Genomic DNA, 57,358 nt, shown 5'->3' with positions numbered 1-57,358 from the left:
GTTTTCTCCATCTACATAGATTTTTGACAACTTTAAGACGTGTTTTAGATTTTTCTTTACTTCCTCAAAACTCAAACTTTCCACACCAGAACGTGCGATCACTACAAAGTCCTCGTGCACCAAATGAGGTTGAAATTCAGCAATTGCGTGACGCAATAAACGTTTAATTCGATTACGCGACACAGCGTGACCTAGCTTTTTACTTACTGAAAGACCCACTCGAAAATGAGGTTGATTCGCATCTAATTTATAAATAACAAATCTTTTATTGGCAAAGCTATGTTTCGCTGAAAAAATTTGGTCGAAATCTTTGGAGCGTTTCACGCGATATGTTTTTTTGATAGCCAAGCCACTCTCTCCCATCTTAGAAATCATCGTTTTAATTTTATCATAAAGTTAGCAAAAAGTCATTTATTCGTATGAAAACGCTCTTTTTTAATTACGAAATTATTATTTACTCTTTTCTTTCAGCTTTAAAGGTATCAACAATTGATCTAACATATACTCAAAAGACTCTTCTCGAGGAGTCGAATCTGAATTTCTGAAATAGCCCAATTGTGTTAAAGTGATAAAGCCATGCAAAGTTGAGCGAAACATCCGACTGATATGAAAATTCTCATCCTCAGATAAATCAAAATTCTCTAAACTCCGTCGCACCAAGCGAATATTTTCTTTCGCCAAGGCCTCAAGTTCTTCGTTATTCGTCTGATGGATGACATTGGCTAACTCATAGACCGCTTCGTATTTCTCAGCAAATTTCTTATAACTTTCAGCATAGGCTCGTAAAGCATCTAGCGGAGTCAAACCAACCATCGCATGAGTTAATTCATAATTCAATTCCTGTTGCAAATATACCGCTGTAGCCACACGTACCTCATCCATATTTTTAAAATGATTGTACAGTGACGGTGCTTTAATTCCAAAATACTCCGCTAAGCGCGGAAAACTCACATTGGCTAAGCCAATTCTTCCTGCGAGTTCAATAGTTGCTTGAACAATTTTTTCACGATTCAGTGCAATTCTTGCCATAATCGTATATCCTTTCGCTCGCTTTTCAAACAATTATTTTGTCTAAAAAGTCCATTTTAAATTTCTTATTATTCAGTATAAAACTATTCCATCTATTTTTCAAGTAATGATTATTCATTGACAAACTACGAATCATAGTTTTATAATAGTAGATATCACTCTTTCAGAAAGGAGTACAATGCTTATGAAAGAAACTTGGCAAAGAAACCTTGTTGTGCTTTGGTTCGGAACCTTTATGGCCGGCGTTGGACTAAGCTTAATTGCCCCTTTTATCTCCCTTTATGTTGGGACTTTGGGACATTATACAAAAACCGAATTAAATATTTGGTCAGGGCTCATTTTTTCTTCAACCTTCGTCGTTTTAGCTATCGTTTCTCCATTATGGGGCAAGCTCGCTGATCAGAAGGGCCGCAAGTTGATGCTCTTGCGCGCTTCTCTAGGAATGGCAATTTCAATTTCTTTAATGGCCTTTGTCACAGCCGCTTGGCAGCTGCTACTTTTAAGAATGTTGTTAGGAGCATTTTCCGGGTTCATTTCAAATTCTATGGCGCTCATGGCCAGCTCAGCTCCCAAGGAAAAATCTGGCTCTGTCCTTTCCTTACTTACCACAGGATCTGTAGCTGGAACTCTGATTGGACCAATTATTGGTGGTATTTTAGTCAACTTTACAGGCTACCGACACGTTTTTAGCGTGACTGGTATCATCATGTTTTTAGTCTTTCTTCTCGCCCTATTTCTAGTCAAAGAAACCTTTAAACCTGTCGAAAAAAAGGATATGCTTTCCTCAAAGGAAGTTTGGAAAGTCATTTCTCACCCTGCTATTATCTGGGGAATGTTTTTCACTACTTTGATTACACAGATGACTAATCAATCCATCAACCCCGTCCTTTCGCTCTATGTCCAAGAACTGATGAACGGAAAAGGAAATATCACCTTTATGGCTGGCCTTGTGGCTGCAGCACCTGGTATCGTCACCTTGTTAATTGCCCCTTTTCTAGGGCGTCTAGGTGACCGAGTAGGCCAACGAAAAATCCTTGGTTTTGGATTATTCTTTTCATTAGTCGTATTTTTGATTACCGCCACAACAACCAATGTCTGGTTTTTGATTGGAATGCGCCTATTAATCGGGGTGTCAGATGCAGCTATCCTGCCTTCTGTCCAAGCTATTTTGGCAAAAGAATCTCCGCAAGCTGTGACTGGACGAATTTTTTCTTACAATCAATCCGCTCAATCCATTGGTGCTTTTTCCGGACCATTGTTAGGCTCTACAATTGCTGGCTTCATTGACTACCGCTATGTCTTTGTAGGCTCCGCCATTCTCGTTGTCTTTAACCTTATCAACTACTTCACACATACAAAAAAACCTTCTCTTACAAGTTAAAAAAGAACTTCAACTTTGAAGTTCTTTTTTTGCTTGTTCAATTTGCTTTCTAACCGAATCAAAGGCAGTCCCACCTAATGAAGTCCGACGAGCAACAGCCGTGCGTGATTTTAAAATTTCATATACATCTTCTTCAATCAAATCAGACAAGGCACGATACTCTTGTAAACTTACATCTTGCAGATAAATCCCTTTCTTAACACAGTCCAAAACCAACTGACCAACAATCGCATGAGCTTGCCTAAAGGGAATCCCTTTGGCTGCAAGATAATCTGCGAGTTCTGTTGCGTTTGAAAAATCTTTAGCAGTTGATTCTTCCATGTTGACATCGTTGACCTTCAAGGTTGACAATACCCCTGCCATTACCGTTAACGAAGTTAGTATCGTATCTGCACTATCAAACATTCCTTCTTTGTCTTCTTGTAAATCTTTGTTGTAAGCTAAGGGTAATCCTTTCATTACCGTAAGTAAGCCCATCAGATTTCCATAAACGCGTCCTGTTTTTCCGCGAATCAGCTCTGCCATATCTGGATTTTTCTTTTGCGGCATTATCGAGGAACCTGTTGAGTAGGCATCTGACAGAGTGATAAATTTAAATTCGTGTGAGCACCACAAAATCAACTCTTCACAAAGTCTCGACAAATGGAGCATCAATAGGCTGGAATTAGATAAAAATTCTATTATAAAATCACGGTCAGACACCGCATCCATTGAATTGGCGTAAGGCCCAGCAAACCCCAAAAGTTCTGTTGTCATTTTCCGGTCAATGGGGAAAGTTGTCCCCGCCAGCGCAGCAGCGCCTAAAGGATTGATATCTGTATGCTTAAAGTTAAACTCAAAACGTTCAAAATCTCGTGTAAACATTTGATAATAAGCCATCAAATGTTGCCCAAAAGAAATTGCCTGAGCGTGTTGCAGATGAGTATAGCCTGGCATGATTGTGTCAACATGGTTTACAGCAAGGTTGACAATCGTTGAACGTAGCGTTGTCAGCACAGACAGAACCTCTGTCAATACCGATTTTAGATAAAGGTGCATATCTGTTGCAACTTGGTCATTTCTTGATCTTGCTGTATGAAGTTTTCCTGCAACTGCTCCAATTTCCTCTAAAAGATAAGTTTCCATGTTCATATGAATATCTTCATTTTCGATTTTAAACTCAATTTCATGATTGTGCAGTTTTTCCTCTAAGGCCTTCAATCCAGCGACAATTTCATCCGCCTCTTTACCAGAAATAATTCCTGTGGCACTCAACATTTTAACATGAGCTAAAGAACCTTGTAAATCAAACGGAGCTAATCTTTGTTCAAATTTAATCGAGGCGCCAAAATTTTCTGTTTTTTCATCCAAGGAAGCTTCAAAACGTCCACCCCAAAGTTTTTTCACCATAACTTCTACTTTCTTAACGATTCTTATTTATTTTTGTTAACTTGCGCATTGACTTGAGTTGGCAAACCCCAAAGTTTGATAAATCCTACGGCTGCAGCTTGGTCAAATTCATCTGCTGCAGTATAAGTTGCTAAATTTTCGTCATATAGCGAGTTGGCTGATTTACGACCAACAGGTGTTGCATTTCCTTTGTAAAGTTTGACTTTAACTGTCCCATTCACTACTTTTTGCGTTTCATCGAGGTAGGCAATCAAAGCTTGGGTCGCTGGATTAAACCAAAGTCCATTATAAATCAAATTTGCTAATTCATTTTCAATAACTGGTTTAAAATGTGACAATTCGCGAACAAAAGTTAAATCTTCGAGGTCTTTATGTGCTTTTAAGAGCGTGAGGGCTCCGGGACATTCATAAAATTCACGTGATTTGATGCCAACAAGTCGATTTTCAACGTGATCAATCCGCCCAATCCCATGTTTTCCTGCAATAATATTCACTTCTTTAATGATTTCATACAGAGGTTTCTTTTCACCATTTAAAGCAACTGGCAAACCTTCTTCAAAATCAACTTCAATAAATTCTGGTGTTTCAGGAGCTTCTTCCACTGATTTTGTCATAAAGAAGGCATCTTCTGGACAAGTATTCCAAGGATTTTCCAAAATGCCTGCTTCGATGGCACGTCCCCACAAATTCATATCAATAGAATAAGGATTGTCTAAATCAGCCGGAATCGGAATATTGTTTTCAACCGCATAGGCAATTTCTTCTTCACGAGGCCAATGCCATTCACGTACAGGAGCGATAACTTCGAGTTCTGGTGCTAGGGCATGAATGGCAACTTCAAAACGTACTTGATCATTTCCTTTACCTGTGCAACCGTGAGCGATTGCAGTTGCTCCAAATTTTTTAGCTACTTCAACCAATTTTTTCGCAATCAAAGGACGACTCAGCGCAGAAACCAAAGGGTATTTATTTTCATACATTAAATTCCCTTTGAGCGCTGCACCAACGAAGATTTCCGAAAATTCAGCTTTGCAATCCAAAATGAGGGATTCAACAGCGCCAACTTGCAAAGCTTTATCATGAATAAAGTTTAAATCCTTTCCCTCACCGACGTCAATACAAGTCGCAATAACATCAAATCCCTTTTCTGCCAGCCATTTTACTGCTACACTCGTATCCAATCCACCAGAATAAGCCAAGACAATTTTTTTATTTCCCATTAGTTACATCTTCTTTCAATTTAATTTAAATACAATTATATGGCATATTTATTCACTTGTCAAGGAAAATGTATAATTATACGTCTTTTATTTTGATATTACTATTCATATTACTTTTAGTCAAACTGTAACTATGCTATAATATAATTAAATAAAGGAGCGGAGCCATGGCAGAGTGGTAATGCAACGGACTCGAAATCCGTCGAACCGTGATAAGCGGCGCAGGGGTTCAAATCCCCTTGACTCCTTTTAAATAGCTTACTCCTTTTCCTCCCCTCGTGCTGCGATGGGAGGTTTTTCGTACCTCTTTAAATTTTTATTTGATGTTTTGAGAAGAAACGTCTCTAAATTTAGACTAATTCATTTACAATCGTTATTCTCTTGGCCATAGTCTCAACTCTCGAAACTAGTGATAGCTCTTAAGCTAAACGCTTTTAACTGTATCTTTTTCGATATTGACTCAAGGTCGTTCCCGTCCATTTTTTAAAGGCCCGTGCGAAAGAACTAACCTCAGAGTATCCCACCATATATGCAATTTCTTCCACACTTAAATTAAAATCATGTGAAAAATGAAGCGCCATTTTTTTCTGAACTACCTGTGTTTCCGCCTTAAATGTCGTTTTTGAATTTCTTAAATTTCTTTGTAGCGTTCGAGTACTTGTCCCTAGCCGCCTAGATATTTTATCTATCGAGTAATCGCCAGAGGGGACAGCCTTTTGAATTTCCTGATGCAGATTATTGATAAACGATGAGGAAGTCTTAAGTTCTTCCAATTGGCGGTTCATTTCTGGTTCTATCAAGGTACGCATACTGTTATTTCGAGTTAAAAATGGTTTTTCCATGTCTTCATAATTAAAAACTAAAATATTACCAGCTTCCACAAACTTCACCGGTGCTCCAAAGACCTCTGAGAGCGATTGACTAGATGGGTAAGGAGCCTCTATTCTTTTAGGAACAATAGTTTGCCCACTACCCGCTCTCAGTATACTTAATATAACGAGCTGCTCATTAAATAGCGAAAAGCGAGAAAGCTGTTTATTAGGAGTGGTGCCACCGATTGAAATGAGTACTTCATCGTCTGAGGTAGTAATTTTTATATTTACTGGAGCAATCAGTTTTTTGTATTTTGCTAAACGCTGGATTGCTTGGAGACCATTGGATGAGGATAAGGCCACAAAAAATACTGGCATAAATAATCCTATTTTCTGAACATCACTCAATAAAATGAGTTGATCATCTGTTAATTCTGATGATAATATTTCCTGAAATCGATGAAACTCATCATCACCTAAAGTTAACTCTTCTTTCCAAAGAAGGTTGGGAATATTGGACTTTTCTAATAGATTTCCTAAGTCTAGCTGGTTATATTCTAAAAAATCTTGAAATTGTTGGTCAATTACTATTTTCATCTTTTTATTTTTCCTTAATTTATCAACTAGAGTGCATCATAATCCAGTCAAATAAGCGTGTAGGTAAAATCGCATGAAGAAAAACAATTGGTTTCGCACCAAAACCTATTAAGTAACGAGCGCGTGGTTTGCGTGAATCTAGCGCTTTTAATATCGTCTTAGAAATAATTTTAGGATCAGACATCATATTTCCAGAGTACTGCCTTCTCATTCCTATAGCCGCCTTTTGCGCAGCTTTTTCATAAGCTCCTCCTTTAGCCGATTCAGCCAAATGGTCGGCAGCAATGAATCCCCATTGTGTCTTAATTCCACCTGGTTCTATTAGCGACACCTCTACGCCGAATGGCTTCGTTTCCATTCTGAGCGCATCACTAAAAGCTTCTAAGGCATATTTTGTAGCATGATACCAAGCCCCGAAGTATGTCGTAACCCTTCCACCCATGGAAGAAATGTTGATAATGCGCCCAAATTTATTTTTTCGCATATGAGGTAAAACTAATTTAGTCAAGCGAGCAACTCCAAATAGGTTCACTTCAAACTGCCGTTGAGCTTCTTCAAGAGAAACATCTTCCACTGCTCCATAGGAGCCATAACCCGCATTGTTGATCAGCGCATCTATCTTCCCTTCTTTTTCTATAATTGCCCTAACGACTTCTTCACAAGAAGCTTGGTTTGTAACATCTAGGTAAATGGGGTTCACTCCAAATTTTTTCAAACTTTCCAACTCATCCATTCGACGCGCGGCTCCATAGACTTGGTGTCCTTTTTGAGCAAGTAATTCTGCTGCTTGATAGCCAATACCACTACTTGCTCCTGTAATTAAAACAATTGCCATATTTTTTCTCCTTAAGCTCATTATAACAGATAAGCCCGACGATAAAATGACTATTCCCGCCTATTTTTTTGCACTTCGCGCCATTCTTTTTCCTTAATCAACCAAAATAACTTATACAAAAAACACCCGCAAAAGCGAGGCGTTTTTTAAATTTTTACAAAGCTTTTTCGATTCATGACGAGCGATAATGCCCCTGTTCCAAATAAAATTAGGGCTGATATATAGTAGGGGAACAGATGATTGAAGTCAAACAAGTAGCCTGCTGCGAGAGGTCCTAAAATATTCCCAAAACTCGTAAAGGCTGAATTTAAGCCATTGACAGCCCCTTGACGATTTCCTGCGTGCTTGGAGAGATAAGTTGTGACTGCAGGTCGAAAAAGGTCGAAGGCAAGAAAGACAACAAAGGTTGAAAGGGCGACAATCAAATTATTTTTTGTCACTGCAATAACTGCGATAAAGAGGGCACTGACAAAAAAGGTAAGTTGAATCAAGCCAAATTCCCCGATTTTTTCAACAATAATATCGAATAGAAAAAGTTGAAAAACAAGTGCAAGGATACCACTCACTGTAATCACTAGGGCAATTTCACTCATTGTAAATCCAAAATTGATGGTTGCCATAATGCTATAAATTGACTCAAAAGCTTGCAAGCCGAAAGAAGAAATCAGAATAATGATAAAAAGGGAACCAAACAAGGGATGTTTTAGTAATTCCATAAAAGAACTTTTGGCTAAAGGCTGACCCAAGTGAATTGTTTTTTCTGGTTCTTTTAAAACAAGCATTGTCAATATAAATCCAATGAGGGACAAAATGGCAGCAGCATAGAAGGGGACGCGCAAACCAAAATTGGCAATAAAACCGCCGACACCTGGTCCGATGATAAAGCCTCCACTAATCGCTGCTGAAACTAAGCCCATGGCTTTCGGACGCTCCGCGATTGTTGTCATATCTGCTACATAGGCTGTTACTGAGGGCATAATCATTGCTGCCGCCGCTCCTCCCAAAGCTCGTGAGATATAAAAGCCACTTTTGGCTTGGGCTAGACCAAATAAAAGTTCAGAAAATGAAAAAACAAGCATCCCAATTGCAATCAGCTTTTTACGACCGATTTTATCGGAGAGAGCTCCTGCCAGTGGAGATGTTACTAATTGGGCAATTGCAAATACAGAAATCATCATTCCCATTGTTGTCCCTGAGAAGTTCATTTGTTCTTTCAGAGTGGGTAAGACTGGAATGACTAAGCCTGCGCCCAAAAAAACTAAAAATAGGTTTGAAATTGCTAGATTCATCATGCTTTTTTTATTTTTCATTTTTCCTCCCGATAAAAATAGCTATAGGGTTGGCTATGGCTATTTTTATCATTTTTCTTATTTAATTTTTGTAAAATTTTTTTCATTGTTTAATGGCCACTTGTTACTTTTATGCCGATGATTCCGATAATTAACAAGGTAATGAACACCCAAGTCAAGGGCGAGACGTTATCTTTAAATAACAAAACACCAATAAAAATGGTGCCGACGGCTCCGATTCCTGTCCAAATAGGATAGGCAATTCCTAAGGGTAATTTTTTTAAGGCCAAGGCGAGAAAGCCAAAGCTTGCAAGCATTCCAACGATGGTCAAAAGAGTGAACTTGAGCTGAGAAAATCCTTGACTCAACTTCATCGTGGTTGCCCACCAAACCTCAAAAACTCCAGCCAATAATAAATAAAACCAAGTCATTTTTTGCTCCTTTTCTCCTACAAAAAAAAACGATTATCTACATTTCTTCAAAGACCTACTGAAATGTACATCATCGCTGACACGATTGGCTCCCGGTGGAGCATTTTTCTATTTTATTTATTTTAACATAATTAGTTGTAAAAATCATCCCCGCTGTTTATGTCTTCTTTTGGGTATTTTCATTATTTTTTGTGTATAATATAGCTCATGAAAAATACAAAGAAAATTTGGGTTTGGCGTTTGATTATTGGAATTTTTGTACTGGCTATCATCGTCAATCTAGGGGCAACTTTATATTTCTACCGCGTGGCTTGTGTGCGTAATGATACTCCAGTCGCTCAGGTTAAAAGTTCTAGCCCCACTTATCATCTTGTGAAGAAATTTGATCAACTGACAAAGTCAACGCAGACCATTACAAATGATGGTTTGAAATTGGATGCCTGGTATGTACCAGCCGCTGTCTCTACTGATAAAACGGTTATTGTCGTGCATGGATTCCGTCAGAATAAATCTGCAATGCGTCAGTATGGTCAACTTTTCCATGAGCTTGGCTACAATGTTTTGATGCCTGACAATCGTGGTGCTGGAGCTTCTGAGGGAGATTTTATTACTTTTGGTTATCATGACAAGTCTGACGTAATTGCTTGGGCAAAATTTTTAACGGCTAAAAATCCGCAAAGTCAAATTACGCTTTATGGTCTGTCCATGGGCGCTGCGACGGTGATGATGGCTTCTGGCGAGTCGGGCTTGCCTTCTTCGGTCAAAAACATTATCGAGGATTGTGGTTATACCAACGCTTGGGATGAGATTGTCTATCAAGCTAAGGCCAGCTACAATATCCCTGCTTTCCCGCTCGTTTACAGTGTGTCTTTAGAGAGCAAACTCCGTCAAGGCTGGTTTTTCCAAGAGGCCAGTTCGACAAAGGCGCTAGCAGTTAATAAATTGCCGATTTTGCTGATTCATGGTAGCAAAGATACTTACGTACCCACATCGATGCTTGAAGAAAATTACAAAGCTGTCAAGTCTGGAACGCCAAAAGAGAAATTACTGATCAAAGGAGCTACTCACGCTCGTTCTTTCCAAACGAATCCTAGCCTCTATCGTGCAACGATTTCACAGTTCATGGATAAGTATAATCCTGTGAAGAATTAAGTTTTTTATCGAATACAAGTTTGTTCTTGACAGAAGTTTTTAAAAATGGTATTATAGTAAAGTACTGTTTTGCGGTGGTGGCGGAATTGGCAGACGCGCAGGATTAAGGATCCTGTCGGGAATTTTCTTGGTGCGGGTTCAAGTCCCGCCCACCGCACTTGATAAACTCAGCTAAGGCTGAGTTTTTTTATTTGCCCAGAGAAAATGCTGACGTAAATTTTCGTCAGTAAATTCTCTGGCCTTTTTGATTAGCGTGAGTTATTCGGTCTTTTATGGTAAAATAGAGAGGTGCTGAAAGCGATAATATTCGCTCAGTAAAATTCTAAACGAGGTAGAACCACTATGATGAATATGCAAAACATGATGAAACAAGCGCAGAAGCTTCAAAAACAAATGCAAGCTTCCCAAGAAGAAATTGCTAACACTGTTTTTGTCGGAAAATCTGCTCAAGAACTTGTCACAGCCGAATTTTCTGGCGACCGTAAGTTGAAATCATTGAATATCAAACCTGACGTTATTGATCCTGAAGATGCAGAAACTTTGCAAGACATGGTCGCTGATGCGGTCAACGATGCCCTCGCACAAATCGAAAAAGTAACAGAGCAAAAGCTCGGAAAATTCACTAAAGGATTGCCCTTCTAAGTAGAGAAAAAGCAAATTTAAGAGCCAAAAACTCGTCAGCAGCAGCAAAATAATATTTGCAAAAAGCGTAAGCCCTCGAAGTTTGGGTGAATAAAGCAAATTATTTTCAAAACTTCTCCGAAGCAAATTGGGCAAACACATCATGAGGGGCAGGCCAAAAATGTTGAAAACTGAGCCATATGTTTCTTTGCTCGTCAAAATTATCCAGAAGTTAATTTTGATTTCTCGTGGCAAAATAAAGAGCAAAGCCAAACAATAAAGGACTTCAGCAAGCGTCCAATAATCAAAAAAATCTAACTTTTTCACACCCAACCTTCTTTCCAGTTTGATTATACAACTTTTTTCAAAACTTATCCACGGGGATAAGTTTTTCTTGAAATCAATTTACGTCAGCAAAAAAGTCCTGTCAGTTACTAACAGGACTTTCTTTCATTTTAATCAAAGAATTATTTAGTATATTCTTCAACGAGAGCGACAACTTCTTCCATTGTTGCACATTCGCTGAGGGCTTTATTAGCCAATTCTTCCATTTTCTTAGAATCCAAACGTTTCATGAGTGAACGTGTTTGGAGTACTGAAGTTGCTGACATTGAGAATTCATCAAGTCCAATACCCATAAGAAGTGGTACAGCAGTTTGGTCGCCGGCCATTTCTCCACACATACCAGCCCATTTGCCTTCAGCGTGCGCTGCTTTAACAACATTGTTAACAAGGCGCAAGATTGAAGGATTGTATGGTTGGTAAAGGTAAGAAACTTGCTCGTTCATACGGTCTGCAGCCATTGTATATTGGATAAGGTCGTTTGTACCGATTGAGAAGAAATCAACTTCCTTCGCAAATTGGTCAGCAAGCATTGCTGCTGCTGGAATTTCAATCATGATACCAACTTCGATACCTTCAGCAACTGGAACACCTTCAGCAATCAATTTAGCTTTTTCTTCATCATAGATCTTCTTAGCTGCACGGAATTCTGTTAAGAGCGCAACCATTGGGAACATGATACGAAGTTTACCGTGGACAGAAGCACGCAAAAGGGCACGCAATTGTGTACGGAACATTCCATCACCAGCGTTTGAAAGGCTGATACGAAGCGCACGCCATCCAAGGAATGGGTTCATTTCTTCTGGAAGATCGAAGTAAGGCAATGTTTTGTCACCACCGATGTCCATTGTACGGACAACGACTGGTTTACCATTCATGCCTTCAAGAACAGCTTTGTAAGCTTCATATTGGTCATCTTCTGTTGGGAAATCTTGTGCATCCATGTACAAGAATTCTGTACGGTAAAGACCAACAGCTTCAGCACCGTTTTCGTTAACGCCTTCAACGTCTTTTGGTGTACCAATATTGGCAGCCAACTCAAAATGACGTCCGTCAGCAGTAACTGTTTCAGCATCTTTAAGGGCAGCCCATTCTGCTTTTTGAGCAGCATAAGCTTCACCAGCTGCATGGAACTCAGCTTGTTGTTCTGATGTTGGATCAAGGACAACTTCACCTGTCAAACCTGAAACAGCCAAGAGTTGACCTTCAGCGACAAGTTCAGTAATATTGTTTGTTCCAAGAACAGCAGGAATTTCCAAAGTACGCGCCATAATTGCAGAGTGAGAAGTACGTCCACCAATGTTTGTCACAAAGGCTTTAACGAATTTCTTATCCAATTGCGCAGTATCAGAAGGTGTCAAGTCTTCAGCGACAATGATAACTTCTTCATTGATCAACGCTGGACTAGGCAATTTAACACCAAGAAGATTAGCCAAGACACGTTTTGTAACGTCTTTGATGTCGGCTGCACGTTCTTGCATATAAGCATTGTCTGTCATTCCTTCAAAGATAGCAATAAACATATCTGTTACTTCTTTGAGGGCAACTTCAGCGTTAACTTTTTTGTCGTTAATTGTAGCTTTGATTTGTGCTGTCATATCTGGGTCAGCAAGAACCATCATATGAGCGTCAAATACAGAAGCTGCTTCTTCTCCAAGGCTTTCTACCGCTTTGTCCTTAATTAACTGAAGCTCGCTTTGCGATGTAGCAAGTGCTGCATCAAGGCGAGCTTCTTCGTTAACTGTATCCGTAATTGTCTTTGTTTCAAAAGACAAGTCTGGTTGGACAAGCAAGTATGCCTTAGCTACTGCTACACCTGATGATGCGGCGATACCTTTAAGCATAGTTGTCATGATTATTCAGCAAGTCCTTCTTTAGTCATTGTTTCAGCGATAGTTGCAATAGCGTCGTCTGCATCAGCACCTTCAGCTGAGATAGTAACGTCTGCACCTTGACCAACACCAAGTGACATAACACCCATGATTGATTTAAGGTTTACTGATTTCCCTTTGTATTCCAAAGTGATTTCTGAAGTGAATTTTGAAGCTGTTTGCACAAGCAATGTAGCTGGACGTGCGTGGATACCAGTTTCTGCAACAATGTGGAATTCTTTAGATGCCATTTTTTATGGTTCTCCTTAGTTATTTTCGTTTTATTGATAATATCCTAGATATTTATCACTCTAAAAATTGTACCACAAAACGAAAGGGTTTGCAATATCTGCCTCACTTTTTTTCACTCTTTTTTTCAGCTCAGTCTTGATAAACATTGTTGTTAAGCGATTCTTATTGCCATATTATTCTGTATTCTTTATTCTTCTTTTCTTCTGAAAATAGTGATTTTTTCATTTTTCCCTTGATTTTTTAAATTTAAATCAAAAAAATCTGCTCCATCAGCAGATTTTAAATTGGTAATTAGTTATTTTTAGATTCAGTTTGGTAAATCTCTTTAACCAACATTTCTGTTTTATCCCAACCCAAACATGGATCGGTAATTGATTTTCCAAAAACTTCTGGTTTATCTTGGCGACCATCTTCGAGGTAAGATTCAATCATGAAGCCACGGACATTTGCACGAATTTTATCATCCCAGTCACGGTTGACCAAGGTTTGACGGACAATACGGATTTGTTCCATAAATTTTTTCCCTGAATTATCGTGATTCGTATCAATAACAATAAAAGGATTTTTCAAGCCCATTTTTTCGTAAATCGCAATCGTTTCCAAAAGATTATCTGTGTAGTAGTTTGGACGGTACTTCCCATTTTCATCTTGTCCTCCACGCAAAATCGCATGAGCCAATGGATTTCCTGAGGTTTGCACCTCTGCGCGTCCAAAAAGAAAATCTTGAGCTTGTTGCGCCGCATAAATTCCGTTGAACATCACGTTAAGATTTCCTGAAGTCGGATTTTTCAAGCCCGTTGGCACGTCAATTCCGCTTGCCACAAAACGGTGTTGTTGATTTTCCACAGAACGCGCGCCAACCGCATGATAACTTACGAGATCATCAACCATCGGCAGATTTTCTGGATAAAGCATTTCATCGGCAGTCGTCAACCCTGTTTCTGTGATCACCTTATAGTGCAAATCACGCACCATTTTAATGCCATTAATCAAATCAGTATGTCCGTCAGCATCTGGCTCATGAATCAAGCCCTTGTAACCATCTCCATTTGTCCGCGGTTTTGCAGTATAAACACGCATCACCATGAAAATCTTATCCTTCACTTCTTCTTGCAATTTTGCCAGACGACGTGCATATTCCAAGACTGCTTCTTCGTTATCTGACGAACAAGGACCAATGATTAAAAGCAAACGCTCATCTTCACCCTTGATAATTGCCTCAAGTTCGCTATCACGTTTTAGCTTTTTTTCTTGTTGCTCATTGTTCAAATGTCCCAACATTTTGATGGCATCAATATTGATTTTGGGACTTATTTCTTTAAAACTCATTTCGGCTCCTCTTTTACGATAGTTTATTTTATCTATTGTATCAAATTCTCAGTCAATTGGCGCTTTTCTAGTATCTTTTATTTAGAGAAAATGCTGACGAAAATTTACGTCAGCATTTTCTCTAATTTTTAAGCAATTTTTTTACGACCGTGACAGTTTTTAAACTTCTTGCCAGAACCACATGGACAAAGTTCATTACGTCCAACATTTTCAAAAACTGTATTTTCACTGACGGAATGGTCAGCTCCAACATTCGTGATGTTTTCTTGTGATGCTGTCGTTGTCACACGCGGGCCTTCTTGACGCAAAGCTGTTTGTGGTTGAATTTGAGCTTTCATCATCAGACGCGTCACTTCAAATTCAATCGCCCCAATCATATTGTTATACATCTTGTAAGATTCTTCTTGATATTCAACAATTGGATTATTTTGTGCATAACCACGAAGGCCGACAGATTGACGCATTTGATCAAGCGCATCAATGTGTTCTGACCAGTTGTTGTCCACCACGCGCAAGATGACCGCACGTTGGAATTCTAATTGACGTTCTGGATCAGACAATTTTTCCATTTGCTCTGCGTAACGATTTTTCACTTTATCAAAAATCAAATCTTTCATCGCTTGAGCAGACAAACCAACAAGCTCAGACAATTCAATAGCTTCTTCAGGCAACATTGTATTTTGTACCGTCACCAAAAGGTTTTTCACATTTTCCTCATCTTTAAAGCCTGCCAATTCATGACCATCAACCTGACGATCAATTGTTCGCTTGAACATCCCCATCAAAACAGGAGTCATGTCTTCTTTCGCCAAGATAACTTCCTGACGTTGCGCATAAATCACTTCACGTTGCTCACGAATCACATCATCATATTGCAAGACTTGCTTACGTGAATCGTAGTTATTTCCTTCGACACGTTTTTGTGAACTTTCAATCTGACGAGTAATCAAGCCAGATTTGATGACCGCATCTTCCCCAGAAATACGCATCCGATCTAGGAAAGCAGAGACCCGTTCTGAACCAAAACGTTTCATCAACTCATCTTCAAGTGAAAGATAAAATTGTGAAACCCCCGGATCCCCTTGACGACCAGAACGACCACGCAACTGGTTGTCAATACGACGAGATTCATGGCGCTCCGTACCGATGACGGCGAGTCCTTGGAACTCCGGATCTTCATGATCAATCACACCAGGCCCAAGCTTGATGTCGGTTCCCCGACCAGCCATATTCGTCGCAATCGTTACCGCTCCTTGTTGACCAGCATTCATGATGATTTGTGCTTCACGGAAGTGGTTTTTTGCGTTCAAAACTTCATGCGGAATTTTTGCTTCAACCAATTTCTTAGAAATCAATTCTGAAGTTTCCACAGCCACAGTACCAATCAAAATCGGTTGCCCTTCAGCATGACGACGTTTGATGTCGTCAATAACTGCTTTAAATTTAGCTTCCAAAGTTGGGTAAAGTAAATCTGGATGGTCTAAACGTTGAACAGGACGATTGGTTGGAATTGGTGTGATTTGAATGTTATAAATCTCACGGAATTCCTCTTCTTCGGTTTTAGCAGTACCCGTCATCCCTGACAATTTTTTATACATCCGGAAGTAGTTTTGAATCGTAATTGAGGCCATTGTTTTTGATTCGTCTTGAATCGGCACAGCTTCTTTCGCTTCAATAGCTTGATGAAGACCATCAGAATAACGACGTCCAGGCATCGTACGTCCAGTAAATTGGTCAATAATCAAAACTTCTTGGTTTTCATCAACCATATAGTCAATGTCATGAAGCATGATGAAGTTAGCACGCAACGCATTGTCCACAAAGTGAGTCAACGCAACATTTTCCATATCATAGAGGTTGTCAATTTGGAAAAACTTCTCAGCTTTATCAATCCCTTCTTCCGTCAAAGAAATTGTTTTTGATTGCAAATCAATCTTGTAATCATCACCCTCTTCATAGTCAGAAGTAGCAATATTTAAGTTTTGCCCCTTCAAAGTCTTGGTAAATTGATCCGCACGATAATAAAGAGCAGAGGAAGCTTCTGCTTGACCTGAAATAATCAAAGGCGTCCGCGCTTCATCGACTAAGATTGAGTCAACTTCATCGACCAAAGCATAGTTCAAAGGCTTTTGCACCATATCTTCAGCACGAGTCACCATATTATCACGCAAATAATCAAACCCAAGCTCAGCTGATGTTGAATAAGTGATGTCACAGTTGTAGGCTTCACGTTTTTCTTCTGGTGATTTTGAATTTAAGTTCAAACCAACCGACAGACCGAGCCAGCTGTAAAGCTCTCCCATCTCAGTCATATCACGCGTTGCCAAGTATTCATTGACCGTAACAACATGGACACCTTTGCCAGACAAAGCATTAAGGTAAACAGGCATCGTCGCTGTCAAAGTTTTCCCTTCACCAGTACGCATTTCGGGAACGTCACCATTGTGGAGGACAATCCCCCCCATGATTTGGACATGAAAAGGATAAAGTCCCAGCACACGGCGCGCTGCTTCACGACAAACAGCAAAAGCTTCGTAAAGCAAGTCATCGAGACTTTCCCCCTTAGCCACACGCTCTTTAAGTTCTGGAGTCTTGGCTTTCAATTGCTCATCAGTTAAATGCTCCATTTCATCAGCAAATGCTTCAACTTTAAGCGCCATTTTATTGAGTTTTTTCAACTCTTTTTTGTCATTTTCAACAAATTTTCTAATAATGTTTGGCATAATTTCTCTTTCAGCTAAAATATGTAGATATTATCTATAATTCTAGCACTTTTACAAGATTTTTACAAATCGTACCGACCATTCAAACGCATTCAGGCTTAAAATTTTTTATTGTCAAACGAACCTCTACCATGCACCCCTGATGACGAAATGTACCGTATTCCGAATCAGAAATGGGAACTTATTTTCGAAATATCAAATGAGAGATAAACAACACATCTTAGATTTTCTGGTAAATTTTAAACTTGTTAAAGCTACCTTTTTAATTCTGAATAAAAAAACCAGCTCATTTGCTGGTCTTTTATTTTATTTGGCTTCATAATGAAAATCAGGATTGATTTCCTTATCGAGCACTGCAAAAGCAGCTTCCATACGGCGATTGACTTCGGCAATTCCTTCTGCATCCATCTTTTTAATATCGGAAATATCAATAGGCTCACCAAAATTAACTGCTACTTTTTGACGTTTGAAAACACCTTTCATCGTCAAAGGACCCTGATAAACAGCCGGTACAATACGCACTTTAGCCATTTTAGCGATGACAGCAACGCCACCTTTCATTTCTGCACTATGACGGCTTCCTGACGGAAACATAATCATTGACTGGTTTGATTCTTTAAGCATTTTCACGGCGTGCTTGAGTGGTTTTGTCCCTGGATTTTCACGGTCTACAGGAAAAGCGCCACACATTTTTATCCACCATCCCCCAAATCCTTTAAACAATTCTTTTTTGGCCATAAAAATAAATTGTTTTGGACGTGTAGCAAAGGCGAACCAGACTGGTTCCCAAGCCATACGGTGAGGTGCAACAAGAATATAGTTTTCATCTTTAGGAATACGCGACACGTTGTAGTATTTGCTTCTTCCGTTCAAGATAAAAAGCAAAAAGGCGACAAGGTTGCATAAAAGCACATAAAATATATGGTGTTGTTTTTCATATTCTTTCATTTTTGTATGATTTACTCCTCATAATTGCTGATAACTTCACCATTTTAACTTATTTTATTCATTTTAGCAATTCTTCTTTGCCAAAAGATAAAAAATAGCTTCAGACACTGCCTGAAACTATTTTTTTCTTTTATTCTACTTCATTATCTTTGGATGAAGCAACTTTTTTCGCTCCAGAACGACGACTACCGTAAGCAAGGTAAATGATAAGCCCGAAAAGGAACCAGATTCCAGAGTAAAGTTTCGCATCAAAGTCCAGACCCCAGAAAACAAAGAGTGAACCAATGAATCCTAGTGCTGGAAGGACTGGATAAAAAGGCATCTTATAGGCAGCTTCCGGCAAATCTTTCCCCTGACGGCGACGCAAAGAGTAAATACCCAGTGACACGAACATGAAAGCAATCAAAGTCCCCGCCGAAATCAATTGAGCAAGGAAAGCAAAGGGGAAGAATGCACCAATAACAATGGCTACAACCGCTAAAGTCCAAACTCCATTGGCTGGTAGTTGTCTGTGGTTCAATTTTCCTAAGCTTGAAGGCAAGAGACCATCACGACCAAAAGCGTAAAGCAGACGTGAACCAGCCAAGACCATTCCTAACAAAGCGATAAACATCCCTGCTAAAGCAATAGCAGTCACAACTTCCGAAAGAGCTGCATAGCCTGATTTTTCAAGCGCCCAACCAACAGGAGCAGCATTTCCAGCATAAGCTGAATACGGGTGCATCCCAACAAGAACAAGAGTTACAGCTGCAAAAAGAGCAACGGCGATAACAAGAGAACCAATAATTCCTCGAGGCATTGTTTTTTGCGGATTTTTTGCTTCAGCAGAGTTCGCGGCAATAGAGTCAAAACCAATGTAGGCTAAGAAAATCATTGACACACCAGACCAAATTCCTGAGAAACCACCAAATCCCGTCTTAGGGTTGTGTGGTGGAATAAAGGGATGGTAGTTTGAAGGGTGAATAACAGTTATACCGACCACGATAAAAGCAATAACGGCAACAACTTTAAGAACGACGAGAATTTGACTAATTCGACCAGCATCTGATGCCCCTCGAAAGACAATAATTGCAGAAGACAGAATCACAAGCAAGGAAATGATATCAACGATACCACCATTTGTACCAAACGGGCTTGCTAATGCAGCTGGCAAATGAAAACCAAGCGGTGCCAACAGCTGTTGAAGATTCGCTGAGAAACCTGCTCCAACGAAAGCGACAGCGATAAAATACTCTGCCAATAAAGCCCAACCAGCAATCCAACCAAACCCTTCGCCAAACAAGACCGAAATCCATGAATAGGCTGAGCCAGCAAGGGGCATCACCGTTGACATTTCAGCATAAGCCAGAGCAACAAACCCCGCAACTAAGGCAGCAATCAAGTATGAAAAGACAACCCCTGGACCAGCAAAATCAGCAGCAACTTGACCTGGTAAGGTGAAAATCGATGTCGAAATAATCGTCCCAACACCGAGTGCTAAAAAGTCACGTGTTGTTAAAACTTGTTTATAATGCTGATCCGCATCCCGATAAAGCTCGAAATCAGCTTTTTTCATAAATCCCATATCAAAACCTCTTTTTTGATTCTTTTCCTAATTAAATAATTTCAATAAATTATATTTTATCGAATTGTCAGACAATTGTCAAGAGTTTAATTATACTTTTGAAGAAAAAAATATTTACTGACGAATCCGTCAGTAAATTCTCCGTTAAAAATCAATTTCCGTCAGCATTTTCGGCGTTTCTAAATGATAAGTTTGTAGTCCTGCTTCTTTTGCGCCAGCAATATTCGCAGCATTATCATCAATAAATAAAGTTTCGCTTGATTTCAGGTTAGATCGGCGTAAGACTTCTTGAAAGCTCTCAACCGTAGGCTTTCTTAAATGTAATTCATGTGAATAATACAACGATTGGAAATAGCTATTCAGTGGCTTACCGGTTTGCTCCAAACAGCGTTTTTCAAAACACTTAGCATGGATGGCGTTTGTATTTGAAAAAAGATAAAGCGAAAATTTCGCTGACAAATCCGTCAGCAAGTCCATTCGATCTTTTTCAAAGTCCTTCAAAATCAAATTCCAAGTTTCCTCAATCACTTCATTGCTTAACTCGCTCTTGGTTTCTCTGCGAAATTGGTCATAAAAAATTTCAGGAGTAATCAATCCTAACTCTAAATCCTCAAAAAAATCAACTTGTTTTTGGGGCGTAAAATATTCCGCAAACTTTTCAATACCAAGCTGCTCAAAACGTTTAACCATCCGTTCAAAGCCCAAGTCCAAAATTACACCACCCAGATCAAAAATAATATTTTTTACTTTCATAAAAATCACTCTTTCAAATAAGGCACGCCCACGGAGCGCGTCGCTGCATAAATCTCTTCTTCTTGATTGCGATCATTAACCATACGAAAAAGAAAATTAAAGACCGGCACAATAACAAATAGCCAATGCCCATAAAATGGGAAAATAATTGCAATGACCATGATAATCACATTCATCAAAATCGTCGCAAATAACCTCAACAGCCACACGCGTCGCCAGAATTTAAAGGATTTTGGCATTTTCAGAAAATGATTTTTTGTAATCGAATAATTCATTGATTCTTGCTGAATTAAAATCACAATCAATACAAGGCCGAAATTGAGTGCGCTAAATGATGTTGGCTCCACCATAATCCACTTGGTCAAAAGCGGGATCAAGGATAACAGACCTATGAAAATAAAATCTTGAACGATAATTTTTTCAGTAATTTCCTCGGTCAAAGCGAAAATTTTATGCCGATTAAACCAAAAGTTAGCCGTAACAATAAAGCTGACCAAAAAAATTCCAACCGAGCTGATAAACTCCCAATATCCATGTTCACTAGAAGGAACAGGAATTTCAAGCAGCATGATTGTGATAATCACCGCAATAATTCCGTCAGAAAAAGCTTCGATATGACTACGGAGTTTTTGCTTACGCCGTTTTTCATCCTCAATAGCGTGCTTGATCATTGAGTCTTGCAACTCTTCAACACTCATATCAGCATATTTGGGATGCGTTGCAAGAAATTCATCTTTGAGTTCCTCACGCGCCTGAAGCATCTCAGGGTTCGTTTGAATTTGCTTAATTTTTCGTTTTTGACGTTCCGTCAATGGACGCGACTGACGATTTGGATTTCCTTTTTGAAAATCCGAATCTAGCGATTGAACAAGCTTATTTTTCCATATTTCGCCAACCGAATCGGCAGTTACCTTTTTCGAGTCTTGCACCGGATGATTCGGACGACAGTATTTTTTCATCGGATGATGACGTTGCTTTCTAGGCATTTTTACGCGCTTCTTTCGTATCTAAGAGGATGGTCACAGGGCCGTCGTTAATCAATGAAACTTGCATATCCGCACCAAAAATTCCCGTTTCCACTGGGGCAAATTGTGCCAGTTTTTCATTGAATTTTTTATACATTTCATGAGCAAAATCAGGTTTTCCCGCCGCTGAGAAACTCGGTCGATTGCCTTTTTTGGTTTCTGCGTATAAAGTAAACTGAGAAATGGACAAAATTTCTCCCTCAATATCTTGCACTGAGAGATTCATTTTATCAGCAGCATCAGAAAAAATTCGCATTTGCACAACCTTGCGCACTGCATAATCCAAATCAAACATGCTGTCCGCATCTTCCACACCAACTAAGAGCAATAATCCCTGCCCAATTTCATTAACTCTTCCATCCATACTGACAGAAGCTGATTTTACACGTTGAATTACTATTTTCATGACTATATTTTATCACAAACAAAGAATTCTTGACATAAAGACCATCTTTCGTTATTATCGTAGTATAAAGAATCCGTAAAAAAAGGAAAGTCAATGGAAAAATTAGCCCTCATCGTCCCTGTCTACAATGAGCAAGAAACAATTGAATATTTCATCGAAGAAGTCAATAAAAAGACTGCCCAACTTAACTTAGAAAAAGTTTTTTATTTTGTCAATGATGGATCACATGATCAAACTTTACCCCTCTTAAAAAAACTCGCCGCTCAAAATGAGCAAATCAACTACATTAGTTTTTCGAGAAATTTCGGTAAAGAAGCTGCTCTTCTCGCTGGTCTTCGAGCCTGTACAGAAAATTATGTTGCTGTTATGGATGTTGATTTACAAGATCCTCCAGAACTTTTGGCGACTATGTATGAAAAAATTGAAGAAGGTTATGATACCGCTGGTACCCGCCGAATTTCTCGTAAAGGCGAGCCACTCATTATCTCATTCTTTTCTCACCTTTTCTACAAAATTATCAATAAAATATCAAGTACACCAATCGTTGAGGGTGCTCGAGACTTCCGACTGATGACACGTCCAGTTGTCAATAGCATTCTAAAACTTGAAGAAAATAATCGTTTCTCCAAAGGTATTTTTACTTGGGTTGGCTATAAAACCACCTATCTCGAATATCCTAATCACGAACGCAGTGCCGGGCAAACGTCGTGGACTTTCAAGCAGCTCGTAAGTTACTCACTGGATGGAATTATCAGTTTTTCTGATGCTCCCCTCAACTTTGCGACACTGATTGGCATTTTGAGCTTTTTTACTTCAATTTTCCTCAGCCTCTTTTATTTCATGAAATCTCTTTTTTTTGGTGACCCAGTCCAAGGATTCCCTACTTTAATCATTCTCATGTTATTATTAGGTGGCTTACAACTTTTATCTCTCGGTATTATCGGAAAATATATTGCGAAAATTTTCCTCGAAACTAAAAAACGCCCCCACTATCTTATCCAAGAAAGTAATTTAAAAGAGCTTGACTAATCGTCAAGCTTTTTTTTAAGCATTTGTTCGTTTAACTGAATAAACATCCGGTGTCATCTTGATTTTATCAACAATCAAGGTCAAATCAGATAAGTTTTTAATCCCTAAAGCAATATGAATATTAGCCATTTTCTTGTCTTTGGTTGGTTGTGCATTAATTGAAATCAAATTCTTTGTTGAATTTGATAAAACTTGCATGACATCATTAAGTAAACCAGGGCGATTAAAGCCATAGACATCAATATTAGCTACGTATTCTTTGGTTAAATTTTCCGAGTTATCCCATTCGACTTCTACTAACCGTTGTTCAAAATCTTCCATACTGCGCACATTTTGACAATCTGCTCGATGAACAGAAACACCGCGCCCCTTAGTAATATAACCTACGATTGAATCACCTGGAACTGGATTACAACATTTTGCAATGCGAACCAACAAGCTATCAATCCCAGAAACGCTCACGCCACCATCATGCCTAATTTTCATGACATTTTTACTTGACTCACGCTTCACTTCACCGTTCATTAGTTCTTCCGCTTCAGCTTTTTGCTTAGCTCGTTCAACTTCCCGGCGTTCAGTTTCTGTCAAGCGGTTCGCTACCGTTGTGGCTGATAATTCACCAAATCCAATTGCTGCATAAAGCGCATCAGCGTTGCGATAACTCATTTTATTAAACAATTCATCAAAATGTTTCTTATCAAGGTATTGATTAGGGACAAATCCCGTTTCAACCAATGCATCTTGCAATAGTTCCCGCCCCTTATTGACGGACATTTCTTTGTCCTGATTTTTAAAAAATTGCTTAATTTTGTTGCGTGCCTTATTCGTCTTAACTAGCTTTATCCAGTCACGACTTGGACCAAAAGAACTTGGACTCGTGATAATTTCCACACGATCTCCCGTTTTCAGTTGCACAGATAAAGGTTTCATTCGTCCGTTCACCTTAGCACCCGTTGCATGATCCCCTACTTTTGTGTGAATAGCGTAAGCAAAATCAATCGGACCTGAACCTTGAGGCAATTCTTGGACTTCTCCACTCGGTGTAAAGACATAAATTTTATCCGATAAAATATCCTCTTGAACGGCTTTGACAAAACCTTCAGCAGAATCTCCAGCCTCCTCACGAAGTTCAACAAGTTCGTGAATCCAATTCAAAGTTTCTGAAATTTCATGAACATCAACTTTCGTCTTACGACCTTGTTTATATGCCCAGTGAGCGGCAACCCCATACTCAGCAATCAAGTGCATCTCACTCGTTCTAATCTGAAATTCCATAGGTCCCTTAGGTCCATAAACTGTGGTATGGACGGACTGATAGCCATTTGCTTTAGGATTAGCAATATAATCTTTAAAACGTCCAGGCATCGGTTTCCAAAGGTCGTGAATATAGCCTAAAGTAGTGTAAACATCATTTGTTGTTTCTGTCACACAGCGAATAGCGATTAAGTCATAAATTTCATCAAATCGCTTTCTCTTATCATGCATTTTCCGATAAATAGAATAAATATGCTTTGGACGACCATATATTTCAGCATTAACACCTGCCTTGGTCACTCGATCTTGCAATTTAGCAATTACCTCTGTCACCAGTTCTTCACGAGCTGCACGCTTTTCATTCATCAATCCACGAATTCGGTAAAATTCAGCTTCTTCCAAGTAGCGAAAAGAAAGATCTTCTAACTCCCATTTAATGTTAGCAATCCCCAAGCGATGCGCTAGTGGAGCATAGATCTCCATCGTTTCTCTAGAAATACGCTTTTGCTTATCAGGGCGTAAATGTTTGAGTGTGCGCATATTGTGTAGACGGTCAGCGAGTTTTACCAAAATAACTCGAATATCTTTAGACATCGCCATTAACAACTTACGATGATTTTCCGCAAGTTGTTCCTCATGCGATTTATACTCGACTTTACCAAGCTTGGTTACACCATCAACAATATCTGAAATTTCTCTACCAAAAAGTTCTTCTAAGTCTTCTTGAGTGAAATTGGTGTCCTCAACAACATCATGCAAAAAACCACAGGATACTGTAACAGCATCTAATTTTAATTTCGCTAAAATCCCTGCAACTTGCGTAGGATGCACAAAATAGGCTTCCCCTGATGCTCGATATTGTTCAGCGTGAGCAAGTGATGCACACTTTAAGGCCTTTTGTACTAGCAAAAGGTCGGTTTCATTCATGTATTCAGCGCAGATATTAACAACTTCTGCTCCGGTCAAAACTGGTTCTGAAGGCATATTTTTTGATGATAGTTCATTTTCCATCAAGAACTACTGAAAAATAACTAGCTTTCCTCCTCATAAGACTTTATTATAAGCTTTTAGCCTTTTCAGGCTCGTTTTATTTTAATTTAATCTATTCTATCACATTTGCCCGTTAAGAAAAAGAATGATTATTAAAATATAAAGATAAAACCCCGATTGTTCGGAGTTTTAGTTATTTTGTTCATTGTAAGTCGCCGCTGGTTGGAGCATTTGCAACATATCCTCAGCACTTGTTGTATCCATCATACGAAAACGAGGTAAGGTGAGTAGTCCATCACTTTCTTTAGCAGCCATAGCGACCGCACCATTGCGACCTGGATCTAGAAAACCATACTGGTAACCTAGCTCTGTTGATAGATCAAGGGTATTTTGATTATAGCCGCCAGCTGGATAGCAAATCATATTCGTCTTTTGAGTCAAATTTTTATCCAAATCAGCTTTAGAATCTGCTAACTCTGAGCGTTGCGCTTCAAGCGTTTGAGTTCCTAAATCGGGATGATCAACCGTATGACTGCCAAAGTCAACCCAGCCACTCTCTTTCATTTCCTTGATTTGCTCCCAAGTTAAAATTCCACCTTGCCCATTATCTACAAAACTTGTAATAATAAAGCTCGTTGCGTGCATTTGATATTTTTTGAGCAGTGGAAAAATTCTAGTGTACATTGTGACAGAGCCATCATCAAAGGTGAGCCAAACTAATTTGTTACTTGGTTTTTCTTTTGTTGTCAGCACCCGCTGAGCATCTGCTGCACTCACCGTTGTATATCCCTGCTCTTTTAATGCCTTGAGTTCATTTTCAAAAGTAGTGACATCAATATTATTTGAATCTTTTGGAAGTTGATCTTCATCTGAAGTCACATAGTGGAACATCAAAATCGGCAATTGATTCTCATTTTTTGCACTGAGCCATTTGGGAGTCGCCACAGATGATTTTTCTGAGGAATTTTCTTCTTTTACAGATTTTGCTTGGCTCATGCTTCGAGCATTTTGTTGTTCTGGTGCTTTTGTCTTGGTTAGTTGACTAAAAGCGATTATTCCCAAAAGGACGACTAGTAAAACCAGAATAGGTAAGATAAACAAACGCTTATACGATTTTTTCTTTCGTCTCAATCTTTTTTTCATAATACTCTCTCCATCTTTTTCAAAAATTTTACTCAAAATAATTCAAAATGCGCAGAAATACTCGCTAAAGCGTGTAGTGGGGCTGTTTCAGCTCTCAAAATCCTTGGTCCTAAGCCGATTGCTTTTGCGCCAAGCTGTTCAAATAGGCTCATCTCCTCTGGTGTGATTCCACCTTCTGGACCGAAAACAATCAAAACCTTTTGCTGCACTGAAAGCTCAGTCAAGCTTTTTTTGAACTGACTTACCTCACCAGATTTAGCTGATTCTTCGTAAGCAATCAAAATTTGGTCAAATTCAGAAAATTTTTCCGTCAGTAAGTTGAATTGCTCAAAAAGTTGAACTTGCGGAATAATCTGCCGCCGAGACTGTTCAGCTGCGCCCAGTGCAATTTTTTCTAATTTTTCTTGTTTCTTGATGAGTTTTTTATTGTCCCATTTAGCAACCGAGGACTTGAATGGGGCTGCCCAGATTGCCGCAGCTCCTAGCTCAGTTGATTTTTCTGTAATAAAATCAAGTTTATCACCTTTAGGAAAACCAACGCCAACTGTAACTTGAACAGGGAGTTCTGATATTTCTGTTATTATTTCAACTAATCTAAAGGTTTGTTGATTTGGTGATAGAACCTCTGCCAGTCCAATTTTTCCCTCCTCAAAAACCAGCCGTATTTCTTGCCCAACTTGTGCACGCATAACTGTAAAAATATGGTGTACTGCTGCTTTATGTTCGACACTAAATTCACTTCCTACTTCTGGAAGGGGTTTAAATACAAAATATTGGTTCGCCATTTTTCGTTTACACGTTTACAGTAAGTTTACACTTGTTCCGTAAACTTATCCTCCAATCACACCTTCTCTGTTCTCGGTTTTTTTGAAAATCACACAGTTCCACTCCCCTTGAATCATCCGTGTTTCAAGGAAAAAGCCTGCAGCCTCAGCAGAAGCAATTACCATTTCTGCCTTATCCGCGATAATTCCTGACATGATAAGATAACCCTCTTCTTTGACTAAGCGATAAGCATCTTCAGTCATTAGGACTAAAATATCCGCTAAGATATTGGCCACGATGACATCTGCCGTTTGAGTAACCCCTTCAAGGAGGTTATTTGCTGAAACATGAATTTTTTCATGTCCTGGATTAAGTTCGATATTTTCTCGAGCTACACGCACCGCCACTTCATCAATATCATAAGCAAAAATTTCTTTAGCGCCCAGATAGCTTGCTGCCACAGAGAGCACCCCTGAACCTGTACCCACATCAAGCAAAGTTTCACCGCCACGAAGGATTTGTTCTAAAGCATAAAGTGACATCTTAGTCGTTGGGTGGGTACCTGTTCCAAAGGCCATGCCTGGATCGAGGCGAATCAATTTTTCAGAACCTGTGGCTTCATAGTCTTCTGTCCAGCTAGGGACAATCGTCAAATCATGTGTGATACGTGCGGGTTCAAAATATTTTTTCCAAGCTTCTTCCCAATTTGTCTCTGACAAATTGTTCGTTTTCACTGACAAACCTGTCAGTGAAAAATAGTCACTCAAACGAGCAATTTTGTGTTCCAACTCTGCTTTCAGTTCGACAATGGGCATATTTTCTGGATAATAAGCAGTAATTTCAACAAAATCAGATTGTTCAATATCAGGAAGAACTTCGCCAAATTGGTCTTCGTGATTGAGATAATCAGCGCTGTCATTAATTTCAACGCCAGCTGAACCCGCCTCTATCAGCAAAGCTGAAATGGCCTCTTCGGCTTCCCGACTGATTTTTATTGTGATTGAATTCCAATTATTCATTTTTGTTTCCTTTTCTATAATCAAAAATTGAGTTCCATCATCATGCTCATACCGTCCTGTTTTGTTTTGACAGGAGCATCAACTGTAAAACCAAATTTCTCATAAAATTTGACAGCTTCTGGGCGCGCTGACACAATACATTTTTTAAAATTTCTTGCTTGTAGCTCTATCAAAAGTGCGATAATCAACTGACTGCCAATGCCTTGTTTTTGTTTATCAGCCCTGACAGCAAAAGCACAGACTTGTGCAACATTGTCAGATTTGGCAAAATAATTGACCGTGCCAAGCAATTCGTCATTCTCAACCATACCAAAAAAGAAATTTTCTGACTCATAACTCAAATCTTCGTCATAAATTGACAAGCCAATTGGCTGACGGAGAATGACATCGCGAAGTTGCAAAGTTTGAGCATAGCGTCTGTCAGTATTTTTGTATTTTATAATTTCCATTAGCATTCCTATTTTCTTAGAATCAGATGATTAAAAAAAGAAATCGCAGTAAATTCTAGCTTATCACAAACTTCCCATTCAACTTTAAACATTTTATCTGCCCAATCAGTTTCTATTTTAAACTCATTAGGCTGTAAAGCCCAGAAAGTCCGTAAGCCATACGTTTTAAAAGTACTGACAGCGCCGTCAGCTTCTAGCATAGTCGCTATATCATAATAATGAATCTTGCCAAACATCTGATTAACTTTTGACGCTCCCCTCAGTAAAGCGTAAGCTTCGTCCAAGGCATTTTCAAAGACAACTTTTTGCATCAGTGCTCCTGCATGATTGTGTTTGACAATCGAAACGAAACCTTCTTTACTAATCAGGCGGGCAAATTCTCGCAACATCGCCAGGCGCTCTTTTGGTGCATATTCAAAAACGTTATGACAGAGAATGACGTCAAAACTTCCGTCAGTAAAGGCGCTAAGCGCTGAAAGTCCACCAACAATCTGCTCATAGGTATTTTCTTGCTGCCGATTTTCCACCATTTCCAAATTGGGTTCAACTGCCACTACCTCATTATGCGCAGCAAAGTAATTAGCATTCCAGCCAAAGCCCGAACCGAAATCCAAGATTTTCTGACCTTCAAGCTGACCGACTTGTGCCCAAACCATCCGATAGTAGAGCTGCATCCAAGGACTTTCCCACTGATCAAAATAATTTTGCAAACTTGCTTTCATTTTTCGTACACTTTCTGGCTTACCGCCCTGTCAGTTCATTTTTCAAGCTTCGTCAGTTCTTTTTGCATACGCGAGACGAACTTTTTAGCTGCCGCGAAGTCTTCATCATCTAAATATTCTGCATCATTTTCAAGTTGGTCAACCCAACCTAGTATTTCTGCATTACGATTGTCCACGCCCATTTTTTTAAACTTCGTCAGTAAAATTTTAAGTGTTTTCGCCAGCTGTAAACTTCGATAACGCCGTTCTGAGCGACGTTTTGCCAAAATCAGTTTGTAATCTTGTTGGGGATTTTCCCAAGGAGAATGTTGCTCTGCCATCTTTCACCTCCAGTAAGTCATCGTTTCTTACAAAATCCGTGTGGTCCATTCTTCACAGTTAATGATATCAGAAACCAAGCCTTCATAAAATTCTGGTTCGTGTGAAACCATCAGAATAGTTCCTGGATATTCAATAAGTGCACGTTTGAGTTCTTCTTTAGCGTCCACGTCCAAATGATTGGTTGGTTCATCCAAGATGAGAATGTTAGATTCGGTATTCATTAATTTCGCAAAACGTAATTTTGCTTGTTCTCCCCCTGAAAGAACATAAACACGTGATTCAATTTGTTTGGCCGTCAAGCCCACCCGAGCAAGTGCCCCGCGGAGTTCTGCTTGATTCCAACTTGGATACTCATCCCATAAATCATCAAGCACTGTTTTTTGCGAAGGATTTTTGATTTCTTGCTCATAGTAAGCAATATCTTGGAAATTTCCTTTTTCAACTTCCCCATCAAGACTTGGAATCAAGCCCATTAAACTCTTGAGCAAAGTCGATTTACCAATCCCGTTGGATCCAATAAAGGCAATTTTTTGTCCAGCTTCTACTTTTAAATTAATTTCTGACGACAAAGGTTCATTGTAACCAATGACTAAATCTTTCGCCTCAAAAACGAGACGACTTGGTTTTCGACTAAATTTAAAATCAAAATGAGGTTTTGGCTTTTCAGAAATCGTTTCAACAATTTCCATTTTCGCCAATTTTTTCTCACGCGCTTTTGCTTGGCCAGACGTTGCCACATTCGCTTTTTTACGCGCAATGAAGTCTTTCAGTTTAGCTTGCTCAGCGACCTGCGCATTATGCAAAGCTTCAAGCTGTGCCTTTTTCTCTTCAAAGACACGTTCAAATTCCGCATAACCCATTGAATAGCGGGTAATCCCAAGACCGTGCACATGATAAATCACATTGACCACTTCATCCATAAATGGCACATCATGCGAAATCAAAATAAAGGCATTTTCATAGTTTTTAAGGTAATTTTTCAACCATAAAATGTGTTCTTCATCCAAATAGTTCGTTGGTTCATCCAAAAGCAAGATATCTGGTTTTTCAAGCAAAAGTTTGCCAAGCAAGATTTTCGTTCTTTGCCCTCCAGAAAGTTCGGCCACATCTTTATCCAACAGAGGAGTTAAACCAAGACCTCGTGCTGTTTCTTCAACTTTGGCATCAATGAGATAAAAGTCACTATTATCCAATTCTTCTTGAAGTTCTCCGACATTCTCAAGCGCAGCATTCATCTCGTCTTCTGACATTTCTGCCATTTTCAAGTAAGTATCATTGATTTGCGCCTCTATATCAAATAGATATTGAAATGCCTCAGCCAATGCTTCACGCGTCGTTTTGCCTTTTCCGAGTGCGGCATGTTGGTCCATATAGCCAACCCGGTGTTTTTTCGACCAAATCACTTTTCCTTCATCAGGAACCAGAGTTCCTGTGATAATATTCATGAACGTTGATTTACCTTCGCCATTTGCCCCAACAAAGCCGATGTGCTCGCCTTTGAGCAAACGGAAACTTACATCTTCAAAAATTGCGCGGTCACCAAAACCGTGGGATAGATTTTTTACATTTAAAATACTCATTGTTTACTTATTAATTCTTTCTAAATTTCTTAATATCTTGGGTACTTATAAAATTCTGTTTCAGATAAATCAGTAATACCACTTTCAAAAGCTTCTTTATCCCAATTGACTGAAAATTCTTCGGCAGCTTCATCAGCTAAAAAGTCCATTAAATCATCCAAGCCTTGGTCGGCTGTTTCTTGCAAAAATTGCGTGAAATAAGCCAAAAATTCACGAGAAAGTCCTTTTTCTGAATAAGGAATAGCCGCCAGATAGTCAGCCTCATCAAAACGTGATTTGGCTGGGTTGTAGAAGATCACCGCGTCCTCATACATGATGTTTTCAGCGGACTCAACCCCGTCAGCATCCACAACATCAACGCCTGCTGTATTCTCAACTTCTAGCAAAAAGCTGACCTCTACCGCAAAGTTACGCTTGTCCCAGTTCATCTCAAAGTCATAAGAAAAGCCTTTTTCCAGCTCTTCTTCTAAAATATCTAAAAATCCAAATTTAGCCATGTTCAAACCTCATCTATATTATGTTAAAATAATTATAACAAAAAAATGTTAGAGAAAGCGGTCTGGATTTGAGAAATTTTCCCTCAAAGTCTTCTTTTTTCGATTTTTTGAGAGAGTTTTTTGACTTTTTTCTTTTTTGGACGCTGATTACTTAGAATTTGGAGAATTTTAATGCTTATTAGGAAAATTGAACCCCGTGATTTTGCACTTGTCGCTCAACTCGAAAATGAAAACTGGACTTTAGTTTCTACTCCTCATGTGATGAACTCCTCTGCTGAGAAAATCGTTGAAAAAATCACTAAAGGGATGGGTTACTTTTTAGCTGAAGAAGATGGAGAGATACTTGGCGTACTTGATTATGGGCCTCGCCACAAGTCCGATTTTGGACAACACGTGGTAACTTTTGGCGTTATGACTGTCGAGGCTGCCCGTGGGAAAGGTGTTGCAACAGCACTTATCCAGCATTTTCTTAAATTTGCTCGCCACGAGGGCTATAAAAAAATTACAATCCAAGCAATGGGTTCTAATCCTGAAGCTTTGAAGCTTTATAAAAAATTAGGATTTATGGTAGAGGGACACTTGCGGAGTGAATTTTTCATCAATGGGCATTATGTTGATGACTATACATTAGCTTTCTACCTTGATAAAACTTTAGTGTAAATAAGGTTTACAGTTATTGTAAACCTTAGAAAGGAGAATATATGGTACAAAATCTCGCCCGACGTATGAGACCAAGAAATATAGATGAAATTATTGGGCAAAAACATCTGGTTGGTCAAGGAAAAATTATTCGGCGAATGGTAGAAACACAACTCCTTTCGAGCATGATTCTCTATGGGCCGCCTGGTATTGGTAAGACATCAATTGCTTCCGCTATTGCTGGGACGATGAATGCAGCTTTTCGTACTTTCAATGCTACAACCGATAGCAAAAAACGCCTACAAGAAATTGCAGCTGAAGCAGAATTTTCTGGACAATTGGTGCTATTACTTGATGAAATTCATCGATTAGATAAACCTAAGCAAGATTTTCTTTTGCCTCTTTTAGAAAATGGTCAAATTATTTTGATTGGAGCAACCACAGAAAATCCTTATTTTTCGGTGGTTCCTGCGATTAGATCGCGTGTTCAAATCTTTGAGTTGAAGCCTTTGGAAGTAGAGGACTTAGCACACGCTGTAAACCTTAGTTTACAAGATAAGGAACGAGGATTTGAGTTTAAGGTTGAATTGGATGAAGACGCTCTTTACTTCTTAGTCCATTCGACCAATGGTGATTTACGCTCGACTTTTAATGCGCTTGAATTAGCTGTTTTATCTTCAAAGGAACACCACATTACTTTGGATGATATGGAAAATTCTTTGCAGCGTAAAGCAGCAACTTTTGACAAAGATGGTGATGCTCATTATGATATTTTGTCTGCTCTGCAAAAGTCTATTCGCGGCTCCGATGTTAATGCAAGTTTACACTATGCAGCCCGTTTGATTGAAGGAGGTGACTTGCAAAGCTTATCTAGACGCTTGACTGTTATGGCTTATGAAGATATTGGTTTGGCTAACCCTGACGCCGCTATGCATACTGTTTTAGCTTTACAGGCTGCCGAAAAACTTGGTTTTCCTGAAGCGCGGATTCCCATTGCTAATATCATTGTGGATTTAGCTTTGTCACCAAAATCAAACGCTGCTTATCTGGCAATGGATGAGGCCCTGGCCGATCTAGGTAAATATGGCAATCTCCCTGTTCCAGCTCATTTGCAAGATGGGCATTATGCTGGTGCTAAAGATTTGGGACGTTCGGTAGACTATCAGTATGCTCACAACTTTCCCAACCACTGGGTCAATCAGCAGTATTTACCTGACAAACTCAAGAAGGCGGATTATTTTCGGCCTGACGACATGGGTAAATATGAACGAGCTCTCCACTCAAGAAAACAATGGATTGATGAGCAAAAAGCTATTTCTGACGATTCCGTCAGTAAAAAATAAACACTTAAAGCATTGAACAAAAGGATCAGTAAAAATGGCGGAAAAAATCGAGCAGCTTAAAATAAATTCAATTGTCAAAAACCCTTATCAGCCGCGCCTGATTTTTGATACGGATAAATTGGAAGAACTCGCTCAATCTATTCGTAAAAATGGTGTTTTGCAGCCCGTTATTGTCCGCAAATCTGAACTGATTGGCTACGAGTTGCTGGCTGGCGAGCGACGCTTCCAAGCTTCAAAACTAGCTGGAAAAACAACAATTCCTGCGATTGTTCGCGACTATTCTGATGAGGAAATGATGACCTTATCTATTTTGGAAAATTTACAACGAGAAAACCTTAATCCCATTGAAGAAGCGCGCAGTTTGGTTCAACTCGTTGAAAAATTGAACATGACACACGATCAAATTGCCAAAGCACTCGGAAAATCTCGTTCTTACGTTTCCAATTTGATTCGCTTACTTGGCTTGCCTGAAGCTATTTTGAGCCGAGTAGAAGCAGGTGAGCTCTCCACGGCTCATGGGCGAACTTTATTGGCTGAGAAGAATCCGAAAAGGCAACTTGAATTGGCTCATAAAGCAATCGCCGAGCAGCTCAACGTGCGCGCCTTAGAAACTTTGATTTATAGCAAAGGAAAAAATGCTGACGCAAATCTTAAAACTACAAAAACGGACATTTTTGCTGACGAAATCGAAAAAGAGCTAATGAAAAAGCTAGGCAATAAAGTAAAAATCAAAAAAAATAAAAACCACCAAGGAAGCCTATCTATAAACTTTGACAGCCTTGATGAATTAGAAAATTTAATTCAATTATTGAAAAATAACGTCTAATTTACTGACGAAAACGAGAGAAAATGCTGACGAAAATTTTCGTCAGTATTTTGGTCAGAAAAATGAACTTACAAAAAAGTAAGTTCATTTTATTTTACCCCCGCAAAGCACGCAGTGCGTAAAGAATTGAAACCACATCAATGACTTCTTGAAAAATTGCACCAATAACCGCTGGAATCAGCCCAGTTGCCGCAATAAACATCAAAATTATACAAATCACAATCCCAATCATCACCGCCTGTTTTGCAATTTTCATCGTATCTCGACTAATTTCAATTGATTTTGAGACTTTGCGCAAGTCATTTTGTAAAAGGACAATATCTGCCGCTTCACTGGCGACTGTCCCTGAACCAACACCGATAGAAATACCAACATCTGCTGTCGCTAGCGCTGGCGCATCATTGATGCCATCACCCACCATAATGACTGGCTTGTAGGCCGAATTTTTGATAAACTCAAGTTTTTCATCTGGCAGTAAACTAGCGTGGACATTATCAATATTCACCTGTTTTGCAATTTTTTGAGCAACGCGCTGATTGTCCCCCGTCAGCATCGTGATTCTTTCCAAACCAAGCTTACGCAACTCCTCGATGGTTTCGCTGGCTTCTGGACGAAGCGTATCTGAAAAGGTCACCGCACCAATATATTGACCAGCACGACTGACATAAAATGCCGTTTCATAAGTTAAATTCTCGGGAGCAAAAGCAAAAGAGCCACGTCCTATCTTGATTTCCTTTCCGCCAAGTTCACCGATAACACCTAGCCCTGCAACCTCCGTCAGTGCTGTTAATGCTAACGGCTGAACCCCTAAACCCTCTGCGTATTCAACTACTGCTTTAGCTAAAATGTGACCACTTGATTTTTCAACACTGTAAACAATCTGTAAAAGCTCACGCTCAGATATTGATTCTACTGGCCCTATGCTGTCAACCTTAATTTCTCCTTCAGTAATCGTCCCTGTTTTATCCAGAAAAATTTCCCGAGCTTTTGCCAATTTCTCAATAATCGTCCCGTTTTTAATCAAAGCACCATTTTGGCTAGAGCGACTCATTCCTGATACAAAAGCAATTGGTGCTGCCAATATCAATGGACAAGGACTAGCGACCACCAAGACCTCAGCAACCCTTACCGGATCTCCCGATATAAAATACGCGATTGCCGCTATCACATATGCAATAATCGTAAAAGGTACAGCATAACGATCCGCTAAACGCACAAAGTTAGCGGGCGTTTCTTCAGCGGTTTTAACCAATTGAACAATTTTTTGAAATTGAGAATCGGCAGCAACCACAGTTGTTTCAATCAAAATACTTGAATTCCCATTAATTGCCCCCGAAAGAACCTCATCACCTTCAACTAATTCATTAGGCTTCGTCTCCCCTGTGACCGAAGATTCATTAAGAACTGCGGCTTTCGACCTTAATTTCCCATCAATCGGAATGACTTCGAGAGGTTTAATAAGTAATTGACTTCCTATTTCGATTTGTTCCAAAGGTACATCAAAAACACCCTCCAGTTTCTGAACATGAGCAATACTTGGTGATTTTTCGAGAAGCGTTGCTAAAGCTCGATTGGCCCGTCCAGCAGCATAATCTTCCAAACTTTCACCACCAACAAGCATTAAAATAATGATGAGTGAAGCCCAGTATTCTCCAACTAATAAAGTAGCAATAATCGCCGTTATCGCTAACAAATCAACCCCATAAGAGCCCGAACGTAAGGTTTTAATCATTTCAATAAGCATGGATAAGGCCAAGACCCCACCCGCTATTGTTACGATTAAGCGTGCAATCAGCGGTGCCCCTAAAACAAAGTTGCACAAAAGAGCCACTGCAGCAATCGCAAAGACCAAAATCAATTTTTGCCAGTTTTTCATGAATTTTCCTCCAAAAAAATGATAATGAAACATTGCCCTGTTTAGTTTGAAGTTATTTTTCCTTGAACACTGTATTTGTTCAAAACCAAAAAACAACCTCTCTCCGCACTTTGATCCAAAAGGAGCTGAGCTATTTAATTTGTGAGTTTCTCCATGAGTTGTCCTCATTCTATCAAAAATTTTTAAAATCTACCACTATATTAGCTGTCAAACATTTTTGTCAGAAGTCAATGAAAATCATCTGTTTGAGTGTTTACTAAAAAATTCACTCTAAAATTGTCAAGTAAAAATACTTTACAAAACTTGCATTTCTCAAAAATTATGTTATACTAATAAAGTATGTTTTTGCACACTTGCAGAAATCAATAAAATTCTACGGAGGAAATAAACAATGGCAGTACCTGCACGTCACACATCATCAGCAAAGAAAAACCGTCGTCGTACACACTACAAATTGACAGCTCCAACTGTTACTTTTGACGAAACTACTGGTGACTACCGTCACTCACACCGCGTTTCACTTAAAGGCTACTACAAAGGCCGCAAAGTCCGCGAAACAAAGTAATTTTAGAAAGGAAGTAACATACTATGGCAGCTGGAGTACGTACACACGTTATTCTCGAACATAAAGAATCAGGCGAACGTCTTTACCTTACACAAAAGAACAAACGTAACACACCTGACAAACTTGAACTTAAAAAATACTCTCCAAAATTGCGCAAACACGTAATTTTTAAAGAAGTTAAATAAGGGTTCGTTACGAGTCAATAGACTTGTAAAACATTGATTTAGAGGTGTTTGAAAAAACTTGACTTTCATTACATTTCAATAAAAATCAATTGAATCTCTACCTTTTTCTCTACCTTTGAGAAATTTATATTTGGGTAATCAAATCCACCTCCACATAAGGAAGTGGATTTTTTCTTCATTTTACCTTCTCTTAACTTTTTTCAAAAAATTCAAAACTAGATACAAAATAGCCATAACTGTTACGTTATGAGCTGATTTTAACCACTCGCTCCATTTCTCCTATTTTTCCACTATTGTGCCTTTTTTAATGAAGAAAATAGTGTTGTGAAAAATTTTAGACATGAGAATAAAAAATTAGTTACAACAAGCATCCCCTTCAAGAATGAACCCTTATCAGAATATATATCTATCAAAATAGTGATTTACTCTTACCTTATAGTATAGATAGGTAGGCTCGATTAATTATAAAAATAGAATAATATTAAGACAACATTGATGTGTAACGTATGCTAATGAAAGATGGAACGAATAGTATTAAAATAGTGATATTAAGAAAAGGAGATTATTATGGAAAATCGATTAAATTTTTGAGGCTATTTCTGATGACGAACTTGCCAAAATTGTTGGAGGAGGATACCCTTATCATAATGCCAGTCTTGAATCTTGGCATGGACATTTAAAAAGAGAGTGGGTGTATCAATTTAAATATAAGAACTTTGAAGAAGCCTATCAGAGTATTTTCTGGTACATCGAAGCCTTTTATAATTCAAAACGAATCCATCAAAGTTTAGGGTATCTTACACCTAATCAATTTGAAAAGGTAAGTGCTTAAAATAAATAGATTAAAATTCTACGTTTGTTACTCTAAAAACTTGACTTAACGTCACTATTCTTACATTTAAATTTGTTATTAAATATGGTATAATTTAAGTTATATAATATGTATATGGAGATACCATGAATCAAAAAAAGAGGCGTCATTATCGTAAGAAAAAACACACAGTACTAAAAGTTATTTCAATTATTTTTGTATTAGTAATTATCGCTGTTGCTTCTATAGCCTACGCAGCTTATAGAAATGTTGAATCAACCTTTTCAACAACATATAAAAATTTCCCTAAAACAACAAGTATCGACTTAAAAAAGTCTAAAACATTCACCACACTTATCATTGAAACTGGTAAAAATAATTCTAAAAATACAGCTTATGCTACTGTTTTAGCTTCAACGAATGTAAAGACAAATCAAACTACTTTCATGAACTTCCCAGTTTTTGCGACAATGCCTAATCAAAAAACAATCACTGAAGTTTACAATACGAATGGAGATGATGGAATTTTCCAGATGGTTAAAGACCTATTGAATGTGTCCATTAACAAAGTAATTCAGATTGATGTTAATAAAATGGGATCACTTGTACAGGCCACTGGTGGAATCACCATGCAAAATCCAAAGGCATTCAATGCTGAAGGTTATGAATTTAAACAAGGAACTGTTAATTTACAAACTGCTGATCAAGTCCAAGCCTATATGACACAAATTGATGATACTGATTTGGATGCTTCAATCACTCGGATTCAAAATGTCTCAATGGAACTCTACGGTAATATTCAAAAAATTGCTCATATGAAAAAACTTGAAAGTTTCAATTACTATCGAGAAATTCTCTATGCTTTTTCAAACACTGTTCAAACCAATATAAGTTTCGATGAAGCTAAAACAATCGTTATGAGCTACAATAGGGCCCTAAAGAATACCAGCAAACTCAATCTACATACAACAGATGAAAATGGAGCTAAGGTAGTTTCTCAAACAGAATTAGACTCGGTCAAAACCCTTTTTGAAAAATCTCTAAAATAAAAGAACCAAGAGGTTCTTTTATTTTTATTTCATCACAACATAATCCGGTACGGATCGATCATCTTGACTAGCAACAATCGTTTTACCGTTGACAGATAATTGACTTGAGCCACCACTATCAAGTAATAACATATTTTGGAGCTTCAAATTTGATACTGATTTCATTATATTATCATAACCTGCATTTGTATCACTCAAGATAGCATAGAGATTATTATCTTTATCATTCGCAATAAAAATATGGATCTTCCAATCTACTGAGCCATCACTTGGTTGAATTTTACCATCACGGATAATCGCAGTACCAAAATCATAGGCTTGTTGCCCTCCGTTTTTAATAATAGTTGAAGCAGGTGTACTTGAATCATAAATTTTGCACGAACCATCTTTGTTAATAACAAAAGCATATTGAGTCGTTGTACCTGGACTCCAGTCTTGAATCAACTTTCCATTATTAATTTGAAATCCAGCTACTTGTCCTGTCTGCATATTAAATGCGGAAGCATTCATAATCAAAGCATTAGGATACTTAGCTATAACTTCTGACATTTTCATTCGTTGATCCGTACGATTGGTAACTGTTTTTAAGACTTCCGGATTGTTAATTCGATAAATAGTGATATTATTCGTAGATAAATCAGTAAATTTATCTAGATTTACCTTTGAGGGAACTTTAACCCACTCTGGTACACCAGCATCATCTACAAGTACTATACTACCCACAGCAGCTTCTTCACCTTTTTGCTCTACATAACCGTCTTTTTTTGACGTTTTTTTCGGCTGGTCAGCCGCACTTGACGACTGCGTTGTTTTTGTTGGTTTTGAGGTTAGTGAATCTTTGAGAAAATAGCCTCCAATCCCCAGAATGATGAGTAAGATGACTACTGGAATGATCCAAAATTTACTTTTTTTCTTTTTGTTTTTCCGTTCCATGATTGTGTCTTTCTTGCTGTTCCTCGCTTTTTACTTGACAAAGCTATTCGCCTAATTCATTTTTGAACCATTCTTTTAGCTCTTTTGGCGAGTGCTCTTCTTGTGCAATTTTCTCCATTTTTGATACAAGGATATTTAAACCTTGAGCGAATTGATATAATTGCTCTTGGTCTTGAACTTTAAGATACTCTCTTTTTTTGCTCATCATTATACTAAGCTCAGCGATGAAATCTGATAGTCTTATTATATCATTTTTGTTTAAATCATCATTAAATGTTACATTTTTTAGTGTGTTCTCAAAATTATTAAGAGTTGTCAAAAAGTTCGCATGAGATAATCTTTCTTTTTCATCGACTTCTTGAAAAAGAATGTCAAATTGATCAATCGAAGCTTCAATCGTATCTAATGGGTGTTCGAGAATTTCTTGGTCTTGATCTATGCGGATATGATTTCCTGACACCCGATTCTGCATTTTTCCTAAAAGATCTGATGCCATAAGCCATAGCTGTGTTTTTAATAAGATGTTAGATAGGATATAGATGAGAATTCCTACGACAATTTGGAGTATCAGCTGAATCATTGTCATTTTAAATGATTGATTCATCCAAAAAACGACGACAAACATCAATAGACCTGAGATAAAATATTTCCAAAGTCCACCAAATAAATCACTGAATGAAAACTCTTTTCTGATTGAAAAATATTGGTAAGCTGTAACTGCAAATTCAGATATCACAGTTGCTGCCGTTGCTCCGATCACTCCAAATAACGGTATAAATGCTAGATTAACAACGATATTTAAAATAGCACCAAAAGTCACTGAAAAAGTATATGGTTTCATCCTATTTAAAGGCAAAAGATACTGAGTTCCAAAAACATTACTCATTGGAATGAATATGATAATCGGAGCTTCAATCATCATGATTAATCCAACCATCTCAAAAGATTTCCCAAAAAAAAATGGTGCAAATTTCAAAGAAATCCCTAAAATTCCAAAAAATATACCAAATGAAATCCCTGTTGCGATGTTAAACGTTTTTACAATAGAATTTCTAATTCCATTTATATTCCCTTCTGAGTGCATACTTGCAACATGAGGTAACATAACAACTCCAATTGTTCCAATAATAGACAAAGCCATTTTAATCATCGAATCAGATTGCTGGAAAAATCCTGCATGGACAACAGAATCCATAAGTCCAATCATAGATTTATTTGCCACCCAATAAATCTGGACGGCAATAGTTGGAATGAACAGGATAATTGTATAATGCAAATGCTTTTTAAGATTTAGATTCTTTAATTTTGGTTTAAAAACTTCATGTTTTAAATATGGCCACAATGAAATACTTCCCAATAATCCACCAATGCACATAATTGCAATATATATTGGTAAATCATTACTATTCTTTACAAAAATAAAAATAGAAATAACAGTTAAAATTTTAAATATAAAATTTCTAGTAACAGTAACTTTAAAATTTTCTCGCCCCATAAAGTACCAAGAAATATCAAAAAGACTTGTTAAAATCAATAAACTTTGCCAAGCATAAATATCTTGGTATTTACGACTCACTATAATAAAAATACCAAAAGCAAATAGTGAAATTGCTGCAGTAATCCAACTCAAAAAGTTAATTCCCCAGAAAATATCACTTCTTTTTTGCTTATCATTTTGATGATAAGCAATTTCTCTATTTCCATAAGTTGATGTTCCTAAAACAGCCAGTAACACAAAGTATTGGACATTTGCCCCTGTGAATGCATAAATTCCTACTCCATGAGCCCCAAGAACCCTTGATACGTATGGAGCTGTAACCAAAGGTAATATAACAAGTAACAATTGATATAGTCCATTTAATAAAAAATTCTTTACTAATTTCATAATATTTATTCTCTCTGCACTAAGAAATTCTCCCATTTAGCTAGTATTAATACTATTATTAAGTACGTAAAAAAGCCAATGTTTTATATTCAATTTTAAAACTAAAATAGTTTCATTTTTAATGAGTTATATTGTTTTATCCCAATTCTTTTTATCAAAAATATTTGAATTTTTAATTTGATATAAGATTTCAAAGGAATAACCCCCCTTATACTCAATGATTTTGTTGCTTGATTTAAAAGTTCAAAATCTGGAGTAATACTAACTTCCCGTGCGTAAGAAAAATAGGAATATAATAACGCTCTACACAAATAGTTTATGCTTTCTTGATTATTCACATTTTTAATTAATAAATCTTTTTTTAAAAATTGTCCAATAGCATCTAGGTGTTTTTTAGAATTTTGAATATTCCCTAAAATACTATCTTCTCTTACTCTATAAAAATAGTTTTTTCTTTTTATAGCCCTAACTCTTCTTGCTAATAATAATGCACGAGGCATAAATTCTACATCCTCTAGAATAATCCCTTCTTCAAATCTTAGGTGATTAGAATCTAAGAAATCTCGTTTATATAGTGATAACCAAACCATCATTTTTAAATTATAAATAGATAGTAGTTTTAATAATTCTCCTCCTGTAATTACTAAATCTGGTTTTAGTTTATTTACATCTACATCTTCCCATGCCAACTTATTATCAGAATCTTTAGGTCGCTGAAAACTCCCACGAACAATATCAAGATTTTCTCGTTTAGCTTCTATATATAAACATTCCAAGAATTTATCATTTAAATAATCATCCGAATCAACAAAACTAATATACTCTCCCTTAGCATACTCCAATCCCGTATTACGTGCTGAAGAAAGGCCCCCATTTTTCTGGTTAATTAAGATAATTCTTTTATCCCGATCAATTAAATCCGAAATATTCTGAATACTATCATCTGTTGATCCATCATTTATTAAAATAATCTCAATCTCTTTTAGAGTTTGGTTTTGAATAGAAATGAGACATTCTCTCACGTATTTTTCAACGTTGAATACAGGTACTATAACAGAAACTTTTACTCCTTCATTCATTCTTCAATTTCCTTATTTTCTTCAGTTATATGTGGTTTTAACCATAGTCCTAACCACAAAAGTACGAAATTTGTCGCATAAGCATAAATCATATTTTCGACGATACCATAAATTGAAAGTGCAATTATTGGAATAAATAATACAATAAGTTGTTTTTTAACAATTTTTCGAATTAATAATAAATAAAAAATCAACAAAATAATTAAAAAAACAATACCATACCTTATCATCACAACTAAATAACTATTATCTATAAAGTTATAGGTAAATCCTAAAGAATAATTTGGTACTCCTTCTGTACTAGGGATATAAGCAGGATTTCCCATAATACTCATTCCAAAAATTTTATAGTTTAATTCTCCTAATGCAATGCGTCCAGTCATAATTCTATTTAAATTATACCAAAATGTATCAGCGATATACACTCTTTCCGTTAAGGATAATATTGTAAAAATTACACTTCCAATAAAAGAAACAACTGAAACCCATCCCAGGAAAATTACTTTTCTGGCTTTTTTAATTCCTTTAAACTGAGAAATAAAAAAATAACAGAATAAAGAAATAATCATTCCAAATATGGCACCACTTGAAGCACTAAGAAGCATCATAAAATAAAAAATAATTTGAATTATCCACCATAAACTATTTTGTAACCTAGAATATCTCTTATTTTCTATCAATTTAAGAACTAAATTAAGAAAACAACCAATCATCAGAACTCGACCAACTGCATTATGATTTGGAAAACCAAAAGTCCACCCTTGTCCTTCTCCAAATGCAGTAGTTTGATATAAATTTGTTGTCACTCTTATTAATAAAAGAAACATCATCGTGAGAAAATAAGACCAGTAAACATAGTAAAAAATATTTATAATATTATAAACTTCAATCCTTCTTAAAGAAAATGAAACTAAAAAAAGACCAATAACAGAAGTATCCCTTAAAATTTTATAACTAATAATTCCAAAGATAGCAAAAGGAACAAAAAAGATGAGATCTTTTAGGTGATTCATATTAAAAATTAGAGAAATAATAAAAATTACAAAGTAAATGTACTTCTGATTATTTTCGAATGCTCCAATCAAATTTAAGTTTGCCAAATTCTGTACTAAAATTTGAAAATATAGCAATACTCCAAAAATTATTCCCAGAATAAAATTTAAAGATTTTTCTTTATTTCGATTTATCATTAATTTCTCCATCTAAAAACTGATTGAATTTGTAAAAATAGTTTTTTTCATAAAATGGTTCTATGGAATTCTTTATATTACTTGATTGAAAGCTAATTTTTTTTTGAATAAAATTTTTCAATATTAAAGCGAGTTCGTCTACATTTCCTAGTTGATAACACAAACTATTTTGTGGTGATAAAAAAACTTTTGGACCTTCTATATTACTACTAATTACAGGTACACCATATGATAATGCTTCAATCATTGATAGTCCAAAACCTTCATGTGTAGAAGTAGAAATAATAGCAGCTGCTTGTTCTATTTCTTCAAAAGGGGAGTCTTTCCAACCAATAAATTTTATTTTTTTATCAATTTTAAGTTCTTTTACGTATTCTTGTTCTTTTATCCTATCCTCTCCATCCCCATAAATATCTAAACTCCAATTCAAATCTTTTATTATTGAGAAAGCGTCAAGCATTTCTTTATTATTTTTTTGAGTTGTACTTCCAAAAGTTAATCTTCCTATGTAAATAAATTTTTGATTATTTATTGCGATGGTTTTTTCTTGTCTTTTAACTGGATTATATAAAGTTATTATTTTTTCTTTAGGATAATGCTTTTCTAAAAGAAAATCTGTATTTTCATCCGTAATAGAAAGAAAAGAATCCGAATACTTTATTAATTCCTTAAAATTTTTTTCAGAAAAAAATTGGGAAGTTTTTAAACCAAAATGAATCCAAGATGAAATTTCAAATTTTTTCAAATTAATTTTTCTAGCTATTGCTAATATTTTTAAAGTATCTAAATGAATAGTAATAACAATATCTGTTTTAATTATTGAAAAAAATAGTAATTCAAAAAGAAATAAAAATTTCCTAATCCCTTTTATTTTTCGAATAAAAGAGAAGGGAAAGAAATTAATTTGTTTCACTCCTTTGTTTACCCATTTTTTTGTTGAAATTGATCCAAAATTCACAATAGATACTTCAAATTTTGAACTATCTTTATAATATTTTAAAACATCATTAATGACTTTTTCAGTTCCACCATTTCCTCCAAGTAAATCAACAAAAACAATTATTTTTTTCATATCAACTCTAATTACCTTTCAAAAGATGATGGGGAGGGTAACAATATCTCAAAATTTTGCAAAATGTGTTTCTTCACTTCATCAAAATTATTTTCATTAAATATCATATCATTTATTGCTGTCATTTTATATTTTGGTTTAGAAATACTTTTATAAATTTTTTCGTTGCTCTTTAAATCATCATTTACATCGATGTTCCCCTCACCAATTTTTATGCTTCTTGGCACAAAATTTCCCGTACAGATTTGCCAATCTTGAAGAAGCCATTGATTAATGTCATAAGGACTTCTAAATTTATTCATACATGTCATATCAAAAATATCATGTTCTTTTCTCCAAAGTTCTTCAAAAGTTCCTTTTTGGAGAGAGGATGGTAAATGATCATATCGAATTCCTGAGAATCTTTTCCAAGGTAAGAGACAAAAATTAGCTAATAAATATTTTCCGTATTTTAGGTTAAACCACTGAAACGGATGCTTCTTCATAACCTCTTGCCGTGAAAAATATTCATTAATTATTTCCATATTCATTATTGGTGTGTAATTATGATGTCTTTTTTCTGGTGTTGCGACACTTAATGTTGCTTCATTACAGGGTAATCCTTTTTTAAAAAAATCAGTTGGTTTAAGTTCCTTCAAAATAAACATATCGTCATTAAAGTAAACAAAATTTTTTGACAAATTTTTTATACGATAAAGATTTAAATCAATAGTATTAGAGTTAAATGTCGGTAAATATTTTTCAGGAATAAAATCTTTGTGATTTATAATTTCTAGTTTAGGATTTTCAGTATCTAACCAATCAGGTAAATGTCCCCACGTTACAAAGTAAATTTTATTTACCCAAGGTGAAAATTTCTCTATTCCTCTAAATAGATACTTTAACGTCCCCATATCTCTAAAGCGAATATCCCTATCATCACTTTCATTATCCAGTTCATATTTTTTTTTCTCTTTTAACCATTTTGGATCATTCCCATCCACCCAGGTTATTACAAAGTCAATTTTTTCTTCCATAATTTTCCTCATTATTTGTTCAATGTGCCTTATTATAACCCACTTATTTTTTTAAAATATAATTCCATATCATGAGCATTTTTATTTATGTCGTATCCAGCATATTCTATATCTCTTTGATTTTTTTTAACATCTCTTTCACTATTAAGAGTGATTTCCTCAATTATCCATTTTTTCCATGGTTCAATTTTAAGAGGTAAAGTAACTACTGTATCACAAATATTTAATCTTCTATCCAATGTGTCCGATATAGCAAGAGGAACAGCTGATGCCTGCGCTTCTAATCCAACTAACGGTAGGCCTTCCCAAAGAGAAGGGAGAATTACTGCATCTGCTGCAGAAAAGTAACCATTAATATCATTTGATGGCGTTTGAAATATTATATTATTTGTTAAGCCCTTTTCTTTTATTTTAGAGCGTAATTCATTTAGTAACTCCCCCTCGCCCAAAAAAATCATTTTGATTTTATTATCGTGAATGTTTGACATAAGTTTCACACTAAAATCATGATTCTTTTGTTTTGTAAATGTACCAACCTGTAGAAGTAACTTCGTGTCATCAGTAATCTTTAACTTTTCTCGAATTTCTTTCCTTTTTAATACATCAAAATAAAAATGCTTCATGTCAATCCCATTTGGAATTACAATAAAATCATTTTGATTAAATAGAAATTTACCGGCATCTTCACTTGCAGCAAATCCCAAATCATAATGTTTCAAGAAATATTTTTTCAGCACTCTATCGATATAAGGATGTTCTGTTACAACATTATGTGCATGAACAACTTTTTTTACTTTTAATTTTCTTGCCGAAAAAAGCTCAACTGATAATGTAGAACTATTTCCGTGAATGTATACGATATCGTAATCATTCATTTTAAGTAGTTGTCTTAATTTTTTTGAATAACTTATCGGTTTCCTATTCCTGCTTCCCCAACAATAAATTTTTCCTCCTGTAGATTCTATGTGCGTTTTATAATCATCTTCAATTTCATTATTTATCACAAATTCAATTATATTATTTTTTCTTAAAACATCATAATAATTCATAATCACAGTAGAAATTCCATTTCTCATAAATGGTACAGTGTTAATAATAAGTATTTTCATTATTTTTTTATCTCTTTTTTTAAAGATCTGGCTGGCACTCCTCCAACAACGTCATTCGCTTCAACATTATTACATACTAAAGAGTTTGCCCCAACAACTACAGTATCTCCAATAGTTATATTACCAATAATCTTTGCACCTGCTCCTATATCTACGTTGTTTTTTAAATTTGGAGTTCCTTCTCCTTTTTTACTCGACTTTACTTTGCCCATCCAATTGTTACTTGATGTCTCATTTGACAGTCATTACCAATACTTGCATCTGCTTGAATAATTATACCAAAGGGATGATAAACTCGCAGTCTCTTTCCTATTGTAATGGAAGGAGGAAATTCAGAATTACATATTATTCGTATTATTAACCAATCTAGTATTTTATATGTAATAAATAAAAACTGGCGGATGATTGAAATGTGGATCTTTTTATTAACAAAATTTCCAAATCTAAATATAGCAATAATAATTGCGCTGAATTTAGTATTATTTTTAATTTCCCAAAATAAATTTTTCAATCTCATACCTTATTTCTTTATTATCGAATATATTTCTGTATAAAGTTTATCTATAAATTCTTTATTATGGCTATTTTCTAATATATTAACTACTTTTTTTGACTTCTTAATATCTGATAATAAATTTTCGATATTTTCACATAGTATAAGTGGATAACCTTTGTCCATAACTTGCTTACTTACCCAAAGTTGGTGATCGTTGACGTGCTCATTAAATTTTAGTTGACGTGGAACTACTATTGGAATTTTCCCATTTTGTAAAACCTGCATATATGTTGACGGACCTCCATGAGTAATCACAACATCTGATTTCATTAGATAGTCTGACATCTCGTCATAACCGATTATTTTTTCCCACTTTGTATATTTAGGTTCATAAGTTGAGTACCCAATTTGCATGAATACATCGTCTTCGATTTCACCATCGCGTACAAGCTCATCAATTTTTTGAATGAGTCGATTAAATGGTTGTTCGTGAGTTCCAACAGTTACAAAAATCATTAGAAAATTCCTCCTAAATTAATTGCTTTAGGGTAAACCTTTTTTAACTCTTCCCATTGGACTATAAACTTATCAGTAACTGGATAAACTAATTTTCCTGTTAAGGTTGGTTTATCGATTCGGTCAAATATTTCAATATAGACTGTCTTGGCACCGAATAGTTTACCTAACCAAAAAAAAGGAACAGCCACCGCAGCACCACTCGAAATAATCAAATCTGGTTTTTCTTTTCTAAGTATTTTAAATGCAAGAATAGTATTTTTTATCGTGTTTTTTACATTTCTATTTGTGGGATAATAACAAGGATAAAATCTTTCTTCTTTCAATATAGATTTTGCATCTGTTTTATCAAATGTGACCCAAAATCTATCTTCGTTTTCCCAAAACTTTTTTAACAAATACAGGTGTGTCAAATGGCCACCGCTGGAACCTACTAATGCTATTTTCATTTTTTAATATGCGTCCGATCCGTTAATACTTTGTACAATTGTGAGTACCAAAAGCCTCATATCATTTTTCGTACTATGGTACTGGAGATAATAGAGCTCTAAATCTGCTCGTTGAGGAAAAAGAACTTTACTTCGACCATGTGTTGTCCAATAACCAGTAATTCCAGGTTTACATATCAGTAAATAAGGAAGGCGCTCCCCATATTCTTTCGCTTCAAAAAGCAGAATTGGTCTTGGACCAACCAATGCCATATCCCCTTTAAGGACATTGATAAATTGTGGTAATTCATCAATTGAGTGTTGCCTAATAAATGACCCAATCTTCGTTACCCGTGAATCCTTTTCTAGTTTATTGCCATTGGCATGATAGGCGGCTTTAACTTCTGGATGTAGTTCTAAATAATGCTCAGCATTAACTATCATTGTCCTAAATTTCAAAATATAAAAAATTTTCCCGTTTTTTCCATACCGTTTTTGTTTATAGAACATTGGACCTTGATCTTTTTCCGAGCTCATTTTGTAAGGGACATAAAGCAATGCAGCCGCAATAAGAAATAAAACTGAACCTGCTAATCCTCCTAGGATATCAATTGCTCTTTTTATAATTAGCTCTCTATAAGAAAAATTTTTTAATTCTACTAACTTATGCTCTTCCGATTCAGGTGATGCGGCATCCTCAAAAACTTCCATTATTTACTCCATTTAATCCCTTTAAAATAATCCTAAAAATTTCTTTGTTTTGATCTTTGTTGGTTTTTCTTGATAAAAACTTTCGTTTAAAATCACTGACTCTGCATTATTTTGAAACATTCGTGATACACCAGAACCATAACTATCTTCAATCATTTCAAATGCTTCCCTCATCTTAAATGCACGTGACGTCACATTATGCGCATCTGATGCAACAAAATGCGTCAGATGGTTTTCTATCATTTTAAATGAGAGCTTTTGTATTTTTTTACCAAAATGACCAGTAACACTTGAAGCTGTTATCTGACTTAGTACTCCTTGTTCAATAAAATCAAATAATATATCAGGGTTCTCAATGATTCCACTATTACGCTCAGGATGGACCAAAATAGGTTGAAGTCCCTCCAATTGAATATTATAAAAAAGTTCTTTAGCATAAGCTGGCACATGATTTGATGGAAATTCAATCAATATATAACTTGAAGTGCCCGCTGCTGTCAGTAACTTTCCTTCAGAAAATTCTTTTAATAAATCACCATATATTCTCACCTCTTGTCCGGGTAAAACTTCAATTGGTAATTGATGCTCGTCAATGATATTTTGAACTTCCTTAACTTTCTTCAAAATAAGCGGTGATTCATTATTAAATTGAGGATTATGATGAGGAGTGGCAGTGATGGTTGTTATCCCTTCATCAATTGCTGATTTCAGCATTGTCAAAGTATCTCCAGAAGTTTTAGCCCCATCATCTATCCCCGGTAAAATATGGCAATGAATATCAATCATTTTCTCTCCTAGCCTACGAATTTCGTTCTTTTATTTGATTCAAGTTTATTCCAATTATTCTACTCCGTAGTAGTAATACGATGGTGACTCAGAAGAGTCTACCCCATGTAAAACAACCCCTAAAATATTTGCATTAACTTGTTCAAGCATTTTTTTTGTTTTTGCTAAACTCTCTTTTTTTGTTTCATAGGCACGTACAACAATAACTGCTCCTCCTACATAACTACTCAAAATTTGAGCATCAGTAACTGCAGAGAGAGGTGGAGTATCAATCAAAACAACATCAAAGAAATCGGACACAGAGTCAATCAAGTCTTTCATTGCACTAGATGCTAATAATTCCGATGGATTAGGTGGAATTGGACCAGAGGTAATTATTGTAAGATTTTCAGAAAGTCTTGTCCCTTGTATGGCATCTTCAATCGAAGATTGATGCATTAAAATATTGGTTAATCCTACTCTATTTTGTACTTTAAAAGTAATGTTAACAGTCGGTTTACGAAGATCGCCATCAATTAAAAGTACTTTTTTACCTTGTTGTGCAAAAGCAACAGCTATATTAGCACTCGCGGTTGATTTACCTGCAGCTGCTTCTGAAGATGTTACTAGAAAACTTTTAATTCCTTGATCCGCCATTTTAAAATCAATGGTCGTACGAATCGTACGATATTGTTCGGAAATAGGTGATTGAGGATTGACACTGGTAATAATATAACGATTATTGTCTATGCTTCTTTTATTTTTAGCCATCCTGAACTCCTATCTTTTATTCCTTTTTGATGATCTATTTACTTCATGGTCGCTAGGCGGACTTGACTTAGTTCCCGATTGCGTGCCATTTTTATTTGTATTCTTATTAAAATCACTCATTTGAGCATAGGTTGTTACACCAAGAACCGTGAGCCCCAGAGCTTCAATATCTTCTTCTTTATTAATTTTGTTATCAAACAATTCCTTCAATAAAGCAATGGCTAAACCTAAAACTAGTCCGGCTATAACAGATATCGCTAAATACAATTTAGGTTTAGGACTAATTGGTGTTGTTTGAGCTTTTGCTTTGGATAGAATATTAACGTTAGTAACATTCAATAGTTTTGCTGCATCTGAACTAAAAATTTTAGCAGTCTCGTCTGCAATCTTTTGTGCAATGTACGGATTAGAATATTTAACAGTAAGCGTAATAACTTGTGAATTTGTTTGATTTGCTGCTGTAACTTGTTTTTGGAAAGAGTCATCAGATAGATTTAAATTACTTTGAACTTTATCTAAAATGACTGGACTAACAATAACTTGGTTAATTGTGTTCGCCATTTGAATATTCCCGGTCACTTGTCCAGCGTAGGCTGCTGAATTATCCGAATTTGGTAGTTTAACGACAAGTTGAGTTGAGGCTGTGTAAACTGGGGAGGCTATAAAAAATGTGTAGATGCTCCCTAATATTGTGACTATTAAAGCACTAAATAATATTAAACCTAACCTTTTGCGAATAATTTTAAAAATCCCTCTTAAATCAAACGTCTGTTCCTGTGTTTCCTGCATTTCTTCTCCAATATTTAATAATTGTTATTTATAACTTAATTAGTTTGCTGTAAAATATTTAGTAATATAATCTAGCCAAATCTTATTCCCCGAATCATTTAGCGTTCTATAAACTCCATCATCAGCAAATAGCCCCTTCATTTCATCAGAATCTTTGTCTGGGTAACTAGCCCAGTAGTCTATATAGGGATACTTTGTAGATAAAGATTGTTTAAATTGTTCTTCTTGTACGGGGTACACAACACCACCATAGATCGGTGGAGAGGGTTGAACTATTACCTCCGCTCCTGCACTAGCCAAATTTGTTATAAGTTGCTCATTACTAGTCAGTGAGGCTGTTGCTTCAATGTTTTGGTTATCATTAAAAAGTGGAGCTTCATATAAAACAATATCAGGATTAGTGGCTAATACTTGGTTTTCAACTTTTTCAGCCAATAATTGTTCACTAGTTTCGCCATTGTAAGTGATATTTTTGATGTTCCAAAACTTATTTCCATAATATTTTTGTAAGTTTTGTTGAAATTGTTCAGAAATAACTGAATCAGATTGCCAAATACAAGTTAAAGTAACTTCTTTATTTTTGGATGAAATATCATCTATTTTATTTTGAACTGATTTTGGTAAATTTTTATAATACTTTTTATAGGTAAGGTCTATATGATTTTTTTCACTGCTATTTTTTACAACTTCTTTTCCTTTATTAGTTTTTGAAAGATTATTTATCCTAGAATTATAACTATAAAAACCTCCAATTATCAATGCTATAGATATCACTATAGTAATTACAAAAATTCCTTTTTTCATCATAGTAATAAGAAAAACTCCCTAAATTTATTATTGTTATAACTCTATTTGATATTCTAAAAAAAGCCATTTTTGACAAATTATAAACATTTCTTTTTTCTCTTCTTGAGTTAGAGTTTTAAAAAGATTAATTGCAGAACTGTCATTAGGCTCATCAATTATACCCATCAGATATTTTGGGGACACATTAAAATACTCTGATAGTCCTATTAACCTTGTCCCAGAGGGTTCTCCTCCCAACTTATAATTATTCAAAGAATTTCTAGGGTAACCCAATTCCCTCTCTATTTGATTTGCAGATTTACCACTTGATTCAACTAATTCCTTTAGACGATGGTAAAATAAATCATTCATAAATATAATCCCTCTTTTTATTAACTTTTGTAAGAAAAATCTTAATTTTCTGAAAAACTAAATCAAAACTTGCTTAAGTTAAACCATTTTGGTATTTTTTTTAATTTTCAATACTATATTAATACATTATATAAGATAAAATCTTTTAATGCAAGTGAAGGTAAGGGTTTCAAACTTTAAACTGCAAGAAATTTTACGCATAAATAAAGATATAAGTTTAATCATTTAGTATGGTTTTTCAACTTTACTTTCAGAAAAATTAAAATTTTCCTGAAAGTTATCGCCTTAACTCTATCTTAAACCTTTAATGATATCAGTATACTCTTAAGATTAAAAATATACAACAATTTTCAAACAATTGCCAAAAATAGATTTCTCTCCAAACTTTCTAATCGCATTAATTAATTTAAACTCAATGTCTTTTTTACTCGTATATTATACTTTCCTATCATTTAGAAGTGAATTTTCAGATTAAAAATTATATCTTTGATATATTAAGATATAAATTTAAACTTATGATATATAATAAGACACTTAATAAAAACACAATTAAAAATAAAAAGTACTGAATTTTTAAAGCGTTCAGTACTTTTTATTAAAATTTAAATGGGTTTTTATGATCGTAAAGTTCTTTCAAAGGTTGTTTATGGGATTCTCCTCTTTGGTAATATCCAAAAAGCTCATCATATAAGTTCAATTTTTCTTTTACTTTTTCTTCTAATCTTTCAATCTCATTAATAATCAATTGAGAATTCTCAAAAGAAATAAGTTCTATTTTTCTATCTCTATCAAGTTCTGTATTTCCTCCTAGAATGAAATCGATATCTTCATCAGATAACTCATCTTTCTCTTTTTCAAATCTTACTTTTTTATAGAGTAGTTCAATAACATTAATATCATTAACAGCTGTTTCATATCTAAAATTTGTATCTATTCTCTCTAAAATCAGACCTGCCTGTACGGTCTTTGACACCTCAGGATTATCAACCATTAATTGTTCAATCGGAACTTCCAAGACAAGTGCTAATTCAACCAAAGCATCATCAGTTAAATACCTTGTCCCATCTTCAATTTCTTCTATATCTCGTACAGATGTCCCAATAAGCTTGGCTAATTGCTTTTGTGTCAATCCTTTTTTTAATCGATTCGCTCGAACGTTTTCTTTAACACTATTAAAATACTGAGTATAATTACCTCCTGCTCTTCCTAAGAGGTAGTCAATAGAAACATTAAAATATTCCGAAAATTGCTTCAAACGCTGGGCAGTCGGCTGATTTTTTTTATAGCTATAGAGGGTATTTTTACCTAATCCAAGTTCTTGTTCAATTTCATTAAATGATTTCCCTTGTTTTTTAGCTAGGTCTTGTAATCGCTCATAAAAGTTCATATTTCATTCTTTTCTAAAATTTATATTTAACAGTTGACTTTTTTAGATTAATAATCTAAAATACAATTATAGTTAGATTTTAAATCTAAAAAAGTTCTTTTTTAGATTATTTAACTAAATTATATCATATAAGGAGTTAAAAATGAATGACCCACCAATAAAAAAATCGTCCTCGCTACCAGGCAAAAAGACGACTTACAAAATTATATAACTTGATTATAACACACTGACCTTTGAAAATTAAATATAAGAGGATAACATTTATATGGATATTCAGACCCTAGCTCATGACCTCGGAAAGTCTGTTTCTACTCTCAAGCGTTGGAAAAAACAAATTGAGCATTTGGCAGAATATGAATTTGAAGAAAAAACAGTTCAAATCGGAAGAAATCAGACTCAAAAAGTCCCTGACTTCGATTCAAAAGAAGTGAGACGTTTCCAAAAAATGGCACAATTAATTGATTCCAAAGGTTTAGAACAAACAATTTTTGAAGTCTGGGGAAATGCACAACTTTTGACCTTAGAACATATCCAAGGCAAACACAATCACTTAGCACAAGCTTTTATCAAATACCGATTACAAGCAAACAAAAAGTTTGATTCACTCAAAAAAGAGAATCAATCACTAAAAACAGGACTTGATACTCTAACGCAAGAGTTTAAAGTTTATCAAGAAAATAATAAAAAGAAAAAAGGACTATTTAAATGAACAATAATAAATTAACACTCAACGACAATACTGTAAAACTCGGTGGAGTTAACCTTGATAAAAATAACTTTGATATTCCGAAAAAATTTATGGTGAATTTTTCTAAAGCTCGATTTTCTAAAGATGGAAACAAAGCTATTTTACAAGCGCTTGATGCTGGAACGGCACTCGTATTAGAACAAGCTGGTGTTGATCTTTCTCAATTAAAAACTATCACAATTGAGGTTTATGGTGGACTAGATGAGCTTCAAGATTACAAAGATGAAGAAAAAGAAGCGGTCATTGAATGTACGAATCCACAAGTTCGTTTACTTTGGGACATGGGAATGAGTTCTTGGCGGGGAGTTAAACTCGTAACTGATAAAATCACTTTATCTAAAGGCGAATGACTGCCACAGGATGTGTGAATGCGACAAGCCATGTGGGATGCCTGACGTCTGCGAAGCACAAGACGAGTAGGGCAGACCACATGGGGAACGCTGGCGAATGAACCAAACAGCCTCTGGAAGTCATGCCCTAGAGAAGATAAAAATGTGCTTACCTAGACAGTTTCTACGTGCGCACCATTTTAGGGCTTGTCAACAAAATGGTGTAACCCCAAACACACCAACACTTAACAGCACTTTATCAATTTCAAAATTATAGATAAACTCTCACTTTTTTACTGTCTATGAAACTGTCTATGTGAAATCACATAGACGATTCTAGACGGTCACATCGACACTTTTTAGAAATGAGGTGTATTTTATCGAAGAAAAAAGAATTAAACAATTTGTTTTTGAACAACAATTAAAAGCAGAATATTGGGATTGGGAAGATGAAAAACTCGAACTCTTTGACGATTGGCAGGCTAATAAAGCACTCATCTTTGAAGAAATTTATCGAAGACTTAAAACATTAGAATCTGATAAAGTGAAATTAGAATGTATTTCGCTTATCGTTCACTCCTTAGACAAGAATGATTTGAATGAATTAGTTTTTCCTCACGTTCATCTCTACGGCAAATATTCTGACAAAAGAACAATTACGAGGATTGCTAAAGTATTGGGCATTAAGGTACAATATATTGAATTTCCTAAAGATAAAAATAGATATTTTGAAGAAAATCAACTTGCTTATCTTACTCATGCGCAACAACCCGATAAATACCAATATCCGCCCCTTGAAGTCGAAACCTTTGGAACATTTGATTATTCAAACTTTATTTTAAGCAATGCTAAGAAATTTGAAAAACAAAGTGCCACAGTCAAAAGAAAGCGAACAGATGAAAGCTTAGATTTAATTAATCAACAAATTTTAAAAGGTGAACTATTCCTTGAAAATATCTTAGCAGACGATGATTTATTTCTCCTCTACAGTAATCACAAGCTACAGTTTAAACAAGCCTTTGATTCTTACGCTGAAAGGTTAGCATTTAAGAATTTAAAAGATTTAACCACAGGAAAATATAAATTGACGGTCATGTACTTTCAAGGAAAAAGCTCCCTCGGAAAATCTTATCTTGCAAGAACAATTGCTCAAAAAGTACGAGAATATGCGGAAGAAAATAAGTTTAAAAGTCGTATCTACTCCGCTTCTTCTTCTAATCCTTTTGACGACTATTATGGAGAAGATATTATCCTATTAGACGATATCCGCCCCGATTCGCTACGCAAAGCGGACTGGTTGAAACTCTTAGACCCGATTAACACTTCTCGAATGTCCGCTCGATTCACGAATAAGCAAGTTGTCCCACGACTAATATTGATTACTAATACACAGCTTCCAGAACAATTCTTTAATATTTTTAAAGACGAAGCTTTAGACCAATATATCAGACGAATTAACTTTTGCACGATTCTATCAGAGAAACAACAAGGAAAAGGTTATGAAGGCGGTGTTTACTATCAGCTGTCACAAACCAAACGTTTATTTTCTCCAAAAGTAAGAAACATTAGCGCTTATGAAAAAGAAGAGATTAACTTTGACTTAGAAGCAATCTTCTCAACAGATAATCAAGAAGAATTTACAGAAAAACTTTTAGCTCAACATCTCCTCCCTCGGATATATCCAAAAACAGAAAAAGATTTTGATTTCTTAAAATCTAAGATGACAGAAAAAGCCGACTAGACAAAACGACTTAAAAAAAATTTCAAAACCAACGTAACATAAAATTTACAGAAAGGCGAAAAACTCATGATACAAACTGAGATTCCAAACACTGATCTCTCAATTCAAAATATCGAAAGACTCCTAAACTTACTCATTACACTTATTCAAGAAAAGAATAATAAAAGAGTATCATCAGAATTACTCACTCAAAAAGAACTACT

At 36.2% G+C, this 57,358-nt stretch carries 59 protein-coding genes, 2 tRNA genes and 1 pseudogene (2 of these 62 running past the window's edge); 17 read left to right on the top strand and 45 right to left on the bottom strand.

Annotated elements, in window-relative coordinates; translation table 11 throughout:
• A protein-coding gene (gene rnpA / locus EQJ87_RS08890; protein WP_190289087.1) for a ribonuclease P protein component crosses the window boundary here: on the bottom strand, positions 1-363 show its 5' portion. It extends 6 nt beyond the left edge of the window; 363 of the gene's 369 nt are visible here — the first part of the coding sequence; its start codon is at positions 361-363; its stop codon lies off the left edge, out of view.
• Between the two features lie 87 nt (positions 364-450).
• Positions 451-1,029 (bottom strand): TetR/AcrR family transcriptional regulator, encoded by a 579-nt coding sequence (locus EQJ87_RS08885; RefSeq protein WP_130124245.1) that lies wholly within the window; start codon positions 1,027-1,029, stop codon positions 451-453.
• Between the two features lie 184 nt (positions 1,030-1,213).
• Between EQJ87_RS08885 and EQJ87_RS08880 the strand changes: the two genes are divergently transcribed.
• Entirely contained in the window at positions 1,214-2,410 is a 1,197-nt protein-coding gene (locus tag EQJ87_RS08880; RefSeq protein WP_130124244.1) for a multidrug efflux MFS transporter, read from the top strand.
• A 9-nt stretch (positions 2,411-2,419) separates the two neighbouring features.
• Here EQJ87_RS08880 and argH read toward each other — a convergent pair whose 3' ends face one another.
• Positions 2,420-3,799, bottom strand: a complete 1,380-nt coding sequence (argH, locus tag EQJ87_RS08875; RefSeq protein ID WP_130124243.1) for an argininosuccinate lyase — start codon at positions 3,797-3,799, stop codon at positions 2,420-2,422.
• A gap of 23 nt (positions 3,800-3,822) precedes the next feature.
• Positions 3,823-5,019, bottom strand: a complete 1,197-nt coding sequence (locus tag EQJ87_RS08870; RefSeq protein WP_130124242.1) for an argininosuccinate synthase — start codon at positions 5,017-5,019, stop codon at positions 3,823-3,825.
• 161 nt (positions 5,020-5,180) lie between these two features.
• Between EQJ87_RS08870 and EQJ87_RS08865 the strand changes: the two genes are divergently transcribed.
• Positions 5,181-5,267: transfer RNA gene (locus EQJ87_RS08865), tRNA-Ser, on the top strand.
• Positions 5,268-5,453: 186 nt separating this feature from the next.
• Here EQJ87_RS08865 and EQJ87_RS08860 read toward each other — a convergent pair.
• From EQJ87_RS08860 to EQJ87_RS08845, 4 genes are all read right to left on the bottom strand, one after another.
• Complete coding sequence (locus tag EQJ87_RS08860) at positions 5,454-6,428, bottom strand: AraC family transcriptional regulator (protein WP_130124241.1); 975 nt, start codon at positions 6,426-6,428, stop codon at positions 5,454-5,456.
• A gap of 22 nt (positions 6,429-6,450) precedes the next feature.
• Positions 6,451-7,263, bottom strand: coding sequence for an oxidoreductase (locus tag EQJ87_RS08855; RefSeq protein WP_130124240.1), 813 nt, complete (start codon positions 7,261-7,263; stop codon positions 6,451-6,453).
• 146 nt (positions 7,264-7,409) lie between these two features.
• On the bottom strand, positions 7,410-8,573 hold the full coding sequence (locus EQJ87_RS08850; protein ID WP_130124239.1) for an MFS transporter: 1,164 nt from the start codon (positions 8,571-8,573) through the stop codon (positions 7,410-7,412).
• 89 nt (positions 8,574-8,662) lie between these two features.
• Positions 8,663-8,983: a DMT family transporter gene (locus EQJ87_RS08845; protein WP_130124238.1), complete on the bottom strand. Its 321-nt coding sequence runs from the start codon at positions 8,981-8,983 to the stop codon at positions 8,663-8,665.
• A 207-nt stretch (positions 8,984-9,190) separates the two neighbouring features.
• Here EQJ87_RS08845 and EQJ87_RS08840 point away from each other — a divergent pair, with 207 nt between their 5' ends.
• The 3 genes from EQJ87_RS08840 to EQJ87_RS08830 all read left to right on the top strand — a co-directional run bounded on the left by EQJ87_RS08840 (position 9,191) and on the right by EQJ87_RS08830 (position 10,777).
• Positions 9,191-10,135: an alpha/beta hydrolase gene (locus EQJ87_RS08840; RefSeq protein WP_130124237.1), complete on the top strand. Its 945-nt coding sequence runs from the start codon at positions 9,191-9,193 to the stop codon at positions 10,133-10,135.
• Positions 10,136-10,206: 71 nt separating this feature from the next.
• Positions 10,207-10,292 (top strand) — tRNA-Leu (locus EQJ87_RS08835).
• Positions 10,293-10,477: 185 nt separating this feature from the next.
• Entirely contained in the window at positions 10,478-10,777 is a 300-nt protein-coding gene (locus EQJ87_RS08830) for a YbaB/EbfC family nucleoid-associated protein (RefSeq protein WP_130124236.1), read from the top strand.
• Positions 10,778-11,223: 446 nt separating this feature from the next.
• Here the strand turns inward: EQJ87_RS08830 and ptsP are convergent, their stop codons facing one another.
• The 9 genes from ptsP to dtd all read right to left on the bottom strand — a co-directional run bounded on the left by ptsP (position 11,224) and on the right by dtd (position 21,969).
• A complete protein-coding gene (gene ptsP / locus EQJ87_RS08820; protein ID WP_130124235.1) occupies positions 11,224-12,951 on the bottom strand; it encodes a phosphoenolpyruvate--protein phosphotransferase in 1,728 nt (575 codons plus the stop codon).
• Positions 12,952-12,953: 2 nt separating this feature from the next.
• Positions 12,954-13,220: a phosphocarrier protein HPr gene (locus EQJ87_RS08815; protein ID WP_011834224.1), complete on the bottom strand. Its 267-nt coding sequence runs from the start codon at positions 13,218-13,220 to the stop codon at positions 12,954-12,956.
• Between the two features lie 292 nt (positions 13,221-13,512).
• Positions 13,513-14,550: a 3-deoxy-7-phosphoheptulonate synthase gene (locus EQJ87_RS08810; protein WP_130124234.1), complete on the bottom strand. Its 1,038-nt coding sequence runs from the start codon at positions 14,548-14,550 to the stop codon at positions 13,513-13,515.
• A gap of 128 nt (positions 14,551-14,678) precedes the next feature.
• The gene (gene secA / locus EQJ87_RS08805; RefSeq protein WP_130124233.1) at positions 14,679-17,273 is read right to left on the bottom strand and encodes a preprotein translocase subunit SecA; all 2,595 of its coding nucleotides are present in this window, start codon (positions 17,271-17,273) and stop codon (positions 14,679-14,681) included.
• A gap of 306 nt (positions 17,274-17,579) precedes the next feature.
• Entirely contained in the window at positions 17,580-18,194 is a 615-nt protein-coding gene (locus tag EQJ87_RS08800; protein ID WP_305034260.1) for a lysophospholipid acyltransferase family protein, read from the bottom strand.
• A gap of 157 nt (positions 18,195-18,351) precedes the next feature.
• Positions 18,352-19,785, bottom strand: coding sequence for an APC family permease (locus tag EQJ87_RS08795; RefSeq protein WP_130124231.1), 1,434 nt, complete (start codon positions 19,783-19,785; stop codon positions 18,352-18,354).
• A gap of 144 nt (positions 19,786-19,929) precedes the next feature.
• Entirely contained in the window at positions 19,930-20,538 is a 609-nt protein-coding gene (locus tag EQJ87_RS08790; protein WP_130124230.1) for an HAD family hydrolase, read from the bottom strand.
• Positions 20,539-20,543: 5 nt separating this feature from the next.
• A complete protein-coding gene (locus tag EQJ87_RS08785) occupies positions 20,544-21,497 on the bottom strand; it encodes a TMEM175 family protein (protein WP_370449780.1) in 954 nt (317 codons plus the stop codon).
• A 19-nt stretch (positions 21,498-21,516) separates the two neighbouring features.
• Positions 21,517-21,969 (bottom strand): D-aminoacyl-tRNA deacylase, encoded by a 453-nt coding sequence (gene dtd / locus EQJ87_RS08780; protein WP_130124228.1) that lies wholly within the window; start codon positions 21,967-21,969, stop codon positions 21,517-21,519.
• A 93-nt stretch (positions 21,970-22,062) separates the two neighbouring features.
• On the opposite strand from dtd, the gene EQJ87_RS08775 reads away from it, so the two are divergent.
• A complete protein-coding gene (locus EQJ87_RS08775; protein ID WP_130124227.1) occupies positions 22,063-22,998 on the top strand; it encodes a glycosyltransferase family 2 protein in 936 nt (311 codons plus the stop codon).
• A 15-nt stretch (positions 22,999-23,013) separates the two neighbouring features.
• Here the strand turns inward: EQJ87_RS08775 and EQJ87_RS08770 are convergent, their stop codons facing one another.
• From EQJ87_RS08770 to EQJ87_RS08730, 9 genes are all read right to left on the bottom strand, one after another.
• Positions 23,014-25,236 carry a RelA/SpoT family protein gene (locus EQJ87_RS08770; RefSeq protein ID WP_130124630.1) on the bottom strand — a complete coding sequence of 741 codons (2,223 nt, stop codon included), beginning with the start codon at positions 25,234-25,236 and terminating at the stop codon, positions 23,014-23,016.
• A 195-nt stretch (positions 25,237-25,431) separates the two neighbouring features.
• Positions 25,432-26,385: a polysaccharide deacetylase family protein gene (locus EQJ87_RS08765; RefSeq protein ID WP_130124226.1), complete on the bottom strand. Its 954-nt coding sequence runs from the start codon at positions 26,383-26,385 to the stop codon at positions 25,432-25,434.
• Between the two features lie 32 nt (positions 26,386-26,417).
• On the bottom strand, positions 26,418-27,170 hold the full coding sequence (locus EQJ87_RS08760) for a 16S rRNA (uracil(1498)-N(3))-methyltransferase (RefSeq protein ID WP_130124225.1): 753 nt from the start codon (positions 27,168-27,170) through the stop codon (positions 26,418-26,420).
• A gap of 45 nt (positions 27,171-27,215) precedes the next feature.
• Positions 27,216-28,169 (bottom strand): 50S ribosomal protein L11 methyltransferase, encoded by a 954-nt coding sequence (prmA, locus tag EQJ87_RS08755; RefSeq protein ID WP_130124224.1) that lies wholly within the window; start codon positions 28,167-28,169, stop codon positions 27,216-27,218.
• A gap of 20 nt (positions 28,170-28,189) precedes the next feature.
• The gene (locus EQJ87_RS08750; RefSeq protein ID WP_190289067.1) at positions 28,190-28,618 is read right to left on the bottom strand and encodes a GNAT family N-acetyltransferase; all 429 of its coding nucleotides are present in this window, start codon (positions 28,616-28,618) and stop codon (positions 28,190-28,192) included.
• Between the two features lie 8 nt (positions 28,619-28,626).
• Positions 28,627-29,340: a class I SAM-dependent methyltransferase gene (locus tag EQJ87_RS08745; RefSeq protein WP_130124222.1), complete on the bottom strand. Its 714-nt coding sequence runs from the start codon at positions 29,338-29,340 to the stop codon at positions 28,627-28,629.
• A 35-nt stretch (positions 29,341-29,375) separates the two neighbouring features.
• Positions 29,376-29,660: a hypothetical protein gene (locus EQJ87_RS08740; RefSeq protein WP_130124221.1), complete on the bottom strand. Its 285-nt coding sequence runs from the start codon at positions 29,658-29,660 to the stop codon at positions 29,376-29,378.
• Between the two features lie 27 nt (positions 29,661-29,687).
• On the bottom strand, positions 29,688-31,241 hold the full coding sequence (locus EQJ87_RS08735) for an ABC-F family ATP-binding cassette domain-containing protein (RefSeq protein ID WP_130124220.1): 1,554 nt from the start codon (positions 31,239-31,241) through the stop codon (positions 29,688-29,690).
• A gap of 29 nt (positions 31,242-31,270) precedes the next feature.
• Positions 31,271-31,738: a DUF3013 family protein gene (locus EQJ87_RS08730; RefSeq protein WP_130124219.1), complete on the bottom strand. Its 468-nt coding sequence runs from the start codon at positions 31,736-31,738 to the stop codon at positions 31,271-31,273.
• Positions 31,739-31,909: 171 nt separating this feature from the next.
• On the opposite strand from EQJ87_RS08730, the gene EQJ87_RS08725 reads away from it, so the two are divergent.
• From EQJ87_RS08725 to EQJ87_RS08715, 3 genes are read left to right on the top strand one after another with little or no spacing between them, the layout of a single operon-like run.
• The gene (locus EQJ87_RS08725) at positions 31,910-32,398 is read left to right on the top strand and encodes a GNAT family N-acetyltransferase (protein WP_130124218.1); all 489 of its coding nucleotides are present in this window, start codon (positions 31,910-31,912) and stop codon (positions 32,396-32,398) included.
• Positions 32,399-32,439: 41 nt separating this feature from the next.
• A complete protein-coding gene (locus EQJ87_RS08720; protein ID WP_130124217.1) occupies positions 32,440-33,720 on the top strand; it encodes a replication-associated recombination protein A in 1,281 nt (426 codons plus the stop codon).
• A 34-nt stretch (positions 33,721-33,754) separates the two neighbouring features.
• Positions 33,755-34,546, top strand: coding sequence for a ParB/RepB/Spo0J family partition protein (locus tag EQJ87_RS08715; protein ID WP_130124216.1), 792 nt, complete (start codon positions 33,755-33,757; stop codon positions 34,544-34,546).
• 94 nt (positions 34,547-34,640) lie between these two features.
• On the opposite strand, the gene EQJ87_RS08710 is transcribed toward EQJ87_RS08715, so the two are convergent.
• Entirely contained in the window at positions 34,641-36,422 is a 1,782-nt protein-coding gene (locus EQJ87_RS08710; protein ID WP_130124215.1) for a heavy metal translocating P-type ATPase, read from the bottom strand.
• Between the two features lie 391 nt (positions 36,423-36,813).
• Here EQJ87_RS08710 and rpmF point away from each other — a divergent pair, with 391 nt between their 5' ends.
• From rpmF to EQJ87_RS08690, 4 genes and pseudogenes are all read left to right on the top strand, one after another.
• A complete protein-coding gene (gene rpmF / locus EQJ87_RS08705; protein ID WP_075526098.1) occupies positions 36,814-36,987 on the top strand; it encodes a 50S ribosomal protein L32 in 174 nt (57 codons plus the stop codon).
• A 23-nt stretch (positions 36,988-37,010) separates the two neighbouring features.
• Entirely contained in the window at positions 37,011-37,172 is a 162-nt protein-coding gene (gene rpmG / locus EQJ87_RS08700) for a 50S ribosomal protein L33 (RefSeq protein ID WP_075526099.1), read from the top strand.
• Between the two features lie 628 nt (positions 37,173-37,800).
• A pseudogene (locus EQJ87_RS08695) lies at positions 37,801-38,004 on the top strand (IS3 family transposase); the annotation flags it as partial.
• A 125-nt stretch (positions 38,005-38,129) separates the two neighbouring features.
• Positions 38,130-39,032, top strand: a complete 903-nt coding sequence (locus EQJ87_RS08690) for an LCP family glycopolymer transferase (RefSeq protein ID WP_130124214.1) — start codon at positions 38,130-38,132, stop codon at positions 39,030-39,032.
• Between the two features lie 24 nt (positions 39,033-39,056).
• Here the strand turns inward: EQJ87_RS08690 and EQJ87_RS08685 are convergent, their stop codons facing one another.
• The 18 genes from EQJ87_RS08685 to EQJ87_RS11570 form a co-directional block, all read right to left on the bottom strand.
• A complete protein-coding gene (locus EQJ87_RS08685) occupies positions 39,057-39,965 on the bottom strand; it encodes a phosphodiester glycosidase family protein (protein WP_130124213.1) in 909 nt (302 codons plus the stop codon).
• A 43-nt stretch (positions 39,966-40,008) separates the two neighbouring features.
• Entirely contained in the window at positions 40,009-41,850 is a 1,842-nt protein-coding gene (locus EQJ87_RS08680) for a flippase (RefSeq protein ID WP_130124212.1), read from the bottom strand.
• Between the two features lie 101 nt (positions 41,851-41,951).
• On the bottom strand, positions 41,952-42,929 hold the full coding sequence (locus tag EQJ87_RS08675) for a glycosyltransferase (RefSeq protein WP_130124211.1): 978 nt from the start codon (positions 42,927-42,929) through the stop codon (positions 41,952-41,954).
• The gene (locus EQJ87_RS08670; RefSeq protein WP_130124210.1) at positions 42,926-44,119 is read right to left on the bottom strand and encodes a hypothetical protein; all 1,194 of its coding nucleotides are present in this window, start codon (positions 44,117-44,119) and stop codon (positions 42,926-42,928) included. The genes EQJ87_RS08675 and EQJ87_RS08670 overlap by 4 nt, the downstream gene beginning before the upstream one ends.
• A complete protein-coding gene (locus EQJ87_RS08665; protein WP_130124209.1) occupies positions 44,103-45,191 on the bottom strand; it encodes a glycosyltransferase in 1,089 nt (362 codons plus the stop codon). Before EQJ87_RS08665 ends, EQJ87_RS08670 begins: the two co-directional genes overlap by 17 nt.
• 11 nt (positions 45,192-45,202) lie before the next feature.
• A complete protein-coding gene (locus tag EQJ87_RS08660; RefSeq protein WP_190289066.1) occupies positions 45,203-46,207 on the bottom strand; it encodes a Stealth CR1 domain-containing protein in 1,005 nt (334 codons plus the stop codon).
• Between the two features lie 32 nt (positions 46,208-46,239).
• Entirely contained in the window at positions 46,240-47,316 is a 1,077-nt protein-coding gene (locus EQJ87_RS08655) for a glycosyltransferase (protein ID WP_130124208.1), read from the bottom strand.
• On the bottom strand, positions 47,316-47,528 hold the full coding sequence (locus EQJ87_RS08650) for a hypothetical protein (RefSeq protein ID WP_130124207.1): 213 nt from the start codon (positions 47,526-47,528) through the stop codon (positions 47,316-47,318). Before EQJ87_RS08650 ends, EQJ87_RS08655 begins: the two co-directional genes overlap by 1 nt.
• On the bottom strand, positions 47,516-47,833 hold the full coding sequence (locus EQJ87_RS08645; protein WP_130124206.1) for an LbetaH domain-containing protein: 318 nt from the start codon (positions 47,831-47,833) through the stop codon (positions 47,516-47,518). Before EQJ87_RS08645 ends, EQJ87_RS08650 begins: the two co-directional genes overlap by 13 nt.
• Positions 47,834-47,836: 3 nt before the next feature.
• Positions 47,837-48,328, bottom strand: coding sequence for a glycosyltransferase (locus tag EQJ87_RS08640; protein WP_130124205.1), 492 nt, complete (start codon positions 48,326-48,328; stop codon positions 47,837-47,839).
• Positions 48,328-48,777, bottom strand: coding sequence for a PssD/Cps14F family polysaccharide biosynthesis glycosyltransferase (gene pssD / locus EQJ87_RS08635; protein ID WP_014608337.1), 450 nt, complete (start codon positions 48,775-48,777; stop codon positions 48,328-48,330). Before pssD ends, EQJ87_RS08640 begins: the two co-directional genes overlap by 1 nt.
• Positions 48,778-48,780: 3 nt before the next feature.
• Entirely contained in the window at positions 48,781-49,467 is a 687-nt protein-coding gene (locus EQJ87_RS08630) for a sugar transferase (RefSeq protein ID WP_130124204.1), read from the bottom strand.
• Positions 49,468-49,488: 21 nt separating this feature from the next.
• Positions 49,489-50,253 (bottom strand): tyrosine-protein phosphatase, encoded by a 765-nt coding sequence (locus tag EQJ87_RS08625; protein ID WP_032490719.1) that lies wholly within the window; start codon positions 50,251-50,253, stop codon positions 49,489-49,491.
• Positions 50,254-50,307: 54 nt separating this feature from the next.
• A complete protein-coding gene (locus tag EQJ87_RS08620; protein ID WP_130124203.1) occupies positions 50,308-51,003 on the bottom strand; it encodes a polysaccharide biosynthesis tyrosine autokinase in 696 nt (231 codons plus the stop codon).
• Positions 51,004-51,012: 9 nt separating this feature from the next.
• On the bottom strand, positions 51,013-51,792 hold the full coding sequence (locus EQJ87_RS08615; RefSeq protein WP_130124202.1) for a Wzz/FepE/Etk N-terminal domain-containing protein: 780 nt from the start codon (positions 51,790-51,792) through the stop codon (positions 51,013-51,015).
• 39 nt (positions 51,793-51,831) lie between these two features.
• Positions 51,832-52,599, bottom strand: a complete 768-nt coding sequence (locus EQJ87_RS08610; RefSeq protein ID WP_130124201.1) for an SGNH/GDSL hydrolase family protein — start codon at positions 52,597-52,599, stop codon at positions 51,832-51,834.
• A 33-nt stretch (positions 52,600-52,632) separates the two neighbouring features.
• Complete coding sequence (locus tag EQJ87_RS08605) at positions 52,633-52,950, bottom strand: helix-turn-helix domain-containing protein (RefSeq protein WP_003131262.1); 318 nt, start codon at positions 52,948-52,950, stop codon at positions 52,633-52,635.
• A gap of 595 nt (positions 52,951-53,545) precedes the next feature.
• Positions 53,546-54,337 (bottom strand): helix-turn-helix domain-containing protein, encoded by a 792-nt coding sequence (locus EQJ87_RS11570; protein WP_081043275.1) that lies wholly within the window; start codon positions 54,335-54,337, stop codon positions 53,546-53,548.
• A gap of 265 nt (positions 54,338-54,602) precedes the next feature.
• Here EQJ87_RS11570 and EQJ87_RS08595 point away from each other — a divergent pair, with 265 nt between their 5' ends.
• The 4 genes from EQJ87_RS08595 to EQJ87_RS08580 form a co-directional block, all read left to right on the top strand.
• Positions 54,603-55,046, top strand: coding sequence for a hypothetical protein (locus tag EQJ87_RS08595; protein ID WP_130124200.1), 444 nt, complete (start codon positions 54,603-54,605; stop codon positions 55,044-55,046).
• The gene (locus EQJ87_RS08590; protein ID WP_130124199.1) at positions 55,043-55,435 is read left to right on the top strand and encodes a hypothetical protein; all 393 of its coding nucleotides are present in this window, start codon (positions 55,043-55,045) and stop codon (positions 55,433-55,435) included. The genes EQJ87_RS08595 and EQJ87_RS08590 overlap by 4 nt, the downstream gene beginning before the upstream one ends.
• 349 nt (positions 55,436-55,784) lie before the next feature.
• Complete coding sequence (locus tag EQJ87_RS08585; protein WP_130124198.1) at positions 55,785-57,155, top strand: Rep family protein; 1,371 nt, start codon at positions 55,785-55,787, stop codon at positions 57,153-57,155.
• 66 nt (positions 57,156-57,221) lie between these two features.
• Positions 57,222-57,358, top strand: the 5' portion of a protein-coding gene (locus tag EQJ87_RS08580) for a helix-turn-helix transcriptional regulator (protein ID WP_130124197.1). 136 nt of this gene lie beyond the right edge of the window; the window shows 137 of its 273 coding nt (coding positions 1-137); it begins with the start codon at positions 57,222-57,224; its stop codon lies beyond the right edge, outside the window.

It is taken from the genome of Lactococcus sp. S-13 (assembly GCF_004210295.1).
Classification (GTDB): Bacteria; Bacillota; Bacilli; order Lactobacillales; family Streptococcaceae; genus Lactococcus.
This window is presented reverse-complemented; position numbering and strand designations above follow the sequence as displayed.

What these genes read in the sequence shown, in the direction of transcription:
- EQJ87_RS08855 (WP_130124240.1), bottom strand. Translation starts at nt 7,263, where the DNA reads ATGGCAATTGTTTTAATTACAGGAGCAAGTAGTGGTATTGGCTATCAA.
- EQJ87_RS08690 (WP_130124214.1), top strand. Translation starts at nt 38,130, where the DNA reads ATGAATCAAAAAAAGAGGCGTCATTATCGTAAGAAAAAACACACAGTA.
- EQJ87_RS08720 (WP_130124217.1), top strand. Translation starts at nt 32,440, where the DNA reads ATGGTACAAAATCTCGCCCGACGTATGAGACCAAGAAATATAGATGAA.
- EQJ87_RS08590 (WP_130124199.1), top strand. Translation starts at nt 55,043, where the DNA reads ATGAACAATAATAAATTAACACTCAACGACAATACTGTAAAACTCGGT.
- EQJ87_RS08615 (WP_130124202.1), bottom strand. Translation starts at nt 51,792, where the DNA reads ATGCAGGAAACACAGGAACAGACGTTTGATTTAAGAGGGATTTTTAAA.
- EQJ87_RS08790 (WP_130124230.1), bottom strand. Translation starts at nt 20,538, where the DNA reads ATGAAAGTAAAAAATATTATTTTTGATCTGGGTGGTGTAATTTTGGAC.
- EQJ87_RS08830 (WP_130124236.1), top strand. Translation starts at nt 10,478, where the DNA reads ATGATGAATATGCAAAACATGATGAAACAAGCGCAGAAGCTTCAAAAA.
- EQJ87_RS08860 (WP_130124241.1), bottom strand. Translation starts at nt 6,428, where the DNA reads ATGAAAATAGTAATTGACCAACAATTTCAAGATTTTTTAGAATATAAC.
- EQJ87_RS08625 (WP_032490719.1), bottom strand. Translation starts at nt 50,253, where the DNA reads ATGATTGATATTCATTGCCATATTTTACCGGGGATAGATGATGGGGCT.
- prmA (WP_130124224.1), bottom strand. Translation starts at nt 28,169, where the DNA reads ATGAATAATTGGAATTCAATCACAATAAAAATCAGTCGGGAAGCCGAA.
- EQJ87_RS08745 (WP_130124222.1), bottom strand. Translation starts at nt 29,340, where the DNA reads ATGAAAGCAAGTTTGCAAAATTATTTTGATCAGTGGGAAAGTCCTTGG.
- EQJ87_RS08880 (WP_130124244.1), top strand. Translation starts at nt 1,214, where the DNA reads ATGAAAGAAACTTGGCAAAGAAACCTTGTTGTGCTTTGGTTCGGAACC.
- EQJ87_RS08610 (WP_130124201.1), bottom strand. Translation starts at nt 52,599, where the DNA reads ATGATGAAAAAAGGAATTTTTGTAATTACTATAGTGATATCTATAGCA.
- EQJ87_RS08815 (WP_011834224.1), bottom strand. Translation starts at nt 13,220, where the DNA reads ATGGCATCTAAAGAATTCCACATTGTTGCAGAAACTGGTATCCACGCA.
- EQJ87_RS08770 (WP_130124630.1), bottom strand. Translation starts at nt 25,236, where the DNA reads ATGCCTTCAGAACCAGTTTTGACCGGAGCAGAAGTTGTTAATATCTGC.
- dtd (WP_130124228.1), bottom strand. Translation starts at nt 21,969, where the DNA reads ATGAAAATAGTAATTCAACGTGTAAAATCAGCTTCTGTCAGTATGGAT.
- EQJ87_RS08675 (WP_130124211.1), bottom strand. Translation starts at nt 42,929, where the DNA reads ATGAATGAAGGAGTAAAAGTTTCTGTTATAGTACCTGTATTCAACGTT.
- EQJ87_RS08885 (WP_130124245.1), bottom strand. Translation starts at nt 1,029, where the DNA reads ATGGCAAGAATTGCACTGAATCGTGAAAAAATTGTTCAAGCAACTATT.
- EQJ87_RS08850 (WP_130124239.1), bottom strand. Translation starts at nt 8,573, where the DNA reads ATGAAAAATAAAAAAAGCATGATGAATCTAGCAATTTCAAACCTATTT.
- EQJ87_RS11570 (WP_081043275.1), bottom strand. Translation starts at nt 54,337, where the DNA reads ATGAACTTTTATGAGCGATTACAAGACCTAGCTAAAAAACAAGGGAAA.
- EQJ87_RS08685 (WP_130124213.1), bottom strand. Translation starts at nt 39,965, where the DNA reads ATGGAACGGAAAAACAAAAAGAAAAAAAGTAAATTTTGGATCATTCCA.
- EQJ87_RS08640 (WP_130124205.1), bottom strand. Translation starts at nt 48,328, where the DNA reads ATGATTTTTGTAACTGTTGGAACTCACGAACAACCATTTAATCGACTC.
- secA (WP_130124233.1), bottom strand. Translation starts at nt 17,273, where the DNA reads ATGCCAAACATTATTAGAAAATTTGTTGAAAATGACAAAAAAGAGTTG.
- EQJ87_RS08870 (WP_130124242.1), bottom strand. Translation starts at nt 5,019, where the DNA reads ATGGGAAATAAAAAAATTGTCTTGGCTTATTCTGGTGGATTGGATACG.
- EQJ87_RS08660 (WP_190289066.1), bottom strand. Translation starts at nt 46,207, where the DNA reads ATGGAAGAAAAAATTGACTTTGTAATAACCTGGGTGGATGGGAATGAT.
- EQJ87_RS08765 (WP_130124226.1), bottom strand. Translation starts at nt 26,385, where the DNA reads ATGAAAAAAAGATTGAGACGAAAGAAAAAATCGTATAAGCGTTTGTTT.
- EQJ87_RS08605 (WP_003131262.1), bottom strand. Translation starts at nt 52,950, where the DNA reads ATGAATGATTTATTTTACCATCGTCTAAAGGAATTAGTTGAATCAAGT.
- EQJ87_RS08680 (WP_130124212.1), bottom strand. Translation starts at nt 41,850, where the DNA reads ATGAAATTAGTAAAGAATTTTTTATTAAATGGACTATATCAATTGTTA.
- EQJ87_RS08665 (WP_130124209.1), bottom strand. Translation starts at nt 45,191, where the DNA reads ATGAAAAAAATAATTGTTTTTGTTGATTTACTTGGAGGAAATGGTGGA.
- EQJ87_RS08795 (WP_130124231.1), bottom strand. Translation starts at nt 19,785, where the DNA reads ATGGGATTTATGAAAAAAGCTGATTTCGAGCTTTATCGGGATGCGGAT.
- ptsP (WP_130124235.1), bottom strand. Translation starts at nt 12,951, where the DNA reads ATGACAACTATGCTTAAAGGTATCGCCGCATCATCAGGTGTAGCAGTA.
- EQJ87_RS08845 (WP_130124238.1), bottom strand. Translation starts at nt 8,983, where the DNA reads ATGACTTGGTTTTATTTATTATTGGCTGGAGTTTTTGAGGTTTGGTGG.
- EQJ87_RS08810 (WP_130124234.1), bottom strand. Translation starts at nt 14,550, where the DNA reads ATGAGTTTTAAAGAAATAAGTCCCAAAATCAATATTGATGCCATCAAA.
- EQJ87_RS08725 (WP_130124218.1), top strand. Translation starts at nt 31,910, where the DNA reads ATGCTTATTAGGAAAATTGAACCCCGTGATTTTGCACTTGTCGCTCAA.
- EQJ87_RS08740 (WP_130124221.1), bottom strand. Translation starts at nt 29,660, where the DNA reads ATGGCAGAGCAACATTCTCCTTGGGAAAATCCCCAACAAGATTACAAA.
- EQJ87_RS08650 (WP_130124207.1), bottom strand. Translation starts at nt 47,528, where the DNA reads ATGGGCAAAGTAAAGTCGAGTAAAAAAGGAGAAGGAACTCCAAATTTA.
- EQJ87_RS08785 (WP_370449780.1), bottom strand. Translation starts at nt 21,497, where the DNA reads ATGAAAAAATACTGTCGTCCGAATCATCCGGTGCAAGACTCGAAAAAG.
- EQJ87_RS08750 (WP_190289067.1), bottom strand. Translation starts at nt 28,618, where the DNA reads ATGGAAATTATAAAATACAAAAATACTGACAGACGCTATGCTCAAACT.
- EQJ87_RS08655 (WP_130124208.1), bottom strand. Translation starts at nt 47,316, where the DNA reads ATGAAAATACTTATTATTAACACTGTACCATTTATGAGAAATGGAATT.
- EQJ87_RS08595 (WP_130124200.1), top strand. Translation starts at nt 54,603, where the DNA reads ATGGATATTCAGACCCTAGCTCATGACCTCGGAAAGTCTGTTTCTACT.
- EQJ87_RS08735 (WP_130124220.1), bottom strand. Translation starts at nt 31,241, where the DNA reads ATGAGTATTTTAAATGTAAAAAATCTATCCCACGGTTTTGGTGACCGC.
- EQJ87_RS08760 (WP_130124225.1), bottom strand. Translation starts at nt 27,170, where the DNA reads ATGGCGAACCAATATTTTGTATTTAAACCCCTTCCAGAAGTAGGAAGT.
- EQJ87_RS08630 (WP_130124204.1), bottom strand. Translation starts at nt 49,467, where the DNA reads ATGGAAGTTTTTGAGGATGCCGCATCACCTGAATCGGAAGAGCATAAG.
- EQJ87_RS08670 (WP_130124210.1), bottom strand. Translation starts at nt 44,119, where the DNA reads ATGATAAATCGAAATAAAGAAAAATCTTTAAATTTTATTCTGGGAATA.
- EQJ87_RS08620 (WP_130124203.1), bottom strand. Translation starts at nt 51,003, where the DNA reads ATGGCTAAAAATAAAAGAAGCATAGACAATAATCGTTATATTATTACC.
- rpmF (WP_075526098.1), top strand. Translation starts at nt 36,814, where the DNA reads ATGGCAGTACCTGCACGTCACACATCATCAGCAAAGAAAAACCGTCGT.
- EQJ87_RS08645 (WP_130124206.1), bottom strand. Translation starts at nt 47,833, where the DNA reads ATGAGATTGAAAAATTTATTTTGGGAAATTAAAAATAATACTAAATTC.
- EQJ87_RS08715 (WP_130124216.1), top strand. Translation starts at nt 33,755, where the DNA reads ATGGCGGAAAAAATCGAGCAGCTTAAAATAAATTCAATTGTCAAAAAC.
- pssD (WP_014608337.1), bottom strand. Translation starts at nt 48,777, where the DNA reads ATGAAAATAGCATTAGTAGGTTCCAGCGGTGGCCATTTGACACACCTG.
- argH (WP_130124243.1), bottom strand. Translation starts at nt 3,799, where the DNA reads ATGGTGAAAAAACTTTGGGGTGGACGTTTTGAAGCTTCCTTGGATGAA.
- EQJ87_RS08710 (WP_130124215.1), bottom strand. Translation starts at nt 36,422, where the DNA reads ATGAAAAACTGGCAAAAATTGATTTTGGTCTTTGCGATTGCTGCAGTG.
- EQJ87_RS08840 (WP_130124237.1), top strand. Translation starts at nt 9,191, where the DNA reads ATGAAAAATACAAAGAAAATTTGGGTTTGGCGTTTGATTATTGGAATT.
- EQJ87_RS08775 (WP_130124227.1), top strand. Translation starts at nt 22,063, where the DNA reads ATGGAAAAATTAGCCCTCATCGTCCCTGTCTACAATGAGCAAGAAACA.
- EQJ87_RS08730 (WP_130124219.1), bottom strand. Translation starts at nt 31,738, where the DNA reads ATGGCTAAATTTGGATTTTTAGATATTTTAGAAGAAGAGCTGGAAAAA.
- rpmG (WP_075526099.1), top strand. Translation starts at nt 37,011, where the DNA reads ATGGCAGCTGGAGTACGTACACACGTTATTCTCGAACATAAAGAATCA.